Genomic DNA, 50,729 nt, shown 5'->3' with positions numbered 1-50,729 from the left:
ACAGGCAAGATGCCTGTTCCACAATAACTCTACATTTTTAGCAACAGGCAAGATGCCTGTTCCACAATAACTCTACATTTTTGTGGTAAAGGCATCTTGCCTGTACTTAGCATTTGTGCAACACCTAATTATTAGCAGAAGGGTAAAAATCTGCAATAACTCATTTTTTTTGTGGTACAGGCATCTTGCCTGTACTTAACCTTGGTGCAAGACCAAACTATTAGCAGAAGGACACAAATCTGCCAGTTCGCAAATATTGCAAGCCGGATTTCTCGCATTACAAACTGCCCTGCCGTGATAAACCAACCGAATCGACCAATTTTCCCAATCCGGCTGCGGTAACAATATCATCAAATCCCGCTCGATCCTTATAGGATCGGTATGTTCGGTCAATCCCAACCGCTGAGTCAAACGTTTGACGTGAGTGTCTACCGTCACGCCCATATTAATACCAAAAGCGTGGGCGAGAACGACATTAGCCGTTTTGCGGGCTACTCCGGGCAATTCTAGCAGCAGTTCCATCCGCTGCGGCACTTGATTGTTAAATTTATTGACGATCGCCTGACAAGCACCTTTAATATTTTTAGACTTATTCCGGTAGAAACCAGTCGATCGCACCAGACTTTCCAATTCTTCTAAATCAGCATTTCCCAAAGCCACCGCATCGGGGAAACGCTCAAACAAAGCCGGCGTTACCAAATTTACGCGATCGTCCGTACACTGAGCCGAGAGAATCGTCGCCACCAGCAACTGCACGGGAGTTTCGTAGTTGAGAGTGCAAGGAGCTTCGGGATAGAGGCGTTTGAGGCGAACCAGAATTTCGAGCGATCGTTGTTTTAAACTTAACTTTTTAGTCATTAGTCAGTAGTCATTAGTCATTAGTCAGTAATCAGTAGTCATTAGTCATTTGTTATTTGTTTTTAAATGGTTCCCAGGCACGACCGGGGAACCCATAACCAGAGGCTCTGCCTCGCTTGCGTAGGAAAAAAAGAGAGGGAAAAATAGGAAAATAGGAAAACGGAAAACTAGACATAAATCTTCCTTCTTCCTTCTTCCTGAAATCCGTTACATCCGTTACATCCGTTACATCCGTTACATCCGTTACATCCGTCGAGCGAATCCGTTGCCGAACTTCCTTCTTCCTTCTTCCTTCATTTACTATTGCATGAAATTTCGCAAATCAAACCCAGCCAAATTAGCAGTATCGCGAATAATCAAGAAAACTCCCAAACCCAGCAACAACACCAAACCTGTCTGCATGACATTTTCCTGAATGCGGTTCGGCAGAGGCTTGCCCCGCAGTCCTTCGATTAAAAGAAAAGCTAGCTGACCGCCGTCCAAAGCAGGTAAAGGCAAGATATTAATCACAGCCAAATTGACGCTAATTAACACCGCATACTGAAACAAACTCGCAGCATCCGATTTGGCAATCCCTGCACCAATCGCCACAATCGCCACAGGCCCGGACAACTTGTCGGCAGTCTGGCTGAAATTGCTAAGTAACTGCCCGAAGCCTTGAACCGTCAGCACCACAATCCGCTCAAATTCTTTGGCGGCCTTGCTAAACGCCTCTACAAATCCGGCCCTCTGCCGCACCACAGTGCCGTTAGAAGTTAGTTGCACGCCAATGCGACCTTTGCCGTCGGGCGACTCTTCAGGAGTTACTGTCACCAGAAATTTTTGTTCTTGGCGCTGAATTTCCAACGCTAGGGGTTGGTTGGGATGATCTTGGATTGCTGCGACCAATAATTTGACTGCTTCGCCGGAAGCGCCCAATTCCTTGCCGTCAACAGACAGAACAACGTCGCCCGATCGAATTCCCGCTTGTTTGGCGGCCGAACTGACTTCCGCAGCGACTTCCGGGACTTTAACTCCCGGTAGGTAGTTGATTTCTGCAGCGCCGACAGTGCTCAATTGCACCACCAGCAGGAAATAAGCAAAAATTAAGTTGGCAACTACCCCTGCGCTAATGACGATCGCCCGATCGAGCACGGGGCGATTTTTGAGCAAATTCGGGTCATTTGGGGGAATTGTACTGTCGGGATCGTCGTCCGGGAAACCCACGAAACCTCCCAGGGGAAACGCGCGGAGGGCGTATTCAGTTTCCGGGCCTTGGTACTTCCAGAGGATTGGCCCGAAACCGATGGAGAAGCGGTTGACGTGGATGTGTTGAAGTCTCGCCGCCAAGAAGTGGCCGAGTTCGTGAACGACAATCAAGATACCTAAAACTGCGATCGCTGCCAAAACTGACATGAAGGATTCCACTAACACTTTTACTGGACTTTGATTTATTTTAATATCTTTTTAATATCGGTGGCTTCGGAGGGACAATTTTCAGTCAAACTGGAAGGTGGTGTTTTTGTCGGAAGTCCCGGCTGCTGCGATCGACCCGACGCTGCCAAACCGATCGCGCGATCGTACCTGAGTTTACCTCTAAAACCCATTCCCATTACCCATTCCCTATTACAAATTACCCATTACCAATTCCCTGTTAGCCATTCGCCATTATGAAAGACACTTCTTTGAATATTATCGCTATTTCTATCTTTGCCATCACCGTTTCAATATTGTTGGGCCCCCTATTCAACTTGCCAGAAGCCGTACCTGCGATCGCCACTTTTTGCCTGTTGGGGCTAGCCACCCTCGACAGTTTCCAGTGGCAAGGTCAAGGCGGTACAATTTTATTAGATTTGCTGGGAGGAACTTCCAAACAAAAGCGCGATCGTATCCTTCACCACGAAGCCGGACACTTCCTAGTCGCCCACCTATTGGGAATTCCCGTAACCAGCTACGCCCTCAATGCTTGGGAAGCATTTAAACAAGGCCAAACAGCCCAAGGCGGCGTCCGATTTGAAGACCAACAATTAGCATCTCAACTCCAAAGTGGCACTCTTTCCGCCCAACTTTTAGACCAATACTGCACCGTGTGGATGGCCGGAATAGTCGCAGAAAAATTTGTTTACGGCCGTGCAGAAGGAGGAGCAGAAGACCGCACCAAAATCAGTGCAATTTTAACACAACTGCGCCGTCCAATTTCCGAAATTCAACTCAAACAAAACTGGGGTTTGCTGCGAGCAAAAAACCTGATCGAAAGCCACCAATCAGCTTACGAAGCCCTAGTATCAGCCATGGAAAAAAGAGCAAGTGTTGCCGAATGCTGCGACATCATCCAGCAAAATTTATAGCAAAAAAATTACGCAGTTTTGCCTTATAAACCCGGTTTATATCTAGATTTCTCACAAAGACAGGACTTACGCACCGCCTCAATATATAGTGTTTTCTAGGGGCAAACCCCCGTGGTTGCCCCCATACCTGGAATGATGGCGTAAGTCCTAAAACACAAAAAATTTGCGTAGAAACCGAGTTTAAGAGCGTATTATAGGGATTAAAAATTAATGTCAGAACCAAATATTTTCCCAACAACACTGCAAACAGCAAACCCAAATACAGAAAAATTGTTGTGGCTGTTTGGTTTGCGGATCGACCCTGGCACCGAAATACCAAATCTATATACTCTAATTGTCTATGGAGAACAAGAGCCGCCCTTAGTAGCCGGCGGTCAACTTGTATTTTTTACCCGTCCAGAACTAGCGATTAACGCTCTCCAATTGTGCAATATCGATGTCAGCAAACTGGGAAAGCCACCCACACAAATAGACGCTATTTGCGACATTGCAGAAACGCTATACCTGCTCGATGCCGAAGATTTTGACGAGTCAGCTACTATCCTCAACTGTTTGAACGCGCTTTTCGATTTAGTGAAAGCTACTTTAATACCGATGCCAACTGAATACAAGCGCATACTTTATGATTTTGCCGACCATTTGAATATTGAGGAAGAGTTTGCAAGTTTTTTAGACACAGAAGATATTCAGCGATCGGAAATTGTCAATGCCATTTTGTGGTGTGTGGGAGCAATTACAGCTAAATCGAGATTGCTGACATAGCAATTTTAGATTTTAGATTTTAGATTTTAGATTGGGGATTTGGGATTTAAAGTAGTCCGGGACTATACTAATTACCACAACGTTGTAGGGGCGGGTTCACAAACCATACATAACAATGACCGACAATTCATATAAACCCGCCCCCACCCCACCGTAAATCTGAACGTACATTTAGCTGGGAAAGTTGGGTGGGGGCGGGTTTTTGAGATTGTTTGTTTTGGGGCGATTATTGTTGGTGAACCCGCCCCAACAAATCTATCAATTACCAATTATGAATTACCAATTATTCAAAATAATCCCGATCGCTACAAAAAACTTAGTATTAGGGCGTAGCGCGAGTTATACTCCTACTGGAAAGACTGTGACTGCCAAAAAATCTCGACATCAAAGTTTATGAGCAACACTTCCGGGCTTCGACCTGCAGCCGACAACCCCAAAACACAAAAACTCAGCCTCTCAACAAAATTAGCTTACGGTGCCGGCGACCTCGGCCCGGCAATTACCGCTAATGTTTTGGCATTTTACCTCCTAGTTTTCTTTACCAATGTTGCTGGTTTACCTGCCGGTTTAGCCAGTAATATTTTGGTAGTTGGCAAGATTTGGGATGCTATAAATGACCCGATTGTGGGGGTTTTGAGCGATCGCACTTCTCACCCTTGGGGCCGCCGATATCCTTGGATAATATATGGTGGCATTCCCTTCGGCATATTCTTCTTATTGCAGTGGATAGTACCTAGCACGGATCACACAGTGTTATTTTGGTACTATGTTGCAATCAGTATTTTGTTCAACACCGCCTACACGGCTGTCAATCTTCCCTACACTGCCCTGACTCCAGAACTTACTCAAGACTACAACGAACGCACTAGCCTTAATAGTTTTCGGTTTGCTTTCTCCATTGGCGGCAGCATCTTTTCATTAATCTTAGCTCTAATTATCTTTCGTGTATTTGAAAAAGACCCGAATCAACAATATTTAGTATTAGGTGCAATCTGTGCAGTTATCTCTGTCTTGCCTTTGTACTGGTGCGTTTTGGGAACTCGCAAGCACGTCGCAGCCCAACTATTAGAAAACGCCGAACTCGATAATTCTACATCCTTGCCACTGAAAGAACAGTTGCAGATTGCATTTAGCAATCGCCCTTTTTTGTACGTCATTGGAATTTATCTTTTTTCTTGGCTGGGAGTGCAGTTGACGGCTACTATTATTCCCTACTTTGTTGTTAACTGGATGCAACAGCCACAGTACGTTTTTAGCTTGGTGGCGATCGCAGTTCAAGGCACTGCATTAATCATGCTATTTGTTTGGAGTAAAGTCAGCGAGAGATACGGCAAAAAAGCCGTATATTTTATGGGCATGAGTCTGTGGATTATTGCTCAAGCTGGACTATTTTTTCTCCAACCAGGACAAGTATTGCAGATGTACTTATTAGCAGTCATGGCAGGTGTCGGAGTTTCCACGGCTTATCTAATACCTTGGTCGATGATACCGGATGTGATCGAACTAGACGAACTGCAAACAGGAGAAAGACGCGAAGGGGTTTTCTATTCGTTTATGGTACTGCTGCAAAAAATCGGATTGGCAGGGGGTTTGTGGTTGGTAGGTCAAGCATTAGAAGGAGCTGGATTTCTATCTACAGTTCCGGGACAGCCTGCACCCGTACAGCCAGAGTCTGCACTGTTTGCGATTCGAGTTGCGATCGGGCCGCTCCCCACAATTGCTTTAATTGCTGGGATGATTCTCACATACTTTTATCCCATAACCCGCGAAGTTCATGCAGAAATATTGTTGAAGCTGCGAGAAAGAAAAGCACAAAATCAGTAAGCGCTAATAACCAATAGTTGGTAATTCGTAAAATCGAAAAATAACAACTACCGATAGCTAATCCGGGCGATATTAATAGCAATCCTCCCATCCTATGCAAACTATTTTTTTCTTGAACAATGTGTCATCTTCTTATGGCATCGGTTAATTTAAAAAAAACGTTGCGCGTTTCCTGAAAGGATTGCTATAGCTTGCTCGGAGGGCGAATAAAAGCGATAGTTTTAGTAATAGCCCCGGAACGCAGAAACCTAGTTTTTTTTACGAAAATACATAAATCGCGCCGCGCCATCCGCCCCAGTAGAAAAACCCCGAATGCTTGAGTTGTTCTAAATGTCGATCGAGCTTGAGAACACAAATTATTAAATTTTATGTCGCTCGCGCACTATCGAAATGAGTTTGCGATATGATCGCCACGGTAAAATAAGTATATACACTTAATCATTCATCTAACTCCTCAAAAAGTTTATAATTAAAAGAAGAAACAGATTTTTTTCGGAAATTGATTCGATTAGTTGCCGTTCCCAAAAATCTGCCGAATGTGGCTAATTATATCTACAGGGGAAATGCAACACTTTTTAGCCGATCAGTTAGCGCGTAAGTTAACAAGTGCTTTTGTCGTTGACTCCGAACCGAAAAATGGCATAGAGGACAAACCAATACCAGCGCAAGCGGCGGCTGAGGTGTTACGGTCAATTGTAAAAGTTTGGTAAAGTTATGGAACCCGCTGTCGCGAAGCTGAGCAACACCTGAAAAAGTTGGCTTCGTCGCCCGGAAACCCTAAATACAAGCACAACGCAGCCGAGCCAAATGCAGTCCGATCTAACTCTCCAGCAGTTGTAAAAGAACTTTTACCGCCGGCCTAGCATAAGGATTTAGTGATTTTTGTATACTATGTGAAAGTAGTGAGAACTATTAGAAGGAAGTGGGATCGACCAACCAATAATTTCGTGTGATATCCTTAAGCCAATGCTCAAAGTATCAACCTGAAGGCTCGCAGAAGAAAGCTGATTTTACCCACAAAATATCAAAGAGGTCAACATGGAAAGAGAACAGGACGCTCATATCGTACCCATTAGCAACCAGAGCCGACAGGTGCAGCAATTTTCCGTTGACGAGGGAGAAGATTTAAGCGCGCAGCCTCAGAAAGGATTGAATGTAAAGCCGTTGTTGAGGACTGTTCAGCGAAAAGCCCTAATCATTATTGGGATTATAGGTCTAGTAGTCGGCGGAGTTGTTTATCAGATCAAGGGAGCCAAGAAAACATATCAAGGCGATTTTCGGATGCTAGTGGAACCCGTGACAACGGAGGCAAGAATTGCTGACCCCTCTGCCCTAGCCAATCGCAGCGAGGGGGGAGGAGTACCTAGTAGAGATTTTTTTAGTTTGGACTACGCAACTCAACTTCAAATTCTCCAGAGTCCTCAGATGCTGTCAGCTATTGTTAAACAAGTCCAAAAACGATATCCAAAATTCACTGAGAAAATGCTTCAAAAAGAATTAGTCGTTTTGCGGCTCGGAGAAGATCAGATGACGATGACTAAAATTTTGGAAGTTCGCTTCATGGGGAATGAGCCTGAATTTGTTGAGTTCGTTTTACAAGAAACTAAAAAGAAATATTTAAAGTACAGTCTTGATGAACGCAAGACTCGGATTGGTGAAGGTGTTAAATTTATTGAAGACCAGCTTCCGGGACTCAATAAGCGCGTAAACGACCTGAAATCGGAGTTACAGGTGATACAGCAGGAGCAACAGATTACCAATCCTCAAGAACAAGGCGCGCAATTAATCCAGCAAGTTCGTGCCGTAGAAACTTTAGAGTTAGAAACTCAAAGGCTACTGCAAGAACAGAAAACGCTGTACGCTAACTTGCAAAAACAATTAGATTTTACACCAAATGAAGCTATTGCTGCTTCTGCTTTAAGCGAAGAACCTCAATATAAAGAGTTGCTGACCAAGGTTAAGGAAGTAGAAGGTCAGATTGCTGTAGAAACAGCTCGGTTTAAATCTGCTAACCCTATAGTGGAAGCTTTAGAGCGCAAGCGGGCAAATTTAGTAGCTTTGCTCAACCAGCAAACTGATAGAATTTTGGGGCAAAATTTAGTCGGTACCCAAGCCAATTCTAAAGTTCAGAATTTTCAAAATTCTATTCGCATAGGCTTGATTAAACAATTGGTTGATACTGCTAACCAAGTTGAGGTCTTAGAAGCTCGCCGTCAGGCCATCAGCCAAACTAAAAACAATTTAAACAGGCAAGCAACAGAATTTCCCACCATAGCCCGCCGCTACAACGAACTGCAACAGCAATTAGAAGTAGCCGCCCGCACCCGCGATCAACTTCTAAGCCAGCGGGAAACTCTGCGCGTCCAAGCAGCTCAAAGCCAAGTACCTTGGGAAATAATTTCTGAACCACGGATACCGCTAGATGAGAAGGGCAACCTGATGCCAGTTCCATCGAAAGCTAAAAACAAATTAGTGATGGCAGTTGTTGGAGCGCTAGTTTTGGGTCTGGGAACTGCTATCCTCATTGAAAAAATTCGCAATATTTTCTACTGTGCTGATGACGTGAAAGATGCGGTTGATGTGCCTTTATTGGGAGCAATTCCTCTGGACAAAAATGCTAGAAAATTGCCGCCTTCTATTGCTAATGCCTATGCTTATATTGAAGGAAAAGAGGGTAATAAGAAAATTGCTGCGGAATTTATAGAAGCTTTTGACTCTCTTTATACTAATATCCGCTTTCTTTCTTCAAATCGAACGATTAGCTCTGTGGCAATTGGTTCGGCTACAGTTGGCGAAGGCAAATCTACCGTTGCTTTAAACTTAGCTCACGTGGCAGCGCTGGCGGGTCAGCGAGTGCTGTTAGTAGACGCGAATTTGCATTCCCCCAGCCTGCACTTGCTGTTGGAAGTGCCTAATGTCAAGGGATTGAGCAACTTGCTAGACCATAAAAACGAACCCAATGAAATTATCCAACGATCGCATCTAGCAGATAATCTTTTTGTATTAACTGCTGGTATCCCGAATCCTGGTACTGCCAGACGGCTGGCATCATCTCAGATGCAGTATTTAATGGAAGAACTTCAGGCAAAATTTGACTTAGTTATCTACGATACGCCGCCGCTGGCTGACAGTAAAGATACGAATTTTTTAGCGGCGCGCACCGATGGCATACTGATGGTTGTAGCAATTCGCCAGGTTCCCTTTTCTGTAGTCAAAAAAGTTTTCAGTCAATTAGAAAATTTTGGCATACCATGCTTGGGCACAGTTGCGAATCATGCCCCTAAACGCAAGAAGTATCCAGCATCGAGAGCATCAGTTGTTGAAGATAAAAGTGAATATTTGAATTTGACACCAGCACCGTCTCGTATCCGCAAACTAGCTCCAAAAAAAGAGTGAAACCCAACAAAGAAGACCCCCAAAAAAAGATGCCCGCCCTCGACATGAGTCAATCGATTTTAGATTTTAGATTTTAGATTTTAGAATTGACTTGGGCGAGATAAATGCTCTTTCTTGAGGATTTTTGATTTTCGATTTGGGATTGATTCCACGGATAAATCACGTGGCGGATACCACATGAAGAAATTCGCGGTCATGGAACTCCCAAAATTTTAGATTCTTGTTCAATCTCCCAGATTTGTCTGTGGAGTAAATCGAAAATCAAAAATCCTTGGACTGAGCGCGACTTGAAGCTCGCGCTCGCCCAACCTCTTAGGCCGAAGTCTCAAATCTCAAATCTCAAATCTCAAATCTCAAATTGACTGAGTGCGGACTAATTTCCATCGGGGTTGGTAGGAAATGTAACGATAAAATTAGTCCAGCCATTGCTGCTTTCAACCTCAATTTTTCCCTGCAACTGTTCCACAAGTTTTTGAACCAAAGCTAAACCCAAACCTGTACCTCCTTGTTTCCAAGGATCTGCGTTGGGAACTCGATAAAATTTCTCAAAGATTCGAGGCAATTCCTCTATTGAGATGGACGATTGATTGCTGAGTGTAAATTGGATTTCTGAAGCCACAGCACTTGCTTGTCGCGAATTTGTCCTTTGTTCTCCTTGTTCCCCCTCTCCGTTTTTGCACTCAACTTTCAGAAAAATTTCGCCGCCATTGGCAGTATATTTGCAGGCATTGTTGAGGAGTTCGGCTAAAATTCGTCCCAAACTAGCGCGGTTGGAACTGATCGTGGGGAGGTGACGATCGCACTCTACTCGCAAATCCTGGTGGCGGTCGTGGGCCCGGGTGTAAAACGGGTCGATAATAGTAGGCAGCCAGAGTTCTAAGTTTACTGGTTCGAGGTCGATCGGACAAGTTGCAGCTTCGAGCCGCTGCAAATCTAGCAAAGCATTAATCAAGTCTGTTTCTCTAGTACATTCTGTTTCTAAAATTTCTAGATAAATCTGGCGTCGATCTAGCGTGGGAGAAATTCTCAACATATGAATAGCCATTTTTATATTAGCTAAAGGCGTCCGCAGTTCGTGAGAAACTGTGCTGAGAAATTCATCTTTAAGGACATTTAAATGCTGGAGTTCGTGAACTTTTTGCTGCAATTCTGCGGTGCGTTCTTGGACTTGGCGTTCGAGGTCGGTGTTGAGATTTTGGACTTGCTGATAGAGTTGGGCTTGCTGAATGGCGATCGCGATTTGAGTTGCCAGTTGCAGCAGCAAATCCACTTCCGAAGGCTGCCACTGACGGGATTGGGAACACTGATGAACACACATCATCCCCCACAAATTGCCGTCTTGCAAAATTGGTACAATCAAATAAGCTTTGATTTGCGCTTGGTGGAACCAGGCATATTTTTCGGCACTCAAACGGGCTTGGTCGATGTCGGGGACGGCATAAATTTCCTGTTCTATCACCGAAGCAGATTCTTGCCAAATATTATCGGGCAGGATTTCTCCTAAGATTGAAGGCCCATTTTCGGCAACTGATTCTGCCACTACAATGCCGTAATTGCTCGACTCTAAATGCAGGATGGCTACTCGGTCAGCTTGCAAAACTTGGCGGACTTCATCGACGCTGGCGTTGAGAATTTCTTCGAGGTTTAAGGATTGGTGAATCCGCAAGGAAATGTGAGTTAACAGCCGATCGCGCTGCAATTGTTCGTGGAGTTTTGCCGTCCGTTCCCGCACCTGCTGTTCCAGTTTGGCGTTGCGGCTTTGCAACAGTTCCACTTTTTCTGCTTGCAATTGATAAACCGACTGCTGCAACTGTTTGACAACTCGATACATTTCGGTGGGGTCGAGGACTCTGAGCAAGCTGGTCTGAGTAATAATGCCCAACAGTTCTCCGCGCCCCCCGCACACGACTAACCGCTGCACTTGTTGCTGCTGCATTTCTTTGTGCGCCGTCCATAGGGAATCGGAGGGTTGAAGAAATTGCAGGGGAGTTCTCATGATTTTTTGACCTGGGGTTTGCTTGAAATTTAGTTCAAGAAACTGTGCCTGCACAATGTCATATTCGGTAATAATTCCCAGGGGTTGGTGAAAGGAATAGTGAAAAATGGAGGTATAGTCATCTTTGGGTTTCTCCATTGTTAATTCTTTGTTTTTTGTAATCACTACGCAACTGACTTGATGCTCTGACATCAGTTCGGTTATGCTCAGCAGCGAGGCAGTGTGAGGCGCTGTAATTGGCGTAGTCATTAATTCTGCTACCCGCCGCAATTTAAGAATGTTTGAAGGCTGCAATACTTGGCGAATTCTTTCCCGTGTCAGCACTCCTACCAAGTGGCGAAATTGATTGACGATCGGCAAATAGCGAATCTTGTGCTGGCGAAATAAGGATAAGGCGGTAAACACGTCTTGGTCGTCGGATTCTGTGAGGGAGACCGACACCGGGGACATCACTTCGGAAATTGGTATTTTGTGCAGGGCTACTTTGTGCTGGCTGTCTATTGTGCCAGAAGCTATCAGCCTCACTAGGTCGGCGGGAGTTAATATGCCGATTAACAGTCCGCGGCTGGGGTTGTCGGATAAGTTGCCTGTGGTAATAGTCTGCTGGTTCTGGACGACGAACACGCAGCGGGCCCGCACCTTTTCCGGCGCGGCTGTTTCGGTCATCGCCCCCCGGTCTGAGGGTACAGGTGTTTTGACTAGGGGACAACTGTTTTGCAACTGACTCATCAGCGCGATCGCCACTGCTAAGGAAGTTTCTGGCCCGGCAGTGAGGGGGTAGCGATCGATCGCTTGTTCTAAGGCTGAGGAGTAAAAGGGCGGGTGGTAGAACGGCATAGTGGATGGCAGGTTGTCAGAGGGCGGCTAACGATCGGGCAAAGCCTTGGGGAACGGCAGAAACAGTTCACAAAAAACCGGGCAATACTTGACATTACCGGATTTTTTGTGGCTCTTTTCGTACAGGTGAAACCCGTACAGGTGAAACTGCAAACACCTCTATACGGTTGCTGCACTCCTCAAAGGGTGAGTTTCCGTTTACTTTTCTAATCATATTTAATGCTGCATTCACATCAGCATTAATCAGCGTTTCATTCCCCGACCGAAACAACCCACGTTTAACTCTCTTACCCTGGTAAGACTCTTGCTTACCGACAGGATATAAATCCAAAAAGCTGCACTTACTTGTATAAGATTCTTCTGTAACTGTTACCTTTATCCCCACTAACTCAGCTTTGTAAGTAATCATTTCTACGAGCTTGGCGTCAGGAATTGCTACAAACGTCTGATTCGTTTTTTTTCCTAATTGTAAATTTTGTTTCCACCCCACATTTTTCCCAATAACTAACTGCCCGATTTGAGCGTCCACCAACCGCTTGACTATCAAACTGCTGGTTTGATGAAGATAGTTTTCAACTCGATTGTTTCGCTTAAAGATGATTTGCTGGATTTGATGTGTGGTATATTTCCCTTTCTCAAGTTTTGACTGTAAAAATGCTCGGCGCTTATTCAAACCTTGATTGATTGATTTGAGCTGTTTTCCATCATATAGAGTTGGAGTAAATGTTGGCTTATTTGATGCTAAAGCGACGAGGTTATCAATCCCTAAATCTCTACCTGCTATGAGTTGAGGGTTTAAATCCACCAACGTTACAGGCTTTTTATAAACAACCTCAACAACGTAGGTCGCTGTGGCAGGAACTATCCTTACCTCTATGACATCTTGCGCTTTTGTAGCAATTATTATGTCACTTTGAGATAAATGAAGTAGCCCATTATTTTTCTTTTTTCCCCTTTGTCCTATCGATTGGTTATCATAAATTAACAAGTTACGTCCACAGGTTTTATGTTTGTATTTGGGAATTCGGGGGGGGGATGAAAATTGATGGATATCTCGGTAATAAGCCTTGATTGACTTTTTCCAAGCCTCCGAATCGTGAATAACTTGTTTGAGAACTTGAGTGCTAATTTTAGCAGGTAAGGATTTATAGTCGGCTGTGGGTTTTAGGATGGCATATAACTGTTTTAGACTCTTGGCAGCGCCAACTTTTGACTCAGAGTTAAAAAAGTGTTGCCTCATGTAAGAGTTACCATAATTGTAGAGTTTTTTGGACAGGAAAGATAAGTCATCAAACTGTTTAAAAAACTGATGCTGCCGATCTATGTAATGCCTTTCAACGACAATCATAATTTTTTTGGGGGATAAACGAAAAGTTTTTTGTTGCTTTGTTAAGCACTGTACAATAAAGTCTTGGGATTATCCGATATAGTGTAACACCTCGCCTATGCTTGCGACTTAAATAATAGACTTTCTAATTGATTATTTCCATTAATCTGAGCTTCAGATTAATGGAAATAATCCGCAATCTCATTCATCTCAAATACGCAGGGCGGTTTTTACGGCCTGCTTTTCCCCTGAGACTCCCCTATAATCAAAATAACCCGAATGTAAAGTTTTACTACAAGATTTATCCATAATGACAACTTTAAGCTTAGAGCAAATTGCAGCCAAGTTAGAAAGCCAAAATTCCGCCGATCGCATGGTGGCTTTGGCCAACTTGCGGAATGTGCCTGCTGCAGAGGCGGTGCCTTTGATTAAAAAGGTGTTGAACGACGAAAGTTTGCAGGTACGATCGATGGCTGTGTTTGCTCTGGGGGTCAAACCGACAGCAGAGTGCTATCCTATTCTAGTCAAATTGCTAGAAACAGACCCGGATTACGGCATTCGCGCTGACGCTGCGGGTGCTTTGGGCTATCTCGAAGATATCAGAGCTTTTGATGCTTTGGTGCGCGCTTTTTACGAAGATACTCAATGGCTGGTGCGCTTCAGCGCTGCTGTTTCTCTGGGAAATCTCAAAGATCCCCGGGCCCGCGATGTGCTACTGAAAGCTCTCGACAGCGATCAAGTGGTGATCCAGCAGGCGGCAATTTCGGCTTTGGGGGAAATTAAAGATATTGGGGCGATCGATCGCATCCTCAATTTTGCTCAGTCGGAAGATTGGCTGATCCGCCAGAGGCTGGCTGAAGCTTTGGGCAATTTGCCGAGTGTTAAGAGCGTTTCGGCTTTGAAATACCTAGAAAAAGATAGCAATTCTCAAGTATCTGAGGCGGCAACAATTTCTCTCGATCGTTTGTCAAAAGCAGAAGTGTGACATAAAACTTTTAGTATGTTAAAAAACCCGGTTTATTCAATAAACCGGGTTAATCCGTATGTTAGCAATCTTAATAAAATTTATAGACTATTCAGTAAAACCAGAATGTATTATTTAAGCTGCGAGGCTAAATCGCAAGTTAAAATAGTTGTCGATCTCCTTTAACCGAAACTAACCATGAATCAAGCGCCCAATCCCTTTAACTCAAATCCCTCCAATCCGCTAGACCCCTTGGAGCAAGAAGTTGACGAGCAAGGTGAAGCATTGCCAAGACAGTACCACCCAGCTACTAAAAAAACTCTGCAAAAAGTCTTTATCATCCTGGTAGTTGTCGGGGCAATTATTGGGGGAATTCTATCTATAGGGGTGATTTCGCTGATGCAGAAAGCCGGACTCACTGATGTGCCGGCAAGGGTACAGAATCCCAAGTAATCAACTCCGAAGAATCTGTCGATGCTGAATGCACTGATTTTCTGGGATGAAGCTTGAGTAACTATGATGTTTTGTATGGATGTTTTCAAAATAATTGATGCTTAAAAATTCTACGGCTGCGCCCGATCGCATTTCACAGCGACAGATTTCGGAAAAACTTGTCTCCTCCGGCTTTCACGCTCTTTCTGACCCCCTGCGGATTCAGATTCTGGAGTTGCTGCGAGAACAGGAGTTGTGCGTTTGCGAATTGTGCGATCGGCTTTCTGTCCCTCAGCCTAAACTCTCTTTTCACCTCAAAGCCTTGAAGGATGCAGCTTTAGTCCGCAGCCGCCAAGAAGGCCGCTGGATTTACTACAGCCTCAATTTAGCTCAGTTTGTCGCCCTCGAACAGTACCTCGCCGAATACCGCCGCTTCAGCCAGATCCTGCCGGCACGCCCCTGTTCTGACGCAGATTAACCCATCAACATTTCTTAATGTGTTGATTGCCTGTTTGTCTTCCCTCATACTTGACATATCAAATTTTATTGATATGATTCCAGTGTACCCCTTAGTTATGGCATTGGGTGAGGTCAATGAACCGAGCAGAAAAGGCCAAGGTTTCCGCACTAAGTATAATTGCTTTGACCATAGGTGCGATCGGGCTTCTCAGCTCCTGCGGACAAGTCCAGTCGCCAGAATCGCAAAGCATTAAAATAGACGGTTCCAGCACCGTGTATCCAATTACGGATGCGATCGCCAAAGAATATCAAAATACCAATCCCAAAAAAGCATCAATTACTGTTGAATTCTCCGGTACTGGTGGAGGATTCAGAAAGTTTTGTGCTGGCGAAACAGACATCAGCAACGCCTCGCGCCCCATCAGCCCAGGGGAAATGGAAGCCTGCAACAAAGCAGGCATCCGCTACTACGAATTACCAGTCGCCTTTGACGCGCTCACAGTAGTAGTCAATCCCAACAATAGCTGGGCAAAAGACATCACAGTAGCCGAACTAAAAAAACTTTGGGAACCCGCCGCCCAAGGAAAAATTACCCGCTGGAATCAGATTCGACCTAATTGGCCAAATCAACCTATAACCCTTTACGGTGCAGGCAAAGATTCCGGTACATTTGACTACTTCACAGAAGCAACAGTAGGTACTGCGAAATCCAGCCGTACCGACTATACAGCTAGTGAAGATGATAATGTTTTAGCCCAAGGAGTTATCAAAGATCCAAATGCCTTGGGTTACTTTGGATTAAGCTATTACGAAACCAATCAAAATCAATTAAAAGCATTAGGAATAGACAATGGTAAAGGGCCAGTTCTACCCAGCATACAAACTGTAGAAAACGCTCAATATCAACCCCTCGGTAGACCTCTTTTTATCTATGTCAGTTACACCGCTGTCCAAAATAAACCAGAGGTGGGCGAGTTTGTGCAATTCTACATGAAAAAAGCACCAACTTTAGTCCAGTCGGTCGGTTACATTCCCCTACCAAGCGAAGGCTATCAACTGATTTACAAGAATTTCTACAATGGCAAAGTTGGGACTTTCTTCGATGGTCAAGCTAGGTTTGACTTAACCATTGGAGAGTTATTACGAAAAGAGGCAAAATTTTAATTTTTTCTCATCAAGTTTCACTTACCAGTTAACTAAATGAACCATCCTCAAGCAACTAACTCACCTGTCAAAGCAGGAAGCAAACTCAGTTTTTTTGAAAGATACCTCACCCTTTGGGTATTTCTTTGTATTTTAGGCGGTATTCTTCTCGGTAGACTATTCCCTAACGTCGCCGTCACCCTTGATGCTCTCAGCTTTTATCAGGTGTCAATTCCTATTGCCATCTGTCTGTTTTTTATGATGTATCCCATCATGGTAAAAATAGACTTTACCCAGGCGGCTAATGCAGCGCGAACGCCCAAACCAGTGATTTTAACATTAGTCGTCAACTGGGTTATCAAACCATTTACAATGGTAGCCTTTTCTCAGTTTTTCTTAGGTTGGCTATTTCGCCCCCTCATTACCGGCACCGAAATAATTCGTGGCAGTGAAGTCTCCATCGCTAGTTCCTACATTGCAGGTACAATATTATTAGGAATTGCCCCATGTACTGCGATGGTTTTAATGTGGGGATATCTGTCCTACGGCAATCAAGGACATACCCTCGTTATGGTTGCCATTAATTCCCTAGCAATGCTGTTTTTATATGCACCATTAGGCAGATGGCTGTTAGCAGCAAATGATTTAGTTGTTCCTTGGCAGACAATAGTATTGTCTGTATTGATTTATGTCGGTTTGCCCTTAGCCGCCGGAATGTATAGCCGTTTCTGGATTTTTAAACATAAAGGGCGAGAATGGTTTGAACGAGAGTTTATGCAATATCTGAGTCCAGTTGCTACGGCGGCCCTTTTGATTACGCTAATTCTTTTGTTTGCCTTCAAAGGAGAGTTGATTGTCAACAATCCTCTGCACATTCTTTTAATTGCTGTGCCTCTGTTTATCCAGACAAACTTCATTTTTCTGATTTCTTATGTAGCAGCTTTAAAACTCAACTTGTGCTACGAAGATTCAGCACCTGCCGCGCTGATTGGGGCCAGCAATCATTTTGAGGTAGCGATTGCTACGGCTGTGATGCTGTTTGGCTTAAACTCAGGTGCAGCCTTGGCTACAGTTGTCGGTGTTTTAATTGAGGTTCCAGTGATGTTAATGTTGGTAGAAATCTGCAAGCGAACAGCATTTTGGTTTCCCCGAAAACCAGAAACTGCATCGCTGCGAGACCCTCGTTGTCTGCCCAATTCCAATTGCTAGAATCTCATGAACGAATTCACTCATAAACCCAAAATTCTCTTTTTATACGGCTCTTTAAGAGAGCGTTCTTACAGCCGCTTGTTGGCGGAAGAATCGGCTCGAATTATTGAGGGGTTCGGTGCAGAGGTTAGGTTTTTTAATCCTCTGGAACTGCCAATTTACGGTAGCGTTCCCGATACGCATCCGAAGGTTCAAGAATTGCGGGAATTGAGCCTGTGGTCGGAGGGTCAAGTGTGGTCTAGTCCAGAAATGCACGGTAATATTACTGGCATTATGAAAAATCAAATTGACTGGATTCCTTTAAATATTGGGGCTGTCAGACCAACTCAAGGCAGGACTTTGGCGGTGATGCAAGTCAGCGGCGGTTCGCAGTCTTTTAATGCAGTCAATACTTTGAGAATTTTGGGCCGCTGGATGCGGATGTTTACGATTCCGAATCAGTCTTCGGTTGCGAAAGCTTATCAGGAATTTAATGAAGATGGGACGATGAAGGATTCGCCTTATCGCGATCGCGCGATCGACGTAATGGAGGAACTGTACAAGTTTACCTTGCTGTTGCGGGAGCAAACCGACTATTTGACCGATCGCTACAGCGAACGCAAGGAACAAGCCGCTAAAGAGGCGATCGCCCTAGCAAATCGCGCCCTTGAAACATCTAACTAACAACCACCAACTAACAACTAACAACCAACAACCAACAAATCCCATGAAAAAAGTAATGTTTGTGTGCAAAAGAAACTCCTGCAGATCGCAAATGGCAGAAGGATTCGCTAAAACCATCGGCGCCGGCAAGATTGGAGTCACCAGTTCCGGGTTAGAATCAAGCAGAGTTCATCCAACAGCAATTCAAGTCATGTCAGAAATCGGCATTGACATCACCGATCAAACATCCAACCCATTAAACGAATTCAATGCAGAAGACTACGACGCCGTAATTTCTCTCTGCGGCTGCGGCGTGAATTTACCCGAAGCGTGGGTATTGCGAGAAGTATTTGAAGATTGGCAACTCGACGATCCCGACGGACAACCCATCGAAACTTTTCACCGCGTTCGAGATGAAATTAAAGCACGAGTTGAAACATTAGTGGACTCTCTCAAGTAAGATTAAGTAGACGGGCGGGCAGGATGCCCACCCCACAATAAAATTAACTTTTGTGGAACAGGCCGAAAAGCCTGTTCTTAAGAATGGTGCAAGATGTGAGTTTCAATTAACTTTGTAGCGACAGTTAAAATTTGTCGCTTTCGCATCCAAAGAATTAGTGCTAAATTATGAGAGGCGTTCCGCCGGAACGCCTCTAAATCCGTTGCGAGCAGAGACTAAAAAGTTTAGCACATGATTCAGACCGCAGTCACGCCTTTCAAAAACAAACTTCACTCAGCTTTAACTAAAAAGCAGATTACAGTTTTACAAATTAATCTCGGCAAACGCTGCAACCTCGCTTGCACTCACTGCCACGTAGAAGCTAGCCCGACACGAACAGAAGAACTTTCCCCGGAAATTTGCGACCAATTAATTGAAATCATTCGCCGCTTTCCTCAAATTGAAACTGTTGACCTCACCGGCGGTGCTCCCGAAATGCTTTACGGTTTTAAGCCGCTAGCGGAAGCTGCCAGGGGGGCAGGTAAAGAGGTAATTGTTCGTTCTAACTTGACGATTTACTTTGAAAAAGGTTTTGAAGATATTCCCGAATATTGCGCGCAGCACCAACTCAGAATTGTGGCGTCGCTTCCCTGCTACCAAGCTGACAATGTGGACAAAATGCGTGGCAACGGTGTTTTTGACAGTTCGATTCGGGCGCTGCAAAAGCTAAATCAGTTGGGATACGGAAAAAACCCAAATTTAACTCTGGATTTGGTGTACAATCCACAAGTGCCGGCAACAGACAAGTTTTCGCTAACACCGGAACAAGGCAAGTTAGAGGAAGATTACAAGGTTTATTTAGCCGAAGATTTTGGGATTTGTTTTAATCAATTGTTCGCGATTACTAATTTGCCGGTGGGACGGACTAAGTTTCATTTGGAACATAAGAAACTTCACAAGTCTTATCTGGGGTTTTTGGAGGATAATTTTAATCCCGGTACTCTGGAACATTTAATGTGCCGTAACGAATTGTCGATCGACTATTTGGGCAATGTCTACGACTGCGATTTTAACCAAATGGAAAATCTGCCGGCGAAAACTGGCAGTGGGGAAAAGATAAATACTGCTAAATTGCTTGCATCTGGCAGTTTAGATGTGATTCAAGATGTGCAAACGGCTGCTTATTGTTACGGCTGTACGGCGGGTAGCGGTTCTAGCTGTGGCGGTACTTTGATTTAATTTAAGGGAAAAGTTGCGCTTTATTACAAAGTTTTTTAGCGCTAAAGCGCAACTATAGACCTTACGGTGTATGCAATGAATGAGTGGAGAGTTTAGGTAATGAATGATTCGCGATCGCCCGATGAAAATCCGCCGCCATCAAATAGGTGGAAACTGATTTTAGGGATTGGTTTAGCTGTGGCTTTAATTGCAGCGACTAGGTTTTTTAACTTTCAAGGAATTCTGAAAAATGCCTTGGAGTCGATCGCGAGTCTCGGCCCGTGGGGCCCGGCAGCTTTTATTCTCATTTACATTGTCGCAACCGTTCTATTTATCCCCGGTTCTTTGCTGACTCTCGGTTCTGGCGTTTTGTTTGGAGTCGTTGGCGGTTCGGTTTGTGTTTCCATCGGCTCAGTTTTAGGCGCAACTTGCGCTTTTTTGGTAGGGCGGTATTTAACTCGCGACTGGGTTTCCAAACAGATAGAGGGCAATCAAAAATTTAAGGCGATCGACTCCGCAGTTGCTTCTGAAGGATGGAAAATTGTGCTGCTGACGCGACTTTCTCCCATTTTTCCGTTTAATTTGCTTAACTATGCTTTTGGAGTCACGCAGGTATCTCTAAAAGATTATTTTTTGGCATCTTGGATCGGCATGATTCCCGGAACAGTCATGTATGTTTATATCGGTTCCCTGGCCGGGAGTTTGGCTGCACTTGGATCTAGCGGGCGATCGCGCACTGCTGCTGAGTGGACTCTTTACGGCATTGGTTTGGTAGCAACGATCGCCCTCACCGTTTATGCAACCCGCTTGGCTAAAAAAGCTTTAGACGAAAAAATTTCCCCTTGAAACCAAAGCACAAATCAGTAAAATTGTCAATAGAGTTTTGCTCATACATTATAATACATTAGAAATCTAAAAAACTCCGTATTTTCTCTGTGTTATTTACAATTATTTTGTTATACAAACGAGATAGATATTAAAGATATCGTAAAGCACAAACCTCAAATAGGTAAATCGAACGTCGAAATATACAATTGATGCCAAAATAGAAGGCGAGTGCCCAACCATAAGAAAAATTGTTTGCAATCCGGAATGTAAGTCTTACCATTTTAGATTTTAGATTTTAGATTTTAGATTGGGAATGACTGATGACCACCAGGGTTGGCAGCACCGGTCTACAGTTGCATTATTTTCTGAAACTGGTTTCACGACTTGGCTGATATTAATTCTGCCGAATGACCAATACAGTTTGATGAATTTGATTCGGAGAGAACATTTGATGATGCAAAACCCAGCAAATCAAGCCGGATCTGTGTCTGCGCCGCCGCCACACCAAACAAAAAAGCTGCGCCAAATCTGGGACAACATTAGCAATTCTGCTCAATCGCAGTGGCAGCAAGCGCACAGTCTTTGGCAACACAGACGGCAGCGCCGCCATTTGCTGACCCTGCTAATTCTGGGTACCACCGCTTTAACCATTAGCACAACAGCTTGCATCAGCTATTTTTTTGTACGCGGACTAATCCTTGACAATTTAAAGCAAATAGCACTATTAAAACTAGAAAAAGGCACCGATGAAATCGACCGCTGGCTAAGCAGCCGCAAAGCAGAAATAGAAACCATTGCTTACGATCCTACGGTTGGCACTCTCAATTGGCAATTAGTCGAACCCCGGTTGCAAGGAGAAATATACCGGTTAAAAGAGTATTTCATCCTGTCATTAATTCAACCCGACGGCTCATTTATCAATACTCTAGGCAACCGCGCGAACAGCAAAGACCGCCAACACTTTCAAAAAGCAATGGCCGGACAGCTCAACGTTTCCGACCCGCTGATCGGCCGCAGTACAAAAGTTTCTACGATTATTATTTCAGCTCCTATTTGGGCCTTACCTCCCGCTCCCAATCAAGTAATTGGAGTCCTATCGGGCAGCATTAAATTAGACCGAGTAACATCTGTCGCTAACAGCTTACTGTACGGTTCCGAAAGTTATGCTTTTGCGCTCAATTCACAAGGAGTGCCAATTGTTCATCCCAACAATAACTTAATCGGAAATATCGACCAGGAGGCCCCAAGCTTTTTACAGTCAAAAGACCCCGCTCTCTCCACAATTGCGCGGCAGATGATCGACCGCCAGACGAACATCGAACTGGTAAAAATAGATAACAAATGGGTGTATGTAGCCTATGCTCCCCTCAAGGAAGTTAACTGGTCGATGGCTTTAGTAATTCCCCGCGAAAATATTGAATCCCAACTGCAAGCATTAAATTTGCTGACATCCGTAGTCGCCGGACTGCTCATCCCGGCAATGCTAGCAGCCATTTGGCTAATTTACTCCTCCGAAAACAATCGCGCTCAAGCGGAGCGAGAAGCCATGCTCAACCGGATTGCTGGACGTATTCGCGCTTCTCTTGAATTAGACAAGATTGTGCAAAGTACAGTCGAAGAAATAGTAAGTTTGCTGCACCTAGAACGGGCGGCTTTTGGTTGGTACAAACCGCAAGAAAAAACGTTACAAATCCTGTGGGAATATTGCCCATCTGATTCTCCGACACAAGCCCTAAAGTTTGAGTCTTACTTTATCGAAAATGTGTTAGTACGGAGTGGTCAAGGCGAACCAATTATTCTTTCGAGCGACACTTGGGCGGAGGGTGTAACTCAACCGCCGGAACTTAAAGCTAATAGCTATTTAGCCGTACCTGTCCAGACTCAGAACCAGCCGCAGGGTTATTTAATTTGTAGCCACGCTACTCATTGGCTTTGGAGTCGGGAGGAAATTCAACTGTTAAAAGCTGTAGCAGACCAATTGGCGATCGCAATTACTCAAGCTCACCTTTACAGTCAAACCCAAGACCAAGTAAAACTGCTTAATAGTGCCTTAAATGAACTGAAAAAAACTCAAACTCATTTAGTGCAGAGCGAAAAAATGTCATCCCTAGGTCAAATGGTGGCTGGAATAGCGCACGAAATCAACAACCCCGTTAACTTTATTTCGGCTAATTTGCCTCACACCAGCAAATATACTAAAGATTTATTAGAGTTGGTGAGTTTATACAAAGAAGCATTCCCAGAGGTTCCCCAGGAAATCGCAGAATTTAGCGAAGAAATCGAGTTAGAATTTATCGAGGAGGATTTGCCGCATATATTGAATTCTATGAAAATAGGAAGCGAACGCATTCGCAGCATAGTTCTTTCTTTGCGGAACTTTTCTCGCCTGGATGAATCTGACAAAAAGCTAGCGGATATTCACGAAGGTATAGAAAATACCTTGCTGCTGCTCTCCAACCGCATTAAAAATAGAATTTATATAGTCAAGAAATACGGAAAAGTGCCTTCAGTCGAGTGCTATCCGTCTCAGCTAAATCAGGTGTTTATGAACTTGCTGAGTAATGCGATCGATGCCTTGAACGAGATCGATCGCCTGGATAAAATTATTACTATTTCCACGGGGGTAGTTCGCGAACATGGCGGTAAATTTCTGAAAGTGGCGATCGCCGACAACGGCCCCGGCATTCCCGACAGCGTTAAAGACCAAATTTTTAACCCATTTTTTACTACTAAAGATGTGGGTAAAGGCACGGGTTTGGGGTTAGCAATTAGCTACAAAATTGTAGTAGATGGACATGGTGGTAGCATCACAATTGCTAAACCTCCGGGGGGAGGAACGGAATTTTTGGTTAAAATTCCTATTAGTAACGGAAAGTAAAACGATTTTAGATTTTAGATTTTAGATTTTAGATTTGGGAAGGACTGATAAAATAAGAGTTTATAGCTTGTCTACAGTTGCCTTGTTTAAACTCGTACAAGTAGGAAGTGGGAAAGGAAGCCCGCAGATTTTGTAAAGTTTTAACGGAGGTAAGGGATAGAAGGAAGAGGGAAGAGGGGCTAAACAGTTTTAATTAATGCTAAATTTACGGCGGTTGGCTAAAATTAGAATAGTTTTTGTTAAAGGTGTTTTATGGCTGTTGGCAAGGATACAATTTTCGAGCGCTTTTTGTCGCCCCTGATGCGACTGGCGATCGACGAAGAAGCGCTGAAACGACTCTACGAAGGTATCGACTGGGAAACAGCGGGCGATCGCTACCGACAACCCAACTTAGTTTATCCCGAATATTACAGCAGCCAAAACTTTCACGGCATTAAACGCGGCTATCTCAACCCCAGTGCCGCCGTTTCCTACGATCCCATCACGCAATATGTTTTGCCTCCCCACGAAACAGTCGTCAGGCAAGGCTTAATTGACGCTGTGCGGGTGAAACCGCGCCGAATCATCGATTTGGGATGCGGCACCGGTTCGACAACGCTCATGCTCAAGCAGGCTTTTCCCGAAGCGGAAGTTGTCGGCCTGGACTTGTCGCCTTATATGCTGGTAGTTGCCGACATGAAAGCGCAAAAAGCCGGCTTAAATATCCAGTGGTTGCACGGAAATGCCGAAAGCGTTGCTTTTGGCGATGCTAGCTTCGATTTAGTCGCAGCTTCCTTGCTGTTTCACGAGACGCCACCTGCTGTATCGCGGGCAATTTTGCGAGAAAGCTTCCGACTGCTGAAGGTTGGGGGACAAGTGGCAATTTTGGACGGAAACCAAAAAACTTTGCGGCAGACAGAGTGGCTGACTGATATCTTTGAAGAGCCTTATATTAAGTCTTACGCGGCTGGCAGCCTCGATGCTTGGGTGGGGGCTGCAGGATTCGCGGGGGTGCAAACTCACGAACACTGGTGGGTGAATCAGGTGACGCAGGGCGTGAAACCTTTGCCGGGGGAAGATTTGGAACAGGCTAAGGTGGCGAGGGGGTGGAATTGGGGCGATCGAACTCCTGATTTTGATGGCGATTTACCGGGCATTCCAGCTCCGGCTTGACTTATTGTTGAGGTGTATTTTTCGCCCTTTGGGGGCGGGTTTCATAGATGGTTAGTTTTAGGTTGAGATGGTTGGTAAAACCCGCCCCTACTAACTTGCTAATGACTGATGATTAATGACTAATGACTAATGACTCTAAAAGCAGTTTTATTTGATTTTAATGGTGTGATTGTTAATGACGAGCCAATTCACGAGAAAATAATCGCACAATTGATGCTCGATGAAAATCTCCAGCTCAAACGTGGGGAGTTTCGAGAAATTTGTTTGGGAAGGAGCGATCGCGCTTGCATTACCGAACTGCTCAAGCGCCGGGGACGATATCTAACAGAAACATATCTGGATCGACTGCTGCAACGCAAGGCCCAAGCTTACAAAGCTCAAATAGATACTTTGGAGAAACTGCCGATTTATCCCGGTTTGGCAGAATTTATTGATAAAATTCGGCCCGCCGGACTGAAAATGGCCGTAGTTAGCGGGGCAATGCGATCGGATATAGAATTGGTGTTAGATCGGGCCGGTTTGGCAGCAAACTTTGAGTTAATTGTTGCAGGCGATGACTTGACGGCAAGCAAACCAGCACCCGACGGCTATCTATTGGCTGTGGAACTTCTCAACCAGAAATATCCCGACTTTAACCTGCAACCGATCGAGTGTTTGGCGCTAGAAGATACTTTTGCGGGGATTGAAGCAGCGAAAAAAGCGGGGATTCAGGTTGCGGGTGTGACTCACACTTACCCGTTTCACATGATTCAGCGCCAAGCTAATTGGACGGTGGACTATTTTGCTGATTTAGAGTTGGATAGAGTGGCGGCATTTTGCTCGATCGCCCCCACTGAGCCGGCTGCGGAAAACACTTGACCTTTTTAGCAGTTACGTGCTAGTGTAAGTGACGGTCTGCGAACGTGAGAGCAAGCAAAACCTGTCAGCCTTTTAGATTCGGCAATCTCGCATCTAAAATGCTAAATTAAAACTCAATCAGGGGAATTAGCTCAGTTGGTAGAGCGCTGCGATCGCACCGCAGAGGCCAGCGGTTCGAGTCCGCTATTCTCCATAAATTAGGGGTATTTCTACAGGTGACGATCGTACTCAAAGCGAAGTGCGATCGTCACCTGCTTTGATACTCGCCTATGCAAGTGCGATCGACTCGGTTGCTGCTTAAGTTTTAGCATCAATAACCTGTCGAGAGCGAGAAACCCGCTTTCTATGAGTGTGCGATCGACCCGGTTGCTGCCTAACTGGTAGCATCAATAAGATAATTTATGTAAAGAAACCGGTTTCTAATTACACAGTAATTGCTGAAAAGACGTATTTTGGTGTCTAAACCAGGTTTCCCCAAAAAATCCGGTAAGCCCGCGATCCCCACCCTGATGTCATCAGTCAATCTAAAATCTAAAATCTAAAATCTAAAATGGTATCAGCCCGGTTTCTGCCGCAGTTGCCCTCAATCCCCACAAAACATTCATTTTGTCAAAAACAATAAGTTTTGTAGCTAAAAATACAACAGTCTGCTGAAGCGAGTCTTAATATCAAGTCGCTATGTGTTATTATTCTCAATCATCAGACTCATCTGTTCAAGAGTAACAAGAAAAAATGACAAAGCGATTCGATCGGCGGAAATTCCTTTTATACGGTTCTGCTACCCTAACATCAAGTTTATTTCTAAAAGCTTGTAGAACTCCCACCCCAACAGCAACTCCAGCCGCTTCTCCTTCTCCAACTTCAACAGGAACACCAGCAGCAGCCGGGGGCGGAAACACGATCAAAGTAGGAATTTTGCATTCCTTGAGCGGCACGATGTCAATCAGCGAAAAAAGCGTTGTCGATGCCGAACAATTAGCGATCGAAGAAATTAATAAAGCTGGGGGTGTCCTCGGAAAACAAATCGAAGCAGTCATAGAAGACGGCAACTCAGACTGGCCGACTTTTGCAGAAAAAGCCAAAAAATTGATCGACCAAGATAAAGTTGTCACCGTCTTCGGCTGCTGGACATCCGCTAGCCGCAAAGCAGTATTGCCGGTATTTGAAGAAAAAAATCATATGCTCTGGTACCCCGTACAATACGAGGGTCAAGAGTGTTCCAAGAACATCTTTTATACCGGGGCGGCGCCGAACCAGCAAATCGAACCAGCAGTTGACTGGCTGCTAGAAAATAAAGGGAAAAAATTCTTCTTAGTCGGGTCTGACTACGTTTTCCCCCGCACGGCAAATACCATTATCAAAGCACAGCTAGCAGCCAAAGGCGGCGAATTAGTTGGGGAAGATTACATTCCTTTGGGCGGGACAGAAGTCACGCCAATTATTACTAAAATTAAGGCAGCTTTGCCAGACGGCGGCGTCATTTTCAATTCTCTCAACGGCGACAGCAACGTAGCATTTTTCAAACAGTTGCAGGGTGCAGGTTTGGGCCCGGACAAATATCCGTCAATGTCTGTCAGTATTGCTGAAGAAGAAGTAAAGGCGATCGGCGTAGAATATCTTAAAGGCCATTACGCCGCCTGGAATTACTTCATGACTGTAGAATCTCCGGCCAATACAAAATTTGTGGAAGCTTTCAAGGCAAAATACGGTAAAGATAGAGTGACCAATGACCCGATGGAAGCAGCTTACATCATGGTTTACCTGTGGAAGCAAGCCGTCGAAAAAGCAGGGACAGCCGACGATTTGGAAAAAGTACGGGCAGCAGCTTTGGGTCAAACCTTTGACGCGCCGGGGGGCACAGTAACGATGGATGTTAACCATCACCTTTCTAAATTTGTGCGGTTGGGCGAAGTTAGAGACGACGGTTTATTTAACATCGCTTTTGCTACACCAGAAGCAGTGAAGCCGGTGCCTTGGAATCAATTTGTCGCTGAAACAAAAGGCTTTGCTTGCGATTGGTCAGACCCCGCAAAAGGTGGCAAATTCAAAGTTTGATAAGTAGGTAATACCAATTTCAATACGCTTGGGTGAAGCCCGATCCCCCCTAGCCAAGGGCGGGCACGGGGAGTAGGGGTAGCACCGCCCCTACCAAGGGGGGAGTAAGAGCATTCTTTCGTCAATCCCTACTCCCCTTAATAAGAGGTAATATCATGTCCGGTCGATTACTCCTAATACGGTAGGGGCGGGTTCACGAAAAATATCTGCCAATAATTGACAATCTCAAAAACCCGCCCTTTTAATCGCAGTCACTCGATCGGACATGATATAACCGGAGTCTTCAAATTCCCCCTTAATATAGGGGAACTGGACTCTTCAAAGTCAACCCCTACTCCCCTTATTAAGGGGGATTTAGGGGAATCGAGATACTGAATCTAAGCATTTTTTATATAAAACTCGATGCTTAACTTGACACCAATGGGGTAAAATCAGCCCCTAATTATCCGCGAACAAAGTTAACCGACTTGATGCAGGAGTAACACAATTGGCGATATTAGATGGTTTATTTAACGGCCTTAGCATCGGCGCTGTTTTACTAATTGCAGCCCTGGGACTAGCGATTATTTTCGGGCTGATGGGCGTAATTAATATGGCTCATGGCGAGTTGATGATGCTGGGGGCTTATACAACTTTCGTAGTGCAAAATGTCTTCAAAGGTATCGGAGGATTTGCTTTTGAAACCTACATTTTATTTGCAATTCCCCTAGCTTTTTTAGTGGCTGCATTGGTAGGATTAATTCTCGAACGGGGAGTGATTCGCTATCTTTACGGGCGGCCGCTAGAAACTCTGCTGGCAACTTGGGGCGTAAGTTTAATTTTGCAGCAGTTTGTCCGCAGCGTCAGTTGGGTGTTGGTAATTGGGATTGCGGTGTTTTGTTTGCTGTTTTTTGGCGGTTTGCGGGTGCTGAAATCGCGCCTGGATTTCGATCGCATTCGCAGCACAATTATCGCCATAATTTTGCCTTTATCTTTGGGTATTTCCTGGGCGGTGAGCACCTTTTTAGGGCAAACTTACAAACTGGCCGTAACTCAACCTTGGTTTGGCGCTCAAAATGTGGACGTGACTGCACCGCAATGGTTGCGGGGCGGCATACCGCTGGGCAATTTTCAGTTGCCCTACGCGCGAATTTTTATTATTGTCCTCACCGGAATTTGTTTGGCGGGAATTTACCTATTTTTGCAAAAGTCTGTGTGGGGATTGCGGATTAGATCCGTGACGCAAAATCGCAGCATGAGTGCGTGTTTGGGTATTCCTACCGAACAAGTAGACGCGCTGACTTTTGCTTTGGGTTCAGGCTTGGCTGGTGTCGCTGGGTGCGCGATTAGTTTGATTGGTTCGGTAGGGTCAAATACCGGACAAAATTATATAGTCGATACCTTTATGGTGGTGGTTGTGGGCGGTGTTGGCAAGATTGTGGGGAGTGTAGTTGCTGCGATCGCGATCGGCACTGCCAATTACCTGATCGGTTCGGGAACTCTAGCATTAATGTTCGCTCCTATCAAGCCTTTAGCCGACTTCTTCACATTTTTCGCCACAACCAGCATGGCAAAAGTAATGGTATTCGCCTTAATTATGGCTTTTCTGCAAGTGAAGCCGGGAGGGATTTTCCCGCAAAAAGGGCGGACGGTAGAAAATTAAAAATTACAACTGCGAGTGTAGCGAAAAATGCAGAAAAAACATCAAAAACCCTGGGTAAAAGAAGCGGCAATTGTCAGCGCGATCGCCCTCACATTCATCTTACTCCTCCCAGGAATACTCCCCGACGTTCGGCTCAATCAATTAGGGCGATTTTTAGCACTAGCAATTGCAGCCCTCGGCATAGACTTAATTTGGGGATACACGGGTTTACTTAGTTTAGGACATGGGGTGTTTTTTGCGATCGGCGGCTACGCCTTCGCCATGCACCTAAAACTGCAAATTCCCCCAACCGCCAGCAGTCAATTGCCAGAATTTATGAACCTCTACGGCGTTACCGAACTCCCCTGGTTTTGGCAACCATTTTATTCATTTCCCTTCTCAGCATTAGCAATAGTTCTCATCCCCGCCATCTTGGGTGCACTTTTAGGTTATTTAGTATTCCGCAATCGAATTCGAGGCGTTTACTTTTCAATTCTCACCCAAGCAGCAACCATTGTATTTTTCAACTTCTTTAACGGTCAGCAAAAACTGATTAACGGCACCAACGGACTCACCGACTTTAAAACCTTGTTCGGAGCCACAGTCAATGACCGAGATACTCAATATATTTTCTACATTCTCACCATACTATTTCTAGCAGCAAGTTACGCCCTCTGCCGATGGCTGACCAGCGGACGCTTCGGTCGCCTGCTAGTAGCAATTCGCGACGACGAAGTGCGCCTGCGTTTCTCAGGTTACAATCCCACAGGATATAAAGTTTTAGTCTTTGCAATTTCCGCCGGTTTAGCCGGGATTGCCGGCGCATTATTTACCGTACAAACCGGAATCATTTCGCCAAAAGCAATGGATATTGCCTTTTCAATTGAAATGGTAATCTGGGTCGCAGTGGGAGGCCGCGCCACATTATCTGGAGCAATATTAGGAGCGCTGCTAGTCAACTTTGGCAAGAGTTTTTTGAGCGAACAATTTCCCGAAGTGTGGCTATTTTTCCAAGGCGCGCTATTTTTAATAGTAGTCACAGTCCTGCCCGACGGCATAGTCGGATGGCTGCAAGATCAAAGTTTCGACCAAATCCGCAGCTTGTTCAGAAAACCGAAGTACGTATCTACTTACCCCAGCCTGGAACAAGACCCCCAAGTGCAGCTCGAAAAAGAAGAACTTGAACATTGAGTGCAAAAATATCGTGTAATTTATAAGTAGGCTGACATAAATAAATGTCACCTACAACAGACAAACAAAGCAATCGCAATAGACTTGGGAAAATCTGCGTTTCTCTCTGAGGAGACGCAATATATATGTCCACCTACTTAGATATCCGTAGCAAGTAGCTTCGTTCTTTAACTTGAGGGACAACATATGGCAGATATTATTGACTACAAAATCTACGGCGACGATTTGCAACTCATCGAGATTGAACTCGACCCCAAAGAAGGCGTCAGGGCTGAAGCTGGAACCATGACATACATGGAAGGCGACATCCAAATGCAAACATCCACAGGCGGCGGCTTATTTCAAGGTTTCAAACGAATGCTGACAGGAGAGGGTTTTTTCATTACCACCTTTGTCAACGCCGGAAATCGTAAAGCCCGCGTAGCTTTTGCCGCCCCCTATCCGGGTAAAGTAATTCCCTTAGATTTAGGTCAACTTGGCGGTAAATTTTTGTGTCAAAAAGACTCATTTCTCTGTGCGGCCAACGGCATTGACATTGAGGTAGCTTTCACGAAGCGGCTCGGTGCCGGTTTCTTTGGCGGAGAAGGTTTTATTCTGCAAAAGTTGCAGGGTGACGGGCTAGCTTTTGTTCATGCGGGAGGAACAATAGTTGAGAAAAATTTGGGAGTTGGCGAAGTGTTGCGAGTAGACACCGGCTGTTTAGTAGCTTTTGCAGCGACTGTAGATTACGATATTCAGTTTGTTGGCGGGTTTAAAAATGCTTTATTTGGAGGTGAAGGCTTGTTTTTGGCAAAGATGACTGGGCCGGGAAAAGTATACGTGCAAAGTTTGCCACTCTCGAAGTTAGCTGAACGGATTTTAGCTGCTTCTCCACCTCCTATTTCGAGCAGCTCTAGCAGTTTTAGTTTAGAGTAAAATAACCATTTATGTGCTTGTGTAGGGTGCGTCAGCTAGCAGATTTTCCGGCTTACCCAGAGACTGTTAACTGACGCACCTTCTCAGAGAAAATCAGCGCTCTCAGGTGCGTCAGCCCACAGATTTTCTGGCTTACCGAGAGACTTTTAACTGACGCACCCTACCCGGAGAAATTACCTATGAATGGCAAAGTATTAGAAATAGAAAACTTGACTGTGAGTTTTGATGGTTTTAAAGCCATCAACGGTTTAAATTTCAGCATGGATGCGGGCGAACTGCGAGTTATTATTGGGCCCAATGGTGCGGGAAAAACTACTTTTCTCGATTCAATTACTGGGAAGGTGCAGCCGACTGAGGGCAGGGTGTTATTTAAGGGACAAAATTTACGCAAGTTGTCGGAAGATAGGATTTCGCGTTTGGGAATTGGCCGCAAGTTTCAGACGCCGCGAGTTTACTTGAATTTAACGCCACGCGAAAATTTGGAATTGTCTTGCAGCCGCGATAAAAATGTTTTTTCTACTTTGTTTAAGCCTGCTTCTGCTGCTGAAAAACGCACGGTTGCGGGTTTGTTAGAAACAATTGGTTTAGTTGCTAAAGCTGATATTTCGGCTGGTTTGCTTTCTCACGGGGAAAAGCAATGGTTGGAAATTGGAATGTTGGTGGCTCAATCTCCTGATTTGTTGTTGGTAGATGAACCTGTGGCGGGTTTGACGGATGAGGAAACGATGTTAACTGGAGAGTTGCTGATTTCGTTGGCAGAAAGTCATTCGGTGTTGGTAATTGAGCACGATATGGAGTTTGTGCGGCAAATTGCGCGGCAGGTGACGGTGTTGCATCAGGGTGCGGTTTTGTGTGAGGGGACTATGGATGAGGTGCAAAATGACGATCGGGTAATTGAGGTATATTTGGGAAAACCTGACAGTTGACAGTTGACAGTTGACAGTTGACGTATCATCTTTGGTAAATTAACCACAAGATTTGTAGGGGCGGGTTAACCAACAATCTTTCATCCTCACCGACAATCTACAGAAACCCGCCCCAGCGACCAAATTTGAGCGCGGGTAATTCAACGGACACGAGGCCAATTACCAATTACCAATTACCAATTACCAATTATCCATTACCCATCTAAAAACTATGCTACAAGTTTCTAATTTGAATGTTTATTACGGCGAAAGTCACATTTTGCGCGATGTCGATTTAAGCGTAAATGCTGGGCAAATGGTTTGCTTGATCGGCCGCAATGGTGTGGGCAAAACTACGATGCTAAAAACGATTATGGGGTTGCTGCAACCGCGCAGTGGCACTATTGCTTTTGGCGGACAATCTATTGCTTCTAAGTTGACTTACCAGCGGGCTAGATTAGGCATTGGTTATGTGCCTCAAGGGCGTGAAATTATTCCACGTTTGACTGTAAAAGAAAATCTTTTGTTAGGTTTGGAAGCGAAACCAAGCAAAACCAAAAATCCTGAAGTTCCTGATGAAATTTTTGAGTTATTTCCGGTTTTGAAAACTATGCTCGATCGCCTGGGAGGTGATTTGAGCGGGGGACAGCAGCAGCAGTTAGCTATTGCTAGGGCTTTGATGGGTGAGCCGCAGTTGCTGGTTTTGGATGAACCTACGGAGGGGATTCAGCCATCGATTATTTTAGATATTGAAGCTGCGGTGCGCCGTGTGGTTGCGACTAGGGGAATTTCTGTTTTGTTGGTGGAGCAACATTTGCATTTTGTGCGGCAAGCTGACTGGTATTATGCTATGCAAAAAGGCGGGATTGTGGCTTCGGGAAGCACTAGCGAGTTAAGTGATGAGGTGATTCAGAGGTTTTTGGCTGTTTGATTCAGAAGGAAGGCACGACACGGATTTGGACACGGATACACGGATTAATTAACAATCTGGAAATGAGGCAGAGCCTCTAGGTGTTTATTCCCAGGCTCTGCCTGGGAACAAGGACAAGGAGGCAGAGCCTGGAAGGGATGCAGTCCGCGCACCATGCGGACTTTGTTTGACAAGAAGCGATTTCAATCGCGCCGGAAACGAGACTATATTATTGATTTTTTCTGCCGTCTGGCATTGTGGTGCCGGCCATACTTGCTCGATCGATAGTAGCGCCATCTATATTAGCATTGCGGAGGTTGGCATCGGAAAGATTGGCATCTCTCAAGTCAGAAAATCGCAAGTCTGCACCGTCTAGATTTGTCTTTGTCAAGTTAGCTTTTCTAAGGTTAGCGTTGCTGATTCTCGCTCCTACTAATTCGGCTCCGCTTAAGTTTGTGCGAGCTAGATTGGTGTTGACAAAATCTGATATCTCGAAGCGACTACCGCTGAGGTTGGCATCTGATAAATCCGATCCTGTCAGGATGGGATTTTTTAAGTTAAGGTTAACTAATTTTACGGCTCGGAGGTCGCAGCGGGAGCAGCTTTGAGTTAGCAGCAGCGTTTCGACGTTGGCGTTGATTTGGTCGATTTGTTGCTGGGAGAAATTTTCGGCAAATTGTGGGGAGACGTAGCCGAGCTTTTTGGGGTCGTTTGCTTTTGGTTGGGGTGTTTGGATTGGGGGTGTTTGGATTTGTTGGGGTGTTTGGATTTGTTGGGGTGTTTGTGGTTGGGGTGTTGGGATTGGTTGGGGTGTTGGGATTGGTTGGGGTGTTGGGATTGGTTGGGGTGTTTCTATTTGCCCGATCGCACTTAGTTGCAGCCCCACCTTCGGCAGTTCGAGAGTTGCTGCAAAAATTAGTAGGGCGATCGATAATATTGTGATTTTTCTCATAAATAAATAACAAGAGTGCAAAAATACCATTGATATTGTATGATACTCCGAAAAGCGAACGCCCTACATTGAGATCAATAAATCTCAACTTAGATCAAATACTTCGGAACCGTCTGGTGTGCCAATTATCTTTTATATTGCTGTTTAGCAGTCAGTATTTAGCAGTCAGTATTTAGCAGCGAGCTATGAAGATTCTGTTAGTAGAAGATGACTATCGCATTGCCCAAGCATTAGCAGAAGCCCTCACCGACCAACATTATGCCGTAGATATAGCCGCCGACGGTCAAGAAGGTTGGAACTTTGCAGAAGCTTTTACTTATGACTTAATTCTGCTAGATGTGATGCTGCCAAAATTAGATGGAATTAGCCTTTGTCAGCGCTTGCGCCGACAAGGTTTAAAAACCCCCGTGTTAATGCTAACAGCCAGAGACACCAGCAATGATAAAGTCATGGGATTAGATGCGGGAGCCGATGATTATGTCGTTAAACCTTTTGATTTGCCCGAATTAGCAGCAAGAATTAGAGCCTTACTGCGGCGGGGAAGTACAACTTTACCACCAGTATTAGAGTGGGAAAATCTGCGTTTAAACCCGAATACCTGCGAAGTTACTTATCGCGATAATTTGCTGCATCTTACACCAAAGGAGTACAGTTTGCTAGAATTATTCCTGCGAACAGGAGGGCGCGTTTTAACACGGAGTGCTATCCTAGACCATATATGGGCTTTTGAAGACTCGCCAGGAGAAGAAACCGTAAAAGTTCATCTCCGGGGTTTGCGGCAAAAACTGAAAGCTGCAGGTGCACCAGCTAATTTTATTGAGACTATTTATGGCATCGGTTATCGGCTCAACCAAAACCTCTAATCCCCAATTTCAAGCTTTGGGATGGCGTTTATTGCTATCTTACTTAACAGTAATGGTAGCTATTTTAGGAGCTTCTGCTATTGCTGTTTATGAATTATTTGCCAGCAGTCTGTATCAAGAATTAGACCAGAGATTGGAGGTTTTGGCTCAAGCAGCTTCTCACAGTTTAGTTGCGATCGAAAAGCAGCATATTTCAGAAAATCCAGAAAAAAAAGGCGATGAATCTGACCAAGAAAGTGAACAGCGCAATGATGATATTCAAATTGAACTCCATCGGAAAAAAGTAACGCGCCAGTTAGATAAAGACGGAGACTTAGACATTCCCTGGCAAAATCTGCGGGAACCAGATCAAGCTGTAGAATGGTTTAATGAAGCAGGTAAAATGTTAGGAAATTCCGGCAATACTTTACCGCCAGTACCGATAAAATCGGGTTTCCAAACCATACAAAACGGGCAAATTCGCTCGGCGACCATTCCAGTTTACATTTCTTATGATAATAAAAAGCAAGAATTAAAAGGTTATATTCGCACCAGCGAATCTACTAAAGAAGTCGAAGAAGTTCTCAGCAGACTCCGCTGGAATTTGGGTTATGGGAGTATTATTGTTATGAGCTTGACTGCGGTTGGTGGTTTGTGGCTGACTAAGCAATCTCTCAAGCCAATTGAGGATAGTTTTCAGCAGTTAAAACAATTCACTGCTGATGCTTCCCATGAGTTGAGAAGTCCGCTGACAGCGATTAAAACTTCTGTGGAAGTTATGCAGAGTCATCCAGAGAGAATTCATGCAGCGGATGTTAAGAAAATGGCGGCGATCGCCTCTGCTACTAAACAGATGACTCAGTTAGTTGAAGACTTACTTTTATTAACTAGAATGGATGCACCAGCAGCCAAGATCGCCCGCGAGTGGATAGCGGTGCCGTTAGATGAACTATTAGAGGATTTGCTAGATTTGTGGGAACTGCAAGCTCAAGAAAAGCAAATTATTCTCAAGTCAAATTTAGCCATTAATACGTCTGTAATGGGAGATGCTGCACAGCTAACTCGTTTGTTTTCCAACTTGCTCGGAAACGCAATTCATTACACACCAGCGGGCGGAAGTGTGACTGTTTCTCTGAGCAGACAGAACCGATCGACAATTGTGAGTGTAGAGGATACTGGTATCGGCATTGCTCCAGAAGATGTAAAGTTAGTTTTCGACAGATTTTGGAGAGCAGATCGAGCCAGAAATCGCCGCGAAGGGGGTTTGGGGATGGGATTGGCGATCGCCCAAGCAATTGTCCAAAGCCATCGAGGAGAAATTAGCGTTACCAGTCAGCTAGGAGTAGGTAGCTGTTTTCATGTAAAATTATCCTCAGTAGCTTAAGAGTTGATATTAATAAAAAACCTTAACTCTTCTTCCCAGATTCTCCTTGTTCACCGCTTTCTCCAATGCTGAATTTGTTGATGGGAAGTTAACAGCAGGTTGGTACGCCCAACAAGTAAAAAATAACGCTCAACTAAAAAATGATGCGGCTCCAACTCAAGAACTCAGAAATTTAGTCAACCAAGCACTAAAACGAAATTCTTTATTCCAAATAGCGGCGCGCCCTAAAGCGATGCGTCCGATTATGTTGAGTCGCTATCAGGGAGGAATGTACTACGGCACACATATTGATAATGCGATTATGGGAGATGAAGAACTAATGCGATCGGATTTGTCTCTCACTCTATTTCTCAGCTATCCTGCAAGTTATACGGGCGGGGAATTAGTGATTGAAAGTACCCAAGGACAACAAGCTTTTAAACTTGCTGCTGGTTCAATGGTTGAGCAGGACTTACGCAAGAGACCAAGGAATAAGGGCAACCACCGGGGGGATTGCCCCTACATTCACACGAGATATAGATGTCGTGCGTCCAGGACTATTTAGGAGGTTTTGGAGGCGGATGAAATACATTTTAGGTCTTTCCGAGTTCTTTACTTTGTTTTGTCATAGTAATTATGGTTATCAAAGCGGTACTTCAGGGAGTTTTAGCAATTATGGATACACAAGTGACGGCACTTTCTATCAAAATGAAATTATTTGCAACATGAATTACCCATTTTGACCAAAGAAACCGGGTTTTTTACCGAATCTGCGGGGATCACAAAATATTTTCGCAAAAACCCGGTTTCTGCCTACCCGTGCGTCCAAGAGAATCTGATTTGTCAACAACAAAACCTCTAAAAAATAGGAGAATAAATAGATGGCTAGGATTAATTTTCGCAAACTTCACCGCCAAGTTGCACCGATTATTTTCATCCCTTTACTATTGACTGCATTAACTGGTGTTACCTATCGGCTCGCACAAAGTTGGTTTGGTATAGAAGATGATGCTGCCGAGATTTTTATGGTGATTCACCAAGGAAGCTATCTCGGAAAGGAACTCAGACCTTTTTATGTGCTTTTGCTGGCTTTGGGAGTGATTGGGCTGATAGTCACTGGTTTGACGATGACCAAATTTTTGGGTGGCGCACGCCCTGAAAGACCAGGTGCTAAACTTGATTTTCGTAAGGTTCACCGTATTGCTGCACCGATTATTTTATTGCCTTTAACAGTCAGTACGGTGACAGGTGTAATCTATCGAGTTGGCAGAAGCTGGTTTAAGATGCCGAAAGAGGTAGGAGAAGTTTTTTTGAATATCCACCAAGGAGAATATTTGGGAGATTTTTTGATGCCAATCTATGTGTTTTTGGTGGGTTTGGGTGTGATTTTGCTGCTGGTAACAGGAATCAATATGACTGGTATTTTTCGGAAACGTCGCCCGCAAACAACAGAGGAAGATAGCTAATATAGCCTTTCTCAGAAAAATGAGGTACTCATGGGCATAGGGCATAGGGCATAGGGCATAGGGCATAGGGCATAGGGCATAGGGCATAGGGCATATCTCACTTTTTTGAGAACCGCTATAGATTTTTTTTCCGGGAATGACTGATGAATATCGTGGTTTTAATCCTCTTTACAGTTGCATCTTTTTTGGGGAACTGGTATACAATAATTATCTGGTCACTGACCTTTAATTAAGATGATGAATAGAGGTATTGAAACGGCAAAAAAAAGTCTAAATTCAAAAAATGTATGGGAAAGTCGGCTACAAGGAAGTCGCACCAGTGCATTTCTCAGTGAAGTATTAAGTAACAGCGGTCACTTTTTAATTCTGAAGACTTTATCAGACTTGATATTAGCGGGTTTGTTCCAATTTATCACAGACCCAACTGAATATTTACTGATAGTAGCAATGCTTGTTCAGGCTTGGTATCTGTCGAGCTCGAAATGCCACCGTTTTTGGGGAAACCTGATCTGCGTTGGTATCTATACGCTGATTGATGTGCCGATAGACGGGCTAGATTTTTTCCAAAATCTGAGTCACATTGTCTTTTGGTTATTTTCTCTGATGATTGCTACTTTGCAAGGATTGCGATTCCATTGGGCTAAGGGTATTGATGATTGGCTGATTCCACTGGAAAGTTTGGTAAGGGCTCTGATGGTGGTAGCTTTTTATGTTGTGATTGGGATTAAGTCTCAATATTTAATTGCTAATTTAGAATTGATAGTGACATTTTCGCGGACGGCAACGCACTGGTTTCTTACTTGGAGTATGGTGTTTATCGGTTTGCTTTTGGGGTTGCAGTCACTACAGATTGTAAAACAAAGAAAGCAGCTAGAAAAAACAGCTCAACTACTAGGAAATATGGCAAAATGGGGAATGGGAAGTCATGTAGTAGACACAGCGCTTAATAATCCAGCAGGTTTGGCTTTTCAAAAGTGCGATCGCACGATTTTATTTATGGATATTCGCGGTTTTACAAGTTGGTGCGAAAAAACTTCCCCTGAGACAGTTGCAGCGGTTCTCAATGAATATTACCGTTGTGTTGAACCAGCAGCTTCTCAGTTTCAGCCTTTAAGAATAACTTTTACAGCCGATGAAATTATGGCTATTTATGCTACGCCACAACAGGGAATTGCTGCGGCTAAATCTATGAGTAAAGCTGCTTCAGAAATGCTTGAATTATATGGAATTGGTGCGGGATGCGGGGTGCATTGCGGAAGCGTTATTGAAGGGCTATTTGGCGGTGCAGATGTTCGGACTTATACGGTGATTGGTGATGTTGTCAATACAGCTAAACGCTTAGAAAGTGCCACGCCTGGTGGTGCAATTACTATTTCTGATGCTGTTTATCAAGGGATGTCACAACATCTAACGGTGGAACCTTGTGAACCGATAGTGGCTAAAGGTAAAACAGCAGCTTTAATTGCATGGCGGTTAATATAGCTAGCCGTCACGGATTGCGAACATAGAGTAAAAAAATGGCGATATATTCAATCAGAAAACTCTGATTATATCCTCTGGTGAAATAGCTCTAAGTTTAGATAAAAAACTTCTGTACCGTCTGGCGAGCGAATTAACTTTTCTACGGCGTTAGGGAGTTGATCTTGGCGGTACAATTCGGGAATTTCGCATAAGTTTTCTTCGGATATTTCCAATATTTTCGGCATATTAGGAACCGGAATTCCCAGGCGATCGCTCTTATTTAAACTGCAAACAATCAGGTAGTTGTTGTCGGCAATAGTCTGGATGCTGGGAAATATTTTAGATAAACTAATCAGCGTAATTAGTTCTTCTTGGTGTCGCACTAAACTTTGACCGCTATCTAAAAAACCGTAGGGAGTAAAGTCTTTAACAATACGCTGCACTCGTTCTATAGGAACAGCATAGTAGACGTTCCCCAGTTCAAAGGAAACCATTTTTTTAGGGGCAATTCTAACAGTGGCTTGTTTCTTGCTCCGAAAGCGGCGATTGTAATTGGCGTGAGTCATTCGATTTTAGATTTTAGATTTTAGATTTTAGATTGAGGATTATTGGATTGAAGATTATTGGATTTTAGTAGGTAAGTCGGCTGCGTAGTTGACCACTATTATTCGCTGGTGCAATTACTTTTGATCTAAGTTTTGTTTGAGATTAGGGATTATTTGAGTGGAGATTTGAGATTTTGGCTTAAATTATTGAGTGGTGGATTAATTTGGGTATAGCTTGTAAAAGTTGGGCTTCGCTGTAAGGTTTGGTGAAGTATTGATTGGCGCCTAATTCCATTGCCATTTGCCGATGTTTGGGCCCGCTACGGGATGTCAGCATGGCTACGGGAATCTTAGCAAACCGCTGGGTCGATCTGATCGATCGCAACAATTCAAATCCATCCATCCGAGGCATTTCAATATCCACGATCGCCAAACTGCAATCAAGACCATTTTGCAACTTTTCCAGGGCATCCACGCCGTCTTTCGCCTGTACCACCCGGTAGCGAGCACGAGTCAGCGTCAGAGACAACAACTGGCGAATTGTATAGGAATCATCCACTACCAAAATCTGCGGTGACCGACTCGCACTCGCCGGCATCTCCTGCACTTTACCGGAGACAGCGGCGATCGAACTATTTACCACAGGTTGGCCCACCAAATCGTCCACATCCAGAATATTCACCACGCGCCCGTCCCCCAAAATCGTAGTCCCCAAAACGCCGCGAGGCTTGGATAGAGGCGGTGGCAAAGGTTTAACCACAATTTCCTGCTGACCGATCAGCCGTTCCACGGCCACCGCCAGCATTCCTTCGGTAGAAGCCAAAACCAGGACAGGAATTTCCTCTTGGGTCAAAGGGTCAGGAGAGGGGGCATCCGGCGGGAGGACGCTGTATTCGAGCAAATCTTGCATCCTCACCAAACGAATAAATTCTTCCCGCCACCACAGCATCGGCTGATTGCCGGCAATGTGAACTTCCGAGGCTTTAATGTGCAGAATTTCCTCGACTGCATCCAGCGGCACTGCTATTTTATTGTGATCTGTCTTCACCATCAAAGCATCAGTAATCGACAGCAGCAGTGGCAGTTTAATGATAAAACTCGTACCTTTTCCCAGGCGAGAGTCTACCTTCACAGTCCCCCGCACAGTCCGCAAATTTGTTCGCACCACGTCGAGCCCGACTCCTCGCCCCGAAAGGTCACTGACCCCTTCTGTAGTGCTGAAACCCGGCCAAAACAGAAAATCGTAGAGTTCGGCAATGGAAAATTCTTGAGCTTGTTCCTCCGTAGCCAAACCCTTTGTGACAATTTTACGGCGAATCATTTCCGGGTCAATGCCTTTGCCGTCATCGGCGACAGTAATAATAGTTTGGCCGCCTTGGTGGCGGGCTTCTATTTCAATTTGACCGCTGGCCGGCTTGCCGCTTGCTTTCCGAACTTCGGGAATTTCGATGCCGTGGTCGAAAGCGTTTCTCACTAAGTGTATTAAGGGATCGCGCAAAGCATCGAGCAAACTTTCGTCTATTTTGGTATCTCTTCCCACTAGCAGCAGGTTGACATCTTTATCGTATGTGATACACATCTCCCGCAGGGCTCTGGGCAAGTGATCGACGGCGCGACTGAAACTCACGACTCGCAACTGCATGACGCGGCTGCGTAGTTGTTCGGTAATGCGGCGCAGTTGGTCGGTACTGCGCTCGAATTTCATGGCTAAGGTGTCTAATTTGGTGGCGGATTGAGAAATTGCTTGGGCAGTTTCGATGACTTCGGCGGCTGTCGAGTGGAACTCTGTATAACGATCCATCTCTAAGATATCGAAGTGAGCATGGGCCGGAGAGGATTTGCCGTTAGCAATCATGGGGAATTCTGTTTCTGCGGCTGCAAGTTTTCCCAATCCAGAGTTCCCGTTTCCCCCTCTCCACTCTGCAAAGCTCAGTCTGTCGTATTCTTCTCGCAACTGACCGCCGAATTGGTTCAAATCTACGATGTTGCGGCGGATGCGCTTGACTTCGCCCCGCAGTTCGGATTCTTGAAGTTCTAAATTTGTACGGTTGATGACTAATTCCCCGACTAGATTCACCAATTCAGTTAAGCGTTCTAAGTCTACCCGGATTGTCGGCCTTTGCGGGTTGGGGACTGGGAGAGAGGGGGAGATTTCGGGGAGAGTGGAGGAGGGGGAGATTTCGGGGGGAGTGGGAGTGGGGGAGAGTGGGAGAGTGGGAGAGGGGGAGATTTCGGGGATGTCGATCGCCCTTCCTTCCAATATTTGTTGGCGTGCGGTTTGCAAGTTTTGGGCGATCGCCCAACCGTCGGATTGCAACCGTTGTAGAGTCAAGTCGGGAGAGTCGATCAAAGCGCTGAGGGCGGCGGCGACTTTCCCAAAATCCGGCAATTGCAGCATTCCAGCCAAACCGGAGAGTTGGTAGTAAACCTGCTTGAGGGCGGTGACAGTTGTTGCCAAATCTGCCTCGTCAGCTTGGGAAAGCTCGGTTTCTAGGCGATTGAAGAGTGCCGGCACTTGCTGTTCAAAAATCAGTTTCAGGGTTTCCTGGGCGGGCGATTGACTGGCTGCGGTGACTGGCGACGGTTCTGACTTGCCGTACTTGGCCTGGAACTGGGCGAAAATTTGGGCGATCGCCTCCAAGTTTTCGGTTTGATCGGGAGTTGTGACATCGGAGTGTTGAACTGATTCGAGCGTAATCTTTTTGAGAGCATCCACCCCCCGCAGCAAAACACTCACAGTAGTCGGTTCCAGAGCCGCCAAGTCTGTGCGATCGCGCAAAATGACAAAACAGTCCTCCAGCGTGTGAGCTGCGACAGACACGTTTTGAAAGCCCAACATCGAACCCGCACCTTTAATCGAGTGAGCCGCCCGAAACATTTCTTTAACTGCCGCTTGTCGCTCTTTCAAACCCGCAGCTTCCATCGCCAGCAGGTTCGTCTCCATTGACTGAAGAAACTCTTCGCATTCTGCGGTAAAAGCATCTATTAATTCGTTTAAATCGTCATCATTCATATTAAATTAGTCATTAGTTAGCAGTCATAAGTCATTAGTCAGTTCTTATATTATGTCCGGTTCATTTCAACCCGCACCACCCAAATAATCTGGTGAAACCGGGTTTCTTCCTAGATTTATCGTACTCAACCCGAATTTTTCGGAGAAACCGGGTTTCTTCCTAGATTTATCGTACTCAACCCAAATTTTTCGGAGAAACCCGGTTTCTTGCCCCAACGACAGAAATGCGATCGCACTTTTTGCGTTGGGAGGGGGCGGGTTTATGCAGATTGTCGGTAATAATTCAAGATTTTTGATGAACCCGCCCCTACAGAATTGTGGTATTTAACCGGATTTAATATGACCAATGACTAATGACTAATGACGAATAACTAACTGCGGAAATTCGCCACCGACTTTTGCAATTGGCCCAGAGAACCAGACAGCTCGTCCAAAGATGCTTTGACATCCGCACCTTTTTGTGCAGTTGTATTCGCAATCTCGTTGACTTGCTGCATACTGTTAGCAATTCCCTCAGCCGAAACAGTTTGCTTGGCAGATGCGATAGTAATATTCTGCACCAAAGCATTCATTTCTCGACTAACTTCGATGATGGCATTGAGGTGAGTTTTGGCTTCGCTTGCTAGCTTAGTGCCTTCCACTACCTCCAGCGTCCCCGATTCCATTGCCTTCATCACGCGGCTGATTTCTTCTTGAATTGTACCGACAATTTCCGAGATTTCCTCCGTAGCGCCGGCGGATCTTTCTGCTAATTTCCGCACTTCTTCGGCAACAACTGCAAAGCCTAAACCTTGTTCGCCGGCTCGCGCCGCCTCAATAGTAGCATTCAGAGCTAATAAATTAGTTTGCGAAGCAAGTTGAGAAATCGAAGTCACAATTTTGCCAATTTGCTGCGAAGATTCGCCCAAACGTTTCATCATTTTCGAGGTAGAGGCGATCGTCAACCGGAGCCCGTTAATGCCTTCGACAGCTCGATCGACCGCCATACCGCCGACTTCAGCCGTTTGAGAAGACTGCTGAGCCACTGTTTCGGCCCGCACCGAAACATCTCGCACGTCGCGGATCGAATTCACAATCCGCTCTATTTCGCGCATGATGGCAGATATTTTTGCTGCTTGAATTTCTGCCTGTTGGGTGAGTTGACTGGTATTGTTAATTGACTCGTCGGTGGCAGATGTTACCTGTTCGGCTAAAGTTTGAATTCCCGTTACTACTTTCCGCAGAGAACCGATTAAGAAGTTGAAAGAGTCGGCGACAGCACCTAAAACATCGTTAGTCACTTCCGCCCTGACTGTCAAGTCGCCTTGAGCCGCGCCTTTAATTTCTCCCAACAATTTAAGGACTTGCTGCGTCAGAGAATCAGCTTCAGCTTTACGTTCTGCTGCTAATTTTCCTAGTCGTTCTTCTGCCTCTTTGCGCTCGGTAATGTCAAAGCGAATGGCGATATATTTGACTATTGTGCCACTGGTATCAAAGATGGGGGAGATCGTCGAATCTACCCAGTAAAACGAGCCATCTTTGCGTCGGTTTTTGATTTCCCCTTTCCACACCAAACCGCGAGAAAGTGTCACCCACATTTCTTCAAAAAATGATTTGGGATGGTAGCCGGAATTGACGAGGCGGTGGTTGCGGTGCAGGAGTTCTCCCATGCTGTAACCGGAGATTTCAATGAATCCGTCGTTGACGTAGGTAATCATGCCTTGCAGATCGGTCTCGCTGACGATCGCCGATTCGTCTAGGGCATTTTGCCGCGTTTTGAGTTCTTGCAGCAAGCGTTCCTGTGTCTCGGCCAACTGCTGCATTTGCTGCTGGGACGATCTTTCCTGGGTGACGTTGCGGCAAACGACTACGCCGCCTTTGAGTGCGCCCGTTTCGTCTTTGAGCGGCCGGCCGGTAATTTTCACCCACAGGCCCTCTGGATTCCCTGCGTGGCGGGTGAAAACCTCTACGTTCTCAGGAGATTCTCCTCTAATTGCCCGTGTTAAGGGGATCTCGGCTGTGGGATAGGGAGTTACCGTATCGGGCAAGAATAAACCGTATCTTGCCGACCATTCGTCGGGAAGAGTATCTGTCGAACCCGTGCCAAAGATATCTGCGGCGGCGGGATTGAACAACACAAAATTGCCTTTTTCGTCGGCAGCAATTATGCCGTCGCCAATGCTATTTATTAGCAGTTGCAAGAGATTGGTTTGTTGCCGAAATTGGTCTTCGGAACGGGCTAATTGGGCTGTTGTTTTTTCCAGTTGCACCATCGCCTGTTTGCTTTCAGTAACGTCGCGAGCGACTGCATACATGAGCTGTTGTTCGGTTTCAGGTCGCACTTTCCACGACAGCCACTTGTAGGAACCGTCTTTGCAGCGGTAGCGATTTTCAAAAGATTTTAATTCGGCGCCACTAGCTACTTTTTCCGCTTGTTTTCGGGTTGATTCGCGATCGTCTGGATGGACTAAATCGATATAATAGTTGTCTTCGAGTTCATGCGCCTTGTAGCCGAGTGTGTTTTCCCAAGAGGGATTGATACGCTTGAATTTGCCTTCAAAACTTATAATACAAATCAAGTCTAGGGAAAGGGTAAAAAATCGATCGCGCTCTTCTTCTGCTTTTTTGCGATCGGTAATTTCGATCGCCACACCGCCGACACCGATGGGTTTGCCGTCAGCTCCGGGCAAAGGAAAATATGACGCCAGCCAATCTCGCACGAGGCCCGGTTCGTTGACGGTTGTACCCGACACCTCAACGTTTAAAAACGGTTGGTTGGTGGCGAGAATCTGCTGCAACATCGGCTGTAGGGTATCGACCATTTGGGGTACAACTTCCCTCACCGTCTTGCCGAGGTGTTCGGCAACTGAGACGCCTGTGGTTTCCGCTAATTTCTCGTTAACTTGGACGAAGCGCAACTGCTCGTCAAAAATAAACATTGAGGCCGGGGCGGCTGTGAAAAATGCGTCAAACCGGGTTTGACGCAAAACTAATTCTCGTTCTAGGGCTTTGCGATCGGTGATGTCGCGAGCTTCGGGAATCAGCAGCACGACTTTGCCGCTGTCGTCTACGATCGGCTTGAGGGAGAAGTCCACAGTTATCACAGCACCCCCAGCAACGAGCACGTCGGCTTCGTAGCGGACTACCTCGCCGGCGGCGGCTTTTACGATCGCAGCTTGCACTTTTTGCTTGGCTTCTGGGGAAATTTGCCACCACAAATTATCTGCAAACTGCGTGCCTACGAAGTCTTCGCGCTCCATTCCGGCGATGTCGAGGGCTGTTTGGTTGGCTTCCAAAACGGTTCCGTCTGGTTTGAGCAGCCCCACTAATTGAAACGATTGGTCAAAAATGGCTCGGAACAGTCTTTCGCGATCGCGCAGCATCTCTTCTGCGCGTTTGCGATCGGTGATGTCGCGACTAACTGTTGCCAACCCGATCGGCTCGCCGGTTTCTGGGTTTTTGACCGTAAATAGGGTGAAGTCAACCGGAAAGTCTTCGCCGGTTTGAAAGTTCCTCAACCGGAATTCACCCTGCCAAAAACCGTCTCGCACAGTAGCCGGCACGATTTCTTCTTGGAAAATCTTACCATTTTCTACTGAGAAGAAGTCATACATACTTTTGCTTTTGACTTCTTCAATATTTGGCAATCCTGCTAGTTTCATTCCCGCGACATTCAGGTATGTTGCCTCTCCCTCCAGGGTAGCCGTGCCGATAAAATCAGAGCTACTTTCTACTAGCGAAATCAATCTTTGCTTTTCGATTTCTGCTTGCTTGCGCTCCGTGATGTCGTTGTTAGTTTCTAAAATTGCTTTCGGTTTTCCCTGTTCGTCTCGCTGCAAATTCCAGCGACTGAATACGGTAATTTTGGTATCATAATTGGTGGTGTGAATTAATTCTCCTTCCCAATAATCCTGCTCTTCTAACTGTGCCGAAATAGCGGCTAAAGGCTGGGGATAAATGGTGTGCAATAGAGTATGGGTGACTTTCCCCAGGGCGGCTTTTTTTGTCCAGCCGTACATCCGTTCGGCTCCCTGACTCCAATAATTAATGGTGCCGTCCATATCCCGAACGATCAAGCCATCGCTGGCAAGATCGAGCATTTGCAAGTTCTGCTGCAAGGCTTCTTCTGTGCGCTTGCGTTCTGTAATGTTGCGGGCGATCGTTGAGATAAATTCAACTTCTGAATTCTCGGATTTGTGGGCAACAATTACTTGAGAAACTGGTATTTCTTCGCCGTCTAAACTCTGCCAAACTGTCTCGCCGCTCCACACCCCGTCCCGGCAAGCTGCGGGGATGCCGACGTTCACAAGAGTGTCGATACTTTTGGGGGATGTCAGGTCAGAAATGCGGATTCCGGTTAAATCGGCGTCCTCGCCAACTCCCAACATTTCTCTGGCTGCGCGGTTGATATAAATGGTGCGCTGTTGGGTGTCGGCTATGCCTACCCAGTCTGTTGTGGTTTCTAAAATTGCTTTGAATCGCAAGAGTTCTTGTTCAGATTTCCGGCGCTGTGTGATGTCGCGCGCGAAGCCGACCATTCCTAAAATGTTGCCTTCTGCATCTTTGAGGGGCAATTTCTGGGTGTCGAAGGTGTGTACTTTGCCGTCGGCTAAGGTGGCTAAGTCGTTGGAGGCGGGCGCGAGGTGGTTGCCGGCCCGGAAGTTTTGGATTTGGTTCTCGGAATCGGTTTCGGCCTGGAAGTTGGCGAAGATGCGATCGACCGATATACCAATTTCTGCGTCGTCTTTGCCGATAATTTCTGCTTGGGTTTTGCCGAAGGCGGCGGCGAAACCTGCATTGACTAGGGTGTAGCGCAAGTTTCGATCTTTGACAAAAATGCAGTCTGGCGTAGCGTCAATGACTGTTCGCAGCAAGTTTTGGGAGCTTTCTACTTCTGCCAGTGTCTGCCGCAGTTGTTCTTCCATTTGCACGCGATTGGTGATATCTCTAATCGCGCAAACGAGAAATTGTCTACCGTCGGCATCTACAAAGGTAGATTTTTTGGCGGAGACAAAGCGGGTGTTTCCTGCTTGGTCTGTGATAGTTTTTTGGATTTCGGTGCTGGTATTTGTCAAAAAAACTAATTCGTCTTTTTTTCGATATGTCTCTGCTTCCTGTTTGGGCAAAAACTGGTCGTAGGATTTGCCAATTAGTTCTTCTCTGCTGTGACCTAGGTGTTGACAAAAAGCATCGTTTAATATTAACCAGCGGTGCTGTTTGTCTTTGACGTAAATCGGGTCGGGGATGCTGTTGAGGATGTTGTTTAAGAATTGTTCTGAGGCTTTTAATTGCTCTTGGACTGCGGTGCGATCGCGAATTTCCTGTTCCAATTGTGCATTAGTTTGCAGGAGCTGCTCGGTTCTTTCATTCACTCGCTGCTCTAGTTCTGCCGTTAGCTGCTGCAAGGTCGCTTCTGTCTGTTTGCGCTGGGTAATGTCGCGGCCTTCGGCGAGGATTTGAAATACTTCTCCTGTTTCATTTAACAGCGGCTTAAAGGACACATCAATTACTGTCACATGGTTGTTGGGGCCGGTGATTTCGTATTCTTCCCGGACAAACTTGCCTGCCGAGACTTGTTTAATGTTCGTTTTTAGGCGCTGCTGGTTGGTTGGAGATGATGCCCACCCTGGTGTCAGCCAAAATTTCAGCCCCAGCACTTCTGATGCTTGGAAATCGCCCAATTCTAGCGCTGTCTGATTTGCTTCGATCAGAGTACCGTCTGGATCTAATACTGCGATCGCTTGAAAAGCTTGGTCGAAGATTGCGTGAAATCGCTGGGTAGTTTCGCTCAGTGCTTGTTCTGTTTCTTTTTTAGAGCTCAAGATTTGCTTGGAACCTACTAAGAATCCGTAACGGTTGGACAAACTCAAAAAAACGAGCGCCACCATTACAGTTATCCAATCGAACACACTTTGTGCCACCTGAGAGTGGGGCAGCCCTAGGTATTCGGCGGCGTGGCCACTGTGGCCGAAAGCGCAGCTCCAAAATATGCCTGCTGTGGCTGTGGCGAAGATGTCGAACCCGAATTGACGGTTTCGCCACAAACCTAAGCTGATTATCCAGGCGATGGCAAAGTAACACACACAAATGATGCAATTAGCAGCTCCAATTACCACCGATTGGGAAAAGTCAGGCAATGTCAGAGTCAAAGTCGTTGCGATCCAGGTATAGAGAATTTCGATCATAAAATTAAGGATGGGCAAATCGGATGCCGACGATCGTTAGTTAAATTTATTCATGCACAGCCGTTGCAGACTTATCTGTATTGTTGATTTTTACCAGCGTTCGGAATGGGCGATCGCTTCTACATCGACAATCATTAGCAAGCGTCCTTCGGAATTGTACAGACCTTTTAAGAATGGAGCTAGGTCGGGACTGACATCTAGTGCTGAGACAATGCGATCGGGATTGAGAGGTAAAACTCCTTCGACGCGGGAGACGGCTAATCCCAGGCGCATTTTCGACAACAATCTCACGTCTCGTGGATCGGGCGCTTCTACCACTAAGATGCGGCTGTTTGGGTGGTAGGTGTCAACCGACTCAATACCTACAAACAGTCCAAAGTCTGCCGCTGCTAAGATTTCGCCCCGCAAGTTGGTTAATCCCAGCAAAAATGGCTGGGTATTGGGAACCAGGGAAATCGGTTGTTCCTTGAGGGAAAGGACTTCCCGCACTGCATCTAATTCTATGCCGAACAGACTGCCTCCTTGACCGAACAGGAGAAATTGCTTTGTTGCACTTGTCTGATTCCCCCCAGCGGGGGGAGCCGTTATTTTCATGGCTTATTTTTAGTTTCTAGTGTAGCTTACAAATTAGAGTGTTGCTTTGACCCTAAAGCCGATCGCCCATCGAGTTTTTCAGCATCACTTTGGGTGCCTCAAATGTTTCCGTTAAATAAATCGCGGTTGGGCAAATAAGCAGGTTTTTATCATTAAACATAAACTTTTATGGAATTCAAAAACCCAGTTTATTAAAAAAAACGGGGTTTGTCGGTATAATGTTTTTTGGGAAGCGGCCGATCGCTTTATATTCGGTTTACGCTGAAAGCAGGCGCTGCACTATGTGGACGAGTTGTTGAGGTTCAAAGGGTTTACTGACGTAAGCGTCGGCCCCTAAATCAGTTCCCCAAGCTTTATCGATCTCGGTGTTTTTATGAGTACAAAATACTACGGGCAATTTGGCAGTTGTGCGATCGCCCCGCAATTCTCTGATCACTTCAAACCCGTTCATTCGTGGCATCACTACATCTAAAACGACCAAAGCCGGAGGGGTTTTGCGGATCAGGGCGATCGCTTCTTCGCCGTCACCTGCCCGCATCACATCCAATCCGGCATCTTGAAGAATGCGGCAGATAATTTCTAGTTCGCTCTTAACGTCGTCCACTACTAAAATTTTGGACATGATTCCCCACTTCCTTGCTGTTATTGACAGCGGACTATGTTTATTTAGAAGCTGACGCGATCGGCGGCGATGGGACTATACCGCTTTGCGGACAAATTAATGTACTTCCAAATACATTATATAGCCGATCCTAGGGCTGAAGGTTAGCTGTCAGCGATCAAAAACGATAAAAATTTACTTGACTAACAGAATCGCTCTGAATAAATTAATCGGCAATTAGTAATTGATTCGTGGTAATTCGCTGTTTTGAAACCAACTACTCTCAGTAGAAAGCTCCCTAAGCAGACAAAAGCCGGATATTCTACGTATTTTTTTTAGCTTGATTCCCAATAATCTAGTTGTGGACAGTGCCTAAATGAGGGTGCTAAAATATTTAAGTATCGGAATTAATAGCAATTTAAAAGGAGCCATAGCGAGATTACTACAGGTATTCAAATAAGTTTTTCTTGTTAAAATACAGCACAATCTCCCTGAGCAGTCGCTATTAGGAATGAGAATTAAATAACTTCCACTTTTGAAAGTGGGATGGGCGTCCCGCCCGGCCAAAAAGGACGGGCGGGA

The 50,729-nt window shown here is 45.3% G+C and carries 39 protein-coding genes and 1 tRNA gene; 29 read left to right on the top strand and 11 right to left on the bottom strand.

Annotation, left to right across the window (positions count from 1 at the left end):
• Positions 1 to 195: 195 nt before the first annotated feature.
• The 3 genes from nth to QUB39_RS21370 form a co-directional block, all read right to left on the bottom strand.
• On the bottom strand, positions 196 to 858 hold the full coding sequence (gene nth / locus QUB39_RS21380; RefSeq protein ID WP_333055622.1) for an endonuclease III: 663 nt from the start codon (positions 856 to 858) through the stop codon (positions 196 to 198).
• Positions 859 to 1,158: 300 nt separating this feature from the next.
• On the bottom strand, positions 1,159 to 2,253 hold the full coding sequence (gene rseP, locus QUB39_RS21375) for an RIP metalloprotease RseP (protein ID WP_333210715.1): 1,095 nt from the start codon (positions 2,251 to 2,253) through the stop codon (positions 1,159 to 1,161).
• A 35-nt stretch (positions 2,254 to 2,288) separates the two neighbouring features.
• Positions 2,289 to 2,450, bottom strand: coding sequence for a hypothetical protein (locus QUB39_RS21370; protein ID WP_333096380.1), 162 nt, complete (start codon positions 2,448 to 2,450; stop codon positions 2,289 to 2,291).
• 57 nt (positions 2,451 to 2,507) lie between these two features.
• Here QUB39_RS21370 and QUB39_RS21365 point away from each other — a divergent pair, with 57 nt between their 5' ends.
• From QUB39_RS21365 to QUB39_RS21345, 5 genes are all read left to right on the top strand, one after another.
• Positions 2,508 to 3,185: an ATP-dependent Zn protease gene (locus QUB39_RS21365; protein ID WP_333055619.1), complete on the top strand. Its 678-nt coding sequence runs from the start codon at positions 2,508 to 2,510 to the stop codon at positions 3,183 to 3,185.
• 210 nt (positions 3,186 to 3,395) lie between these two features.
• Positions 3,396 to 3,947 (top strand): hypothetical protein, encoded by a 552-nt coding sequence (locus QUB39_RS21360; RefSeq protein ID WP_333055618.1) that lies wholly within the window; start codon positions 3,396 to 3,398, stop codon positions 3,945 to 3,947.
• Positions 3,948 to 4,340: 393 nt separating this feature from the next.
• A complete protein-coding gene (locus QUB39_RS21355) occupies positions 4,341 to 5,771 on the top strand; it encodes an MFS transporter (protein WP_333055617.1) in 1,431 nt (476 codons plus the stop codon).
• Positions 5,772 to 6,307: 536 nt separating this feature from the next.
• Positions 6,308 to 6,481, top strand: coding sequence for a hypothetical protein (locus tag QUB39_RS21350; RefSeq protein ID WP_333055616.1), 174 nt, complete (start codon positions 6,308 to 6,310; stop codon positions 6,479 to 6,481).
• A 328-nt stretch (positions 6,482 to 6,809) separates the two neighbouring features.
• Positions 6,810 to 9,167 (top strand): polysaccharide biosynthesis tyrosine autokinase, encoded by a 2,358-nt coding sequence (locus tag QUB39_RS21345; protein WP_333055615.1) that lies wholly within the window; start codon positions 6,810 to 6,812, stop codon positions 9,165 to 9,167.
• Between the two features lie 373 nt (positions 9,168 to 9,540).
• Here QUB39_RS21345 and QUB39_RS21340 read toward each other — a convergent pair whose 3' ends face one another.
• Both QUB39_RS21340 and QUB39_RS21335 read right to left on the bottom strand, forming a co-directional pair.
• On the bottom strand, positions 9,541 to 12,000 hold the full coding sequence (locus QUB39_RS21340; RefSeq protein ID WP_333055614.1) for a CBS domain-containing protein: 2,460 nt from the start codon (positions 11,998 to 12,000) through the stop codon (positions 9,541 to 9,543).
• 94 nt (positions 12,001 to 12,094) lie between these two features.
• The gene (locus tag QUB39_RS21335; RefSeq protein WP_333055613.1) at positions 12,095 to 13,348 is read right to left on the bottom strand and encodes a transposase; all 1,254 of its coding nucleotides are present in this window, start codon (positions 13,346 to 13,348) and stop codon (positions 12,095 to 12,097) included.
• Positions 13,349 to 13,637: 289 nt separating this feature from the next.
• On the opposite strand from QUB39_RS21335, the gene QUB39_RS21330 reads away from it, so the two are divergent.
• The 19 genes from QUB39_RS21330 to urtE all read left to right on the top strand — a co-directional run bounded on the left by QUB39_RS21330 (position 13,638) and on the right by urtE (position 33,167).
• The gene (locus QUB39_RS21330) at positions 13,638 to 14,312 is read left to right on the top strand and encodes a HEAT repeat domain-containing protein (protein WP_333055612.1); all 675 of its coding nucleotides are present in this window, start codon (positions 13,638 to 13,640) and stop codon (positions 14,310 to 14,312) included.
• 177 nt (positions 14,313 to 14,489) lie between these two features.
• Positions 14,490 to 14,744 carry a hypothetical protein gene (locus QUB39_RS21325; RefSeq protein ID WP_172188171.1) on the top strand — a complete coding sequence of 85 codons (255 nt, stop codon included), beginning with the start codon at positions 14,490 to 14,492 and terminating at the stop codon, positions 14,742 to 14,744.
• A gap of 97 nt (positions 14,745 to 14,841) precedes the next feature.
• Positions 14,842 to 15,201: a metalloregulator ArsR/SmtB family transcription factor gene (locus tag QUB39_RS21320; RefSeq protein WP_333055611.1), complete on the top strand. Its 360-nt coding sequence runs from the start codon at positions 14,842 to 14,844 to the stop codon at positions 15,199 to 15,201.
• A gap of 116 nt (positions 15,202 to 15,317) precedes the next feature.
• Positions 15,318 to 16,346, top strand: coding sequence for a PstS family phosphate ABC transporter substrate-binding protein (locus tag QUB39_RS21315; protein ID WP_333210710.1), 1,029 nt, complete (start codon positions 15,318 to 15,320; stop codon positions 16,344 to 16,346).
• A gap of 36 nt (positions 16,347 to 16,382) precedes the next feature.
• Positions 16,383 to 17,534, top strand: coding sequence for an ACR3 family arsenite efflux transporter (arsB, locus tag QUB39_RS21310; RefSeq protein WP_333055609.1), 1,152 nt, complete (start codon positions 16,383 to 16,385; stop codon positions 17,532 to 17,534).
• Between the two features lie 6 nt (positions 17,535 to 17,540).
• A complete protein-coding gene (gene arsH / locus QUB39_RS21305) occupies positions 17,541 to 18,197 on the top strand; it encodes an arsenical resistance protein ArsH (RefSeq protein WP_333055608.1) in 657 nt (218 codons plus the stop codon).
• 43 nt (positions 18,198 to 18,240) lie between these two features.
• Positions 18,241 to 18,636, top strand: a complete 396-nt coding sequence (gene arsC, locus QUB39_RS21300) for an arsenate reductase, glutathione/glutaredoxin type (RefSeq protein WP_190732266.1) — start codon at positions 18,241 to 18,243, stop codon at positions 18,634 to 18,636.
• A 231-nt stretch (positions 18,637 to 18,867) separates the two neighbouring features.
• Positions 18,868 to 19,854 carry an arsenosugar biosynthesis radical SAM (seleno)protein ArsS gene (gene arsS / locus QUB39_RS21295; RefSeq protein WP_333210707.1) on the top strand — a complete coding sequence of 329 codons (987 nt, stop codon included), beginning with the start codon at positions 18,868 to 18,870 and terminating at the stop codon, positions 19,852 to 19,854.
• A 99-nt stretch (positions 19,855 to 19,953) separates the two neighbouring features.
• Complete coding sequence (locus QUB39_RS21290; protein ID WP_333055605.1) at positions 19,954 to 20,679, top strand: TVP38/TMEM64 family protein; 726 nt, start codon at positions 19,954 to 19,956, stop codon at positions 20,677 to 20,679.
• Between the two features lie 295 nt (positions 20,680 to 20,974).
• On the top strand, positions 20,975 to 23,539 hold the full coding sequence (locus QUB39_RS21285) for an ATP-binding protein (protein ID WP_333055604.1): 2,565 nt from the start codon (positions 20,975 to 20,977) through the stop codon (positions 23,537 to 23,539).
• A gap of 252 nt (positions 23,540 to 23,791) precedes the next feature.
• Positions 23,792 to 24,691, top strand: coding sequence for a class I SAM-dependent methyltransferase (locus QUB39_RS21280; protein WP_333210705.1), 900 nt, complete (start codon positions 23,792 to 23,794; stop codon positions 24,689 to 24,691).
• 129 nt (positions 24,692 to 24,820) lie between these two features.
• Positions 24,821 to 25,549 (top strand): HAD family phosphatase, encoded by a 729-nt coding sequence (locus tag QUB39_RS21275; RefSeq protein WP_333210702.1) that lies wholly within the window; start codon positions 24,821 to 24,823, stop codon positions 25,547 to 25,549.
• A gap of 120 nt (positions 25,550 to 25,669) precedes the next feature.
• Positions 25,670 to 25,742, top strand: a tRNA-Ala gene (locus tag QUB39_RS21270).
• Between the two features lie 539 nt (positions 25,743 to 26,281).
• Positions 26,282 to 27,604 carry an urea ABC transporter substrate-binding protein gene (gene urtA, locus QUB39_RS21265; RefSeq protein WP_333210700.1) on the top strand — a complete coding sequence of 441 codons (1,323 nt, stop codon included), beginning with the start codon at positions 26,282 to 26,284 and terminating at the stop codon, positions 27,602 to 27,604.
• A gap of 487 nt (positions 27,605 to 28,091) precedes the next feature.
• Positions 28,092 to 29,246, top strand: a complete 1,155-nt coding sequence (locus QUB39_RS21260; protein WP_333055600.1) for an ABC transporter permease subunit — start codon at positions 28,092 to 28,094, stop codon at positions 29,244 to 29,246.
• 27 nt (positions 29,247 to 29,273) lie between these two features.
• Positions 29,274 to 30,416 (top strand): urea ABC transporter permease subunit UrtC, encoded by a 1,143-nt coding sequence (gene urtC, locus QUB39_RS21255; protein WP_333055599.1) that lies wholly within the window; start codon positions 29,274 to 29,276, stop codon positions 30,414 to 30,416.
• 186 nt (positions 30,417 to 30,602) lie between these two features.
• Positions 30,603 to 31,331, top strand: a complete 729-nt coding sequence (locus QUB39_RS21250; protein ID WP_333055598.1) for a TIGR00266 family protein — start codon at positions 30,603 to 30,605, stop codon at positions 31,329 to 31,331.
• 179 nt (positions 31,332 to 31,510) lie between these two features.
• Positions 31,511 to 32,257: an urea ABC transporter ATP-binding protein UrtD gene (gene urtD / locus QUB39_RS21245; RefSeq protein ID WP_333210697.1), complete on the top strand. Its 747-nt coding sequence runs from the start codon at positions 31,511 to 31,513 to the stop codon at positions 32,255 to 32,257.
• Positions 32,258 to 32,468: 211 nt separating this feature from the next.
• The gene (gene urtE, locus QUB39_RS21240; protein ID WP_333055596.1) at positions 32,469 to 33,167 is read left to right on the top strand and encodes an urea ABC transporter ATP-binding subunit UrtE; all 699 of its coding nucleotides are present in this window, start codon (positions 32,469 to 32,471) and stop codon (positions 33,165 to 33,167) included.
• Between the two features lie 208 nt (positions 33,168 to 33,375).
• On the opposite strand, the gene QUB39_RS21235 is transcribed toward urtE, so the two are convergent.
• Positions 33,376 to 34,098, bottom strand: a complete 723-nt coding sequence (locus tag QUB39_RS21235) for a pentapeptide repeat-containing protein (protein ID WP_333055595.1) — start codon at positions 34,096 to 34,098, stop codon at positions 33,376 to 33,378.
• Positions 34,099 to 34,283: 185 nt separating this feature from the next.
• Here QUB39_RS21235 and QUB39_RS21230 point away from each other — a divergent pair, with 185 nt between their 5' ends.
• From QUB39_RS21230 to QUB39_RS21210, 5 genes are all read left to right on the top strand, one after another.
• Complete coding sequence (locus QUB39_RS21230) at positions 34,284 to 34,961, top strand: response regulator transcription factor (RefSeq protein WP_333055594.1); 678 nt, start codon at positions 34,284 to 34,286, stop codon at positions 34,959 to 34,961.
• The gene (locus tag QUB39_RS21225; protein ID WP_333210694.1) at positions 34,927 to 36,324 is read left to right on the top strand and encodes a HAMP domain-containing sensor histidine kinase; all 1,398 of its coding nucleotides are present in this window, start codon (positions 34,927 to 34,929) and stop codon (positions 36,322 to 36,324) included. The genes QUB39_RS21230 and QUB39_RS21225 overlap by 35 nt, the downstream gene beginning before the upstream one ends.
• Before the next feature lie 46 nt (positions 36,325 to 36,370).
• The gene (locus QUB39_RS21220) at positions 36,371 to 36,868 is read left to right on the top strand and encodes a Fe2+-dependent dioxygenase (protein ID WP_333055592.1); all 498 of its coding nucleotides are present in this window, start codon (positions 36,371 to 36,373) and stop codon (positions 36,866 to 36,868) included.
• A 316-nt stretch (positions 36,869 to 37,184) separates the two neighbouring features.
• A complete protein-coding gene (locus QUB39_RS21215) occupies positions 37,185 to 37,769 on the top strand; it encodes a PepSY domain-containing protein (RefSeq protein ID WP_333055591.1) in 585 nt (194 codons plus the stop codon).
• Between the two features lie 234 nt (positions 37,770 to 38,003).
• Positions 38,004 to 39,251 (top strand): adenylate/guanylate cyclase domain-containing protein, encoded by a 1,248-nt coding sequence (locus QUB39_RS21210; protein WP_333058419.1) that lies wholly within the window; start codon positions 38,004 to 38,006, stop codon positions 39,249 to 39,251.
• A gap of 65 nt (positions 39,252 to 39,316) precedes the next feature.
• Here the strand turns inward: QUB39_RS21210 and QUB39_RS21205 are convergent, their stop codons facing one another.
• From QUB39_RS21205 to QUB39_RS21185, 5 genes are all read right to left on the bottom strand, one after another.
• Entirely contained in the window at positions 39,317 to 39,796 is a 480-nt protein-coding gene (locus QUB39_RS21205; protein ID WP_333058420.1) for a chemotaxis protein CheW, read from the bottom strand.
• 178 nt (positions 39,797 to 39,974) lie between these two features.
• Positions 39,975 to 42,788, bottom strand: a complete 2,814-nt coding sequence (locus QUB39_RS21200; RefSeq protein WP_333058422.1) for a hybrid sensor histidine kinase/response regulator — start codon at positions 42,786 to 42,788, stop codon at positions 39,975 to 39,977.
• Positions 42,789 to 43,159: 371 nt separating this feature from the next.
• Positions 43,160 to 48,952 (bottom strand): PAS domain S-box protein, encoded by a 5,793-nt coding sequence (locus QUB39_RS21195; protein ID WP_333485156.1) that lies wholly within the window; start codon positions 48,950 to 48,952, stop codon positions 43,160 to 43,162.
• A 90-nt stretch (positions 48,953 to 49,042) separates the two neighbouring features.
• The gene (locus QUB39_RS21190) at positions 49,043 to 49,546 is read right to left on the bottom strand and encodes a chemotaxis protein CheW (RefSeq protein WP_333080154.1); all 504 of its coding nucleotides are present in this window, start codon (positions 49,544 to 49,546) and stop codon (positions 49,043 to 49,045) included.
• Positions 49,547 to 49,802: 256 nt separating this feature from the next.
• The gene (locus tag QUB39_RS21185; RefSeq protein WP_333058429.1) at positions 49,803 to 50,168 is read right to left on the bottom strand and encodes a response regulator; all 366 of its coding nucleotides are present in this window, start codon (positions 50,166 to 50,168) and stop codon (positions 49,803 to 49,805) included.
• Positions 50,169 to 50,729 lie beyond the last annotated feature (561 nt).

The organism is Microcoleus sp. AT8-B5 (genome assembly GCF_036705565.1).
In the GTDB taxonomy this organism is placed as follows: Bacteria; Cyanobacteriota; Cyanobacteriia; order Cyanobacteriales; family Microcoleaceae; genus Microcoleus.
This window is presented reverse-complemented; position numbering and strand designations above follow the sequence as displayed.

What these genes read in the sequence shown, in the direction of transcription:
- QUB39_RS21350 (WP_333055616.1), top strand. Translation starts at nt 6,308, where the DNA reads ATGTGGCTAATTATATCTACAGGGGAAATGCAACACTTTTTAGCCGAT.
- QUB39_RS21225 (WP_333210694.1), top strand. Translation starts at nt 34,927, where the DNA reads ATGGCATCGGTTATCGGCTCAACCAAAACCTCTAATCCCCAATTTCAA.
- QUB39_RS21320 (WP_333055611.1), top strand. Translation starts at nt 14,842, where the DNA reads ATGCTTAAAAATTCTACGGCTGCGCCCGATCGCATTTCACAGCGACAG.
- QUB39_RS21210 (WP_333058419.1), top strand. Translation starts at nt 38,004, where the DNA reads ATGATGAATAGAGGTATTGAAACGGCAAAAAAAAGTCTAAATTCAAAA.
- QUB39_RS21275 (WP_333210702.1), top strand. Translation starts at nt 24,821, where the DNA reads ATGACTCTAAAAGCAGTTTTATTTGATTTTAATGGTGTGATTGTTAAT.
- QUB39_RS21365 (WP_333055619.1), top strand. Translation starts at nt 2,508, where the DNA reads ATGAAAGACACTTCTTTGAATATTATCGCTATTTCTATCTTTGCCATC.
- QUB39_RS21340 (WP_333055614.1), bottom strand. Translation starts at nt 12,000, where the DNA reads ATGCCGTTCTACCACCCGCCCTTTTACTCCTCAGCCTTAGAACAAGCG.
- urtE (WP_333055596.1), top strand. Translation starts at nt 32,469, where the DNA reads ATGCTACAAGTTTCTAATTTGAATGTTTATTACGGCGAAAGTCACATT.
- rseP (WP_333210715.1), bottom strand. Translation starts at nt 2,253, where the DNA reads ATGTCAGTTTTGGCAGCGATCGCAGTTTTAGGTATCTTGATTGTCGTT.
- QUB39_RS21205 (WP_333058420.1), bottom strand. Translation starts at nt 39,796, where the DNA reads ATGACTCACGCCAATTACAATCGCCGCTTTCGGAGCAAGAAACAAGCC.
- QUB39_RS21335 (WP_333055613.1), bottom strand. Translation starts at nt 13,348, where the DNA reads ATGATTGTCGTTGAAAGGCATTACATAGATCGGCAGCATCAGTTTTTT.
- arsC (WP_190732266.1), top strand. Translation starts at nt 18,241, where the DNA reads ATGAAAAAAGTAATGTTTGTGTGCAAAAGAAACTCCTGCAGATCGCAA.
- QUB39_RS21325 (WP_172188171.1), top strand. Translation starts at nt 14,490, where the DNA reads ATGAATCAAGCGCCCAATCCCTTTAACTCAAATCCCTCCAATCCGCTA.
- urtC (WP_333055599.1), top strand. Translation starts at nt 29,274, where the DNA reads ATGCAGAAAAAACATCAAAAACCCTGGGTAAAAGAAGCGGCAATTGTC.
- arsS (WP_333210707.1), top strand. Translation starts at nt 18,868, where the DNA reads ATGATTCAGACCGCAGTCACGCCTTTCAAAAACAAACTTCACTCAGCT.
- QUB39_RS21360 (WP_333055618.1), top strand. Translation starts at nt 3,396, where the DNA reads ATGTCAGAACCAAATATTTTCCCAACAACACTGCAAACAGCAAACCCA.
- QUB39_RS21370 (WP_333096380.1), bottom strand. Translation starts at nt 2,450, where the DNA reads ATGGGAATGGGTTTTAGAGGTAAACTCAGGTACGATCGCGCGATCGGT.
- QUB39_RS21200 (WP_333058422.1), bottom strand. Translation starts at nt 42,788, where the DNA reads ATGAATGATGACGATTTAAACGAATTAATAGATGCTTTTACCGCAGAA.
- QUB39_RS21355 (WP_333055617.1), top strand. Translation starts at nt 4,341, where the DNA reads ATGAGCAACACTTCCGGGCTTCGACCTGCAGCCGACAACCCCAAAACA.
- QUB39_RS21235 (WP_333055595.1), bottom strand. Translation starts at nt 34,098, where the DNA reads ATGAGAAAAATCACAATATTATCGATCGCCCTACTAATTTTTGCAGCA.
- urtD (WP_333210697.1), top strand. Translation starts at nt 31,511, where the DNA reads ATGAATGGCAAAGTATTAGAAATAGAAAACTTGACTGTGAGTTTTGAT.
- arsB (WP_333055609.1), top strand. Translation starts at nt 16,383, where the DNA reads ATGAACCATCCTCAAGCAACTAACTCACCTGTCAAAGCAGGAAGCAAA.
- QUB39_RS21215 (WP_333055591.1), top strand. Translation starts at nt 37,185, where the DNA reads ATGGCTAGGATTAATTTTCGCAAACTTCACCGCCAAGTTGCACCGATT.
- QUB39_RS21290 (WP_333055605.1), top strand. Translation starts at nt 19,954, where the DNA reads ATGAATGATTCGCGATCGCCCGATGAAAATCCGCCGCCATCAAATAGG.
- QUB39_RS21195 (WP_333485156.1), bottom strand. Translation starts at nt 48,952, where the DNA reads ATGATCGAAATTCTCTATACCTGGATCGCAACGACTTTGACTCTGACA.
- QUB39_RS21345 (WP_333055615.1), top strand. Translation starts at nt 6,810, where the DNA reads ATGGAAAGAGAACAGGACGCTCATATCGTACCCATTAGCAACCAGAGC.
- QUB39_RS21230 (WP_333055594.1), top strand. Translation starts at nt 34,284, where the DNA reads ATGAAGATTCTGTTAGTAGAAGATGACTATCGCATTGCCCAAGCATTA.
- QUB39_RS21330 (WP_333055612.1), top strand. Translation starts at nt 13,638, where the DNA reads ATGACAACTTTAAGCTTAGAGCAAATTGCAGCCAAGTTAGAAAGCCAA.
- QUB39_RS21185 (WP_333058429.1), bottom strand. Translation starts at nt 50,168, where the DNA reads ATGTCCAAAATTTTAGTAGTGGACGACGTTAAGAGCGAACTAGAAATT.
- arsH (WP_333055608.1), top strand. Translation starts at nt 17,541, where the DNA reads ATGAACGAATTCACTCATAAACCCAAAATTCTCTTTTTATACGGCTCT.
- nth (WP_333055622.1), bottom strand. Translation starts at nt 858, where the DNA reads ATGACTAAAAAGTTAAGTTTAAAACAACGATCGCTCGAAATTCTGGTT.
- QUB39_RS21190 (WP_333080154.1), bottom strand. Translation starts at nt 49,546, where the DNA reads ATGAAAATAACGGCTCCCCCCGCTGGGGGGAATCAGACAAGTGCAACA.
- QUB39_RS21315 (WP_333210710.1), top strand. Translation starts at nt 15,318, where the DNA reads ATGAACCGAGCAGAAAAGGCCAAGGTTTCCGCACTAAGTATAATTGCT.
- QUB39_RS21280 (WP_333210705.1), top strand. Translation starts at nt 23,792, where the DNA reads ATGGCTGTTGGCAAGGATACAATTTTCGAGCGCTTTTTGTCGCCCCTG.
- QUB39_RS21285 (WP_333055604.1), top strand. Translation starts at nt 20,975, where the DNA reads ATGACTGATGACCACCAGGGTTGGCAGCACCGGTCTACAGTTGCATTA.
- QUB39_RS21250 (WP_333055598.1), top strand. Translation starts at nt 30,603, where the DNA reads ATGGCAGATATTATTGACTACAAAATCTACGGCGACGATTTGCAACTC.
- urtA (WP_333210700.1), top strand. Translation starts at nt 26,282, where the DNA reads ATGACAAAGCGATTCGATCGGCGGAAATTCCTTTTATACGGTTCTGCT.